Consider the following 57,671-nt stretch of genomic DNA (forward strand, 5'->3'; position numbering starts at 1 on the left):
GACAGCTTGGTGCTGTTCTCCAGCGCCTGCTTGAGCAGCTCGAAGGACAATGTGCGACGGCCTGCGGCCATCAGCAGCGCGCCCAGCGCACCCATGGCGCCGCCTTCGGTGGGTGTCGCGATGCCCAGGAAAATCGTGCCCAGCACCAGGAAAATCAGCACCAGCGGCGGGATCAGCACAAAGGTCACGCGCTCAGTGAGGCGCGACAGCAGTCCCAGCCCCAGCAGCTTGTTGGCCAGCGCCAGGCCCAGCGCCAGAAACGAACCGATGGTGGTCGAGAGGATGAAGATCTCGTCCCGCGCAGCCGGCATGTCGCGACCCAGCCACGGGTTCATGACCGATTCGTGGATGCGCGACCAGCCGAAAGCCACCGCGCCACAGAACAGCAGCAGCGCCAGCAGCGAGCGGTGACCGCTCGCACCGCTGGGCTCGGAATAGATGCGCGCCTCGGGCGGCAGCGCTGGCACCCACTTGGGCTTGACGAATGCGACCACGACCACGAACAACAGGTACAGGCTGACCAGCATCAAGCCGGGAACCAAGGCGCCGGCGTACATGTCACCCACCGAACGGCCAAGCTGGTCGGCCAGCACGATCAGTACCAGCGAAGGCGGCAGGGCCTGCGCCAGTGTGCCCGAGGCCGTGATGGTCCCGGTGGCAATCGTGCGGTTGTAGCCATAGCGCAGCATGATGGGCATGGCGATCAGGCCCATGGAGATCACCGAAGCCGCGACCACGCCGGTGGTGGCGGCGAGCAGCGCACCCACCAGCACCACGGCAATGCCCACGCCACCACGCAGCGGACCAAACACCTGGCCCACCGTTTCCAGCAAATCCTCGGCCATGCGGCTGCGCTCCAGGATGATGCCCATGAGCGTGAAGAACGGGATCGCCAGCAGCGTGTCGTTCTGCATGATGCCGATCACCCGCAGCGGCAGCGCCTGAAACAAGTTGGACGGGAAAAGGCCCAGCTCCATGCCGATGAAGCCGAAGAACAGACCGGTCGCCGAGAGCGAAAACGCCACGGGAAAACCGGCCAGCAGGAAGATCAGCAGGCCGGCAAACATCACCGGCACAAAATTGTTAATCAGCAGGTCGATCATGATTTCGCTCCGGCCTTGCGGGCTTTTTCCTGGGCCGCGATTTCTTCGGCCAGCAACTCGGTTTCACTCGGGCCGGTGTGGCTGAGCGCATCAGGACCGTCGCCAGTGAGGAAAGCGGCGCGTTTGATCAATTCGGATACGCCCTGCAGCATCAGCAATGCGAAGCCCAGGGGGATGAGCGCATAGACCGGCCAGCGGATCAGGCCACCGGCGTTGGTCGACACCTCTCCGGACACATAGGCCTGGGCCAGCACCGGCCAGGCCAGTGTGGCCATCATGTAGCACAGCGGGAACAGAAAAATGATGATGCCGCCGATGTCGATCCAGTTGCGTGTGCGATCGCTGAACTTGCTGGAAATGAAGTCGATGCGCACGTGGGCATTTTTCATGAACGCGTAGCCCGCCCCCAGCAGGAACACCGCCGCGAACAGGTACCACTGGATTTCGAGCCAGGCGTTGGAGCTGGTGCCCACGGTTTTCCGGACGATGGCGTTGCCGGCGCTGATGAGCGTGGTGGCCAGAATCAGCCACATGGCCAGTTTGCCGATGAGGGTGCTGAGGCCGTCGATCAGACGGGACAGGCTGAGTAAGAGCGACATGAGGAGTCCCCGGTTGGGAGTCGTGAGGGAAGCGAACAAGGCGCCCTTGTGCGGACGTCTGACGATGAGGCTTCGGGCCTCATGGCTTCTCGAAAGGATGGATAGGAGCCGCGAAAAGAAACTGGAAAGCTGAAAAACTTGCGCAAAAAACCCCGCACACGCGGGGTTTTTTGCGACTGCAAGAGCCGTTGATTACAGCTTGGCCGACTGCATGTAGCGGTCGAACGTGGCTTCGGTGAAGCGGAACCAGAGGTTCTGGTCCTTGCGGAACGTCGAGTAGTCGGTGTAGATTTTTTTCCACGCCGGGTTGGTGTCGTTCAGCTCGCCGTACAGGGCCATGGATTCCTTGAACGCCAGATCCATCACCGGCTTCGGGAATGCCAGCAGCTTGGCGCCACCAGCGACCAGTCGCTTGAGCGCAGCCGGGTTGCGGGCGTCGTAGCGGGCCTGCATCTCTGTGTGCGCGTGCGAGGCAGCGGCTTCGACGATGGCCTGGTTTTCTTTCGACAAAGCGTTGAACGCGGCCTTGTTGATGTAGAAGTCGAGCTGGGCGCCGCCCTCCCACCAGCCTGGGTAGTAGTAGTTCTTGGCGACCTTCTGGAAGCCCAGCTTTTCATCGTCGTACGGACCCACCCACTCGGTGGCGTCGATGGTGCCTTTTTCCAGCGCCTGGTAGATCTCGCCGCCAGGGATGTTTTGCGGCACGCCACCCATGCGGGTCAGCACACGGCCGGCAAAGCCGCCGAGGCGCATTTTCAGACCCTTGATGTCGGCAGCAGTCTTGATTTCCTTGCGGTACCAGCCACCCATCTGGGCACCGGTGTTGCCGCCGGGGAAGTTCACGATGTTGAACTGGTCATAGAACTCGCGGAACAGCTTCATGCCGTTGCCGTCGTAGTACCAGGCGGTGAGCTGGCGGCTGTTCAGACCGAACGGGATGGCCGTGCCGATGGCGAAGGTTTCGTTCTTGCCGTGGAAATAGTAGGGGGCGGTGTGTGCGGCTTCAACCGTGCCTTGCTGCACACCGTCGACCACGCCGAAGGCGGGCATAAGCTCGCCACCCGGGTGCACCGAAATGGAGAACTTGCCGCCCGTCATGTCGCTGACTTTTTGCGCAAACACTTCGGCTGCGCCGTAAATGGTGTCGAGGGCTTTGGGGAAACTGGAAGCCAGGCGCCAGCGGATGGCGGCCTGTGCATGAACAGCGGGTGCTGCTCCTGCGGCCAGCACGCCGGCAATACCGGCATGCTTGATGATGGAACGACGATCCATAGTATTGTTACTCCATTTTGAGGGTTCTTAACTCGACTCACTCACCGGATAAGGTGAACAGGGCAAGGCGCTTAGGCCCGTGCATTGTAAGGATCGCGGGCGCCCAACCCGCACGGGTTTTCCCTTGGGAACGAGTCGCAAACCCTTTGAATCAGAAGGTTTTTCGCACTTTTCTCGAGGGCTGCAAAAGGCTTCAATCACGGCCTGAAATTTTCTCACGCAAGCGTTCGGACGAAAAACAGTTGGCACCGCCATCGCTCACGAACGGGACGATCAGCCTACCGCCTTGAGACCAGGCGCGGCATCCAGCAGCGAGGCGAATCGGCCGCGCACCGAGCGCTCGATACCACCCGCGTCCAGCCCCAGCATGGACAGCAATTTGGCAGGGTCGCCGTGCTCGACAAACTCGTCGGGCAGGCCGAGCTGCAGCACTGGGAGGTTCAAGCCCTCGGCCTGCAGCGCTTCGAGCACCGCTGAGCCCGCACCACCCTGGATGCAGCCCTCTTCCAGCGTCACCAGCGCACCATGGGAGCGAGCCAGTTCGCGCAACAGCTCCAGGTCCAGCGGTTTGGCCCAACGCATGTTGGCCACGCTGGCGCCCAGGCGTTCGGCGGCAGCCAGCGCGGGGTGCAGCAAGGTACCGAATGCCAGGATCGCCACGCCGCGCCCGTTGCGCGTCCACTCGCCCCGCCCGTAGGGCAAAGGCTCCAGGCCGGCCGGCTGCGCTGCACCGATACCGGCTCCTCGCGGGTAGCGCACCGCCACCGGATGTTCGCGGGCAAACGCCGTGCTCAGCAGCTGGCGGCACTCGGCCTCGTCCGACGGACAGGCCACCGCCATGTTGGGGATACAGCGCAGGTAGGCAATGTCGTAGGCGCCGGCGTGGGTGGCGCCATCGGCACCGACGATGCCGGCGCGATCGAGCGCAAACACCACCGGCAGGTTTTGCAGCGCCACATCGTGGATCAGCTGGTCGTAGCCGCGCTGGAGAAAGGTCGAGTAAATCGCGACCACCGGCTTGAGACCTTCACATGCGAGGCCGGCGGCGAAGGTCACCGCGTGCTGCTCGGCGATGCCCACGTCGAAGTAGCGCGTTGGGAAGCGCCGTTCAAATTCGACCATGCCCGAACCCTCGCGCATGGCGGGCGTGATGCCGACCAGGCGCGGATCGGCCGCGGCCATGTCGCACAGCCATTGACCAAAGACCTGGGTGAAGGTGGTCTTGGGCGCGGTAGCGGGCTTGGTCAGGCCCACCGCCGGATCGAACTTGCCCGGACCGTGGTAAGCCACCGGATCGGCTTCGGCCAGCTTGTAGCCCTGCCCTTTTTTGGTGACCACATGCAGGAACTGTGGGCCGCTGTCGTTCTCCAGCAGGTGTCGGATATTTTCCAGCGTGGGGATCAGCGAATCGAGATCGTGGCCGTCGATGGGGCCGATGTAGTTGAAGCCGAACTTCTCAAACAGGGTGGCGGGCACCACCATGCCCTTGGCTTGCTCTTCAAGCCGCTTGGCCAGTTCAAACAGCGGCGGCGCGTTGCGCAGCACCTGCTTGCCCACGCTCTTGGCTGCCGCGTAGAACTGGCCGCTCATGAGCTGGGCCAGGTAACGGTTGAGCGCACCCACCGGCGGCGAGATTGACATGTCGTTGTCATTCAGCACCACCAGCAGGCGGCCTTCGGCCACGCCGGCGTTGTTCAGTGCTTCAAATGCCATGCCGGCCGACATGGCGCCGTCACCGATGATGGCCACGGCGTTGCGTTCATCGCCCTTGATCTTGGCGGCCAGCGCCATGCCCAATGCAGCCGAGATGCTGGTGGACGAGTGCGCGGTGCCAAAAGTGTCGTACTCGCTTTCGTCGCGACGCGGAAAACCGCTGATGCCGTCCAGCTGGCGCAGCGTGTGCATGCGGTCGCGCCGACCGGTGAGGATCTTGTGCGGGTAGGTCTGGTGACCCACGTCCCAGACCAGCCGGTCTTCGGGCGTGTTGAACACGTAGTGCAACGCCACGGTGAGCTCCACCGTGCCGAGGTTGGATCCGAGATGGCCACCCGTGCGCGCCACGCTCTCCAGCAAAAAGCTGCGAAGCTCATCGGCCAGAGGCAGCAACTGCTGGCGCGAGAGGCGGCGCAGGTCTGCTGGCGAGTCGATTGTGGAAAGCAGGGAACTCATGTGTCGGTATCCGGTGTTCAGTGGGTGCGGCGACCGACCCAGTCGGTCAGGGCGTGCAGGGGCGAGACGCGCGGCAACCCGGTGGCCTGCAAGGCAAGGTGTGCCTGCCCGAGCAGCCGGTCGGCATAAGCCTGGGCCGACTCCAGACCCATCAGCGAGACAAAAGTGGGCTTGTCGGCCGCCGCGTCTTTGCCCGCGGTTTTGCCCAGGGTAGCGGCGTCGGCGGTGACATCGAGCACGTCATCAACCACCTGGAAGGCCAGGCCCAATGCAGCGCCGAAGCGCTGCAGCTCGGCGGTGGCGTTTTCATCAGGCGCGCCGCAGGCTGCGCCCATCATCACGCTGGCTTGCAGCAGGGCGCCGGTCTTGAGGCGGTGCATGTGCTCCAGCGCGGTCTGGTCCAGCGCGAGTCCGATGCTCGCGAGGTCCACGGCCTGGCCACCCGCCATGCCTTGCCCGCCCGAGGCACGCGCCAACAGGCGGCACAAGGTGCTGCCCAGCTGCGGTTCGACGCCGGACTCGGGAACCAGCAGCTCGAAGGCCAGCGCCTGCAGCGCATCGCCCACCAGCAGGGCCTGGGCTTCCCCAAATTGCACGTGCACCGTGGGCTTGCCTCGACGCAGCACATCGTTGTCCATGCACGGCATGTCGTCGTGCACCAGGGAATAGGCATGGATCAACTCGACCGCGCAGGCCGCGCGCAGGGCCGACTCGCGCCCACCGCCCACCGCTTCGCTGGTGCCCAGCACCAACAGGGGCCGCAGCCGCTTGCCGCCGTCAAGCACCGCGTAGCGCATGGCCTCACCCAGGCCGGCTGGCGCGTCAGCGGTCACCCAGGTCGACAGGGCACGCTCCACGTCCGCCTGGTGCGTGCTGCGCCAGAGCTCAAAGTGAGCGAGAGCGTCCGACGGGTGATTCACTCCGCGTTCCAGGTTTTGAGTTCGCCACCTTCAAGCACCTTGATCTGATCCTCCACCGCATCAAGCCTCGCGCGGCAAAAGGCCAGCAGCTGGGCGCCGCGCTGGTAGCGCGACAGCAGCTGGTCCAGGGGCAGCTGCCCCGCGTCAAGCTGGGACACCAGCTGCTCCAGCTCGTCAAGCGCAGCCTCATAGCTGGGTGCGACTGGGTCCAGGGTAGCGGTGGCAGACGGCTTGGTGGTGCGGGGAGATGGTGGGGTCATGCGGGGTGGAATTAGGCGCCGGGCCGGGCACGGGCGAAACCGCCTATGGTGCGCAGCCGAGCAACGCTTGAATTCTAGCCCCGCAGCCCTGTCCAGCCCAGGCGACACCCTTACATCCCAATGCCCGGAGCAGCGCCATGGTCACCCCCTGGGGTACACTCCCCCCTCTTTTTTTCTTTACTGACGGGCCCTGGCTGCCCGGAGGGACGCACCACTTCACCCATCCCGCGCGAATTCGTCTTCTCGAGCAGCGCTTACCCTGCCCCTTTATAGGGGGAGTCTCTAGGTCAGGACCTCATGTCTGATTTAAGTCTTCAACTTCAGCAGGCCAGAAGCCAACTCCCGGTTTCCAGCTATTTCGACCCAGCGCTGTTCCAGCGTGAACTGGAAACCCTCTTCCAGCATGGCCCCCGGTACGTGGGGCACCAGCTCTCGGTACCCAACCCGGGCGATTACCACGTCCTGTCCCAGGAAAAAGGCGGCCGGGCTCTGGTGCGCACCGAACGGGGTGTGGAACTCGTCTCCAATGTCTGCCGCCACCGCCAAGCGATCATGCTCAAAGGGCGCGGCAACCTCGGCACCACCCAGCCGGGTAGTGCAGGTGGCAACATCGTCTGCCCGCTGCACCGATGGACCTACAGCGGCGGCCAGGGCCAGTCACCCGTCGGCAACCTGCTGGGTGCACCCCATTTTTCAAACGATCCCTGCCTGGACCTGAACAACTACGGTTTGCGCGAGTGGAACGGCCTGCTGTTTGAAGACAACGGGCGCGACATTGCCGCCGACCTGGCCGGCATGGGGCCTCGCGAGGCGCTGAATTTTGATGGCATGGTGCTCGACCACGTGGAGCTGCACACCTGCCACTACAACTGGAAGACTTTCATCGAGGTCTACCTGGAGGATTACCACGTGGGGCCGTTTCACCCCGGACTGGGCCAGTTTGTCACCTGTGAGGACCTGCGCTGGGAGCTCAAACCCGAGTATTCGGTGCAGACAGTGGGCGCACAAAACCTGCTCGACAAAGCCGGCAGCCCGACCTACCAGCGCTGGCACGAGCAGCTGATGAAATACCGCGGGGGCCAACCACCGGCACACGGCGCCATCTGGCTCACCTACTACCCGCACATCATGGTGGAGTGGTACCCGCATGTGCTCACAGTCTCGACCCTGCACCCGGTGAGCCCGACCGAGACGCTGAACATGGTGGAGTTCTATTACCCGGAGGAAATCGTGGCCTTCGAGCGCGAGTTTGTGGAGGCGCAGCGCGCCGCCTACATGGAAACCTGCATCGAAGACGACGAGATCGCCGAACGCATGGACGCCGGGCGCCAGGCCTTGCTGGCGCGCGGCGACAACGAGGTGGGGCCATACCAGAGCCCGATGGAAGACGGCATGCAGCACTTTCACGAGTGGTATCGCAGGAAGATGTGATCCCGCCCGCGCTGCCTGCGGCGTCACCCCCCCCCCGAGGTGGCGGCGCACCGCGGCCCGGCTGAGCCGGTTCCGCTGCGCCACTGGGTTTGGCGTCCACTCGCTTCCTGTTGGGTCGCACAGGCGCACTGACCCGGCGCTGCGCTGGCTATGATCGTGACCGCTTCGATCCTGCTGCCTCACTTTCACATCACACTCCATGCAAGCCCTCTGGATGCTGCTCGCGTCCTTCTTTTTTGCGACCATGGGCGTGTGCATCAAGTACGCGTCCGACCACTTCAACAGCTTCGAGATCGTGTTCTACCGCGGCTTGGTGGGCATGATTTTCTTGATCATGCTCACGCGGGTGCGCAGCGTTTCGCTGCGCACCCGCCTGCCCATGATGCATTTCTGGCGCAGCCTGGTGGGCGTGATCGCGCTCACCTCCTGGTTCTATGCCATCGCCGCCCTGCCGCTGGCGACCGCGGTGACGCTGAACTACATGAGCAGCATCTGGATCGCGACCTTTCTGCTTGGTGGTGCGGTACTGATGCAGAAAAACCAGATGCCGCTGCGGCACCAGAGCCCGCTGTTCATCACGGTGCTGATCGGCTTTGCCGGCGTGGCCCTGATGCTGCGCCCTACCTTCAACCCGGAGCAGATGACCGGCGCGCTGGTCGGCCTGTTCTCCGGGATCTTCTCTGCCTTTGCCTATCTGCAGGTAGCCGCCCTGGCGCGCGCCGGCGAACCCGAAAGCCGCACCGTGTTCTATTTTTCCATCGCAGCGGTGGTGGCAGGCGCCCTGGGCATGGCCTTTGCCGGTGTCAGCGCCTGGCATTGGCCGAGCGCTTTGTGGCTGCTGCCCATCGGCCTGCTGGCGGTGTTTGGCCAGCTCTGCATGACGAGGGCCTACTCGCGCGGCGCCACCATGGTTGTGGCCAACCTGCAGTACTCGGGCATCGTGTTCGCGGGCTTCTACAGCCTGACATTGTTCGGTGACGAACTGCCCTGGATCGGGTGGTTGGGCATGGGGCTGATCATCTTCAGCGGCATCACCGCCACAGTGCTGCGGGCGCGCGCCATTCCCAACGCGCCTGCCGAGGGACACTGAGCGCGTGACAGCCTGCACACCGGAACTGCGCCACTAAAACTTTTGTAGCCTTTCTTGGCGCCAAAGGGCGCCCCACAATCGAGCGCATGTACCCGACCCTGATTTCGCCCGAACAGCTGCAAGCCCTGGATCCAACCTCGATCCGGGTTTTCGATTGCAGCTTCAACCTGACCGACCCCGCCGCCGGCGCCGAGCAATTCCAGTCCGCCCACCTGCCGGGCGCGGTGTTTGCCGACCTGAACCACGACCTCAGTGGCCACGATCCCACGCACAACGCCAGCGGAGGACGCCACCCCCTGCCTGACCGGTCCCAATTTGCCGCCTGGCTTCGCCGCCAGGGGTTGAACGCCGGCATGCAAGCCGTGGTCTATGACCGCCAGGGCGCAAACTACTGTGGCCGGCTGTGGTGGATGCTCAAGTGGTGCGGCCATGAACCGGTCGCGGTGCTCGATGGCGGTCTCGCCGCCTGGCAGGCAGCAGGTGGTGCGGTGGTTAGCGGCACCTCCGCTCCGCCCGCCGAGGGCAACTTCGTGCTGGGCGATCCTCTGGTGGTGGTCCGACACACCGCGGACCTGATGAAATGTCTGGGGGATCCCGCACAGACCCTGGTCGACGCCCGGGCCAGCGCCCGGTTTCGTGGCGAGGTCGAGCCGCTGGATCCGGTGGCGGGTCACATCCCCGGTGCACTCAACCGGCCGTTTGCCGACAACATCGGGCCTGACGGCCGCTTCAAACCAGCCGCTCAGCTCCGCGCCGAGTTCGAGCAACTGCTCGCTGGCCGGGACCCGGCCTCAGTGGTTCACCACTGCGGCAGCGGCGTGAGCGCGATTCCCAATCTGCTGGCCATGGAGCTGGCCGGGGTGGGTCGGACAGCCCTGTTTCCCGGCAGCTGGAGTGAGTGGTGCAACACGCCAGGTCTGCCCTGCGCGTCGTCTTAAGTTCCCTGTCACCAGGCCGATAACACGTCCATTGGCGGATGCATGAACGCAGCCGTACCCAACTCATTATTCTGCGGCGATGAGCCAGCCTGCCATGCCCACCAACAATCTCCACGCTGGCACGCCGGTGGCGAAGCCGGATCGCGCACTGCATGGTGCCCTGCAAGTCGTCGCAATGGTGCTCGGTGTGGTCTCCACCCTCATGGGGCCATACCTCTACTTTTTCTCCGTACGGCCAGCAGATGCCCTGGTCCCTGTGCTCGTTGCTGGGCTAGCTTGGAGTGCTATTTTCTTCCTCCGCTTCGGCTACAGCCGCTACGTGCCACACCTTATCGTATTTGGCATCTTGTTTGCAGCCGTTGTGGGTGTATTGACCTTCGGTTCGCTGCGTTCGTCGGGGGTGATGCTCTTCGTTGCTGGTGTGGCTGTTGCTGGTGTCTTCCTGGAGCGTGGCGCGCTTTTGGTTTCGGTGGCATTCACATGCTGCGCCATGGCGGTACTGTTGTGGATCGAAAAAAATGGATGGATGCATGCCCCCGTGATGCATGTGACCGCCACCACCGTGGTCGTCTACATGGCCACGGTGGTGGTCGTCGCCATCGTCGTGTACTACTCGCGGCAGAACTCGCACAGAGCGAATGCTCAACTCCTATCCGAGCTTGAGGCCCATCGCCGCACCGAGCAGGAACGAGACCGCAGCCAGGAACGCTTCGCGCGCATCTTCCGCACGAGCCCCACGCCCATGCTGGCGCAGTCGGCCCGCGATGGCCTGATCCTGGACGTCAATCCGGCTTTCGAGCGATGCTACGGATTTACACGTGATCAGATCAAGGGGCGTGATGACGCTGTTCTCTGGGCCGACTCCAGTCAGCGCGAACTCTACCTTCAATACCTGATCGAGAAGCGCCAGGTGCTCGATTTCCAATGCAAAGGCGTGCGCGCAGACGGCACCACCTTCGACGCCCTGGTCTGCAGCGAATTGGGTAACGACCCCGAGGACAAGCTGCTCATCTCCACGGTCACTGATATCAGCGTGCAAACGCTGGCGCTGGACAAACTGAAGCAATCCGAAGAGCGGTTTGCGAAAGCTTTCAATTTCAGTCCGCTGAAGATGACCATCACCCGGCTGAGCGACGGTACCTTCGTGGAGGTGAATCAGGCACGCGATCCCGTGCAGGGTATGCGGCGCCAAGAGCTGCTGGGCAAATCCACCCTCGACACCGGTGGCTGGCTGAGCCCACAGGAGCGCCAGGCCTTCATCGCTCGCATCCTGCGGGAAGGTCATGTGAGTGCCTACGAAACCCGCATGCGGCACGCCGATGGCCAGCTGATCGACGCCAAGATGTGGGCCGAGCGGATCGAGATCGACGGCGAGGACTGCATCCTCTCCTGCTTTGTCAACACCACCGAAGAAAAGCGCCGCGAAGCCCAGCTGATGGCGCTCAGCAGCGGCATGGCCGGACCGGTTGGCGACGCCTTGTTCAGCGCGCTCACGCTGCACATGGCGCAGGCGATTGGCGCCGACATGGTCAGCGTGGGTGAACTGGGTACTGACGAGCACCTGCGCACCCTTACAGTCTGGAAGGACGGCGCTCCCGGCACCAACCTCACCGTCCCGCTCGAAGGCTCTCCCTGCGCCGTGGCGCTGGGCCAGCCCGATCTGTGCATTTTCGAGAGCGCACTTGCCCAGCACTTCACACAGCATCAAGTCATCACCAGCGACGGGTTTCAAGCCTACGCCGGCCAGTCGCTTCGGGATGAAGACGGCACGCCGATCGGTCTGCTCAACGCGTACTGGCGCCAGCCCGTGCAACTTGGCAGCGAGGCCCGCGCCCTGATTGCGATCTTTGCCAGCCGGGCCAACGCCGAACTGGTGCGCCTGCATCGCGACCGCGAGATCCAGCGGCTCAACGCCGGGCTGGAGCGGCGGGTGCACGACCGCACTGCCGAATTACAGAAGCTCAACGCCGAGCTGGACTCCTTCGCCTACTCGGTGTCACACGACCTCAAATCCCCGTTGCGCACGATCGACGGCTTCACCCGACTGCTGGGCGAGCAGCTGGGCGGGCGCCTGCAGCCTGAGGAGCAGGTGCTGTTCGAGCGCGTGCTGGGTGCGACCCGCCGAATGAGCACCTTGATCGCCGATCTCCTGGCACTGGCGCGGGTCAGTCAGGGTCCGCTCGAGCTGTCGGCGGTGGACTTGAGCGCCCTCGCGAACCAGATCTTGCAGAGCGAACAGGAGAAGTACCCCGAACGCGCTCTGCGCTGGCAGATTACGCCCGGCCTGACCTGCCATTGCGACGAGCGGCTGGCTCGCATCGCCCTGGAGAATCTGCTCGGCAACGCGGTGAAATACACCAGCAAACGACCCGACCCGCTGATTGAGCTGGGCCAGCTGGGCTGCGAGACGGGCGAACCCGGCGAACTCTTCGTTCGGGACAACGGCGTGGGCTTCGACATGGCCCAGGCGGACAAGCTCTTCAAGCCCTTTCAGCGCCTGCACATGCCCAGCGAATTCGAGGGTACAGGCATCGGCCTGGCCACCGTGCACCGCATCGTGGAGCGGCACGGCGGCAGCATCCGTGGAGAGGCCGAGCCGGGCACCGGGGCCACGTTTCGCTTCTCGCTGTGCAAAACCCCCCTTCTTCGAATCACGTCTCAACCCCATGTCGCTGCATGACCCCTGGCCATCCTTTGTTACGCGCCCATGCGCTGGCGCAAAGCGCTTAGGGTTCGATCGATCAGCACGATCAAGATGGGGAGTCCGTTGAATATGCCCAACATCTCTCGTTCGCGGCTCAGGGATTCTTGGGTGCGCAAGCGTCCTGAATGCGGGCATCAGCGCGGTACCCGATTCGCAAGGACTTGCAAGGACACTAGGCTGGTGTGGTGGCATGCTCAGTTGCAATGCCAGACCGGGCGAAGGTGCCATCCTTCATTTCACTGGCTCAGGCCATCCGTCCACCCCAAACCGTGACCACCTAATGCCCGAGCAACACTCACCCCAGCCGGGCGAGCATCGACCCGGCGACCCGTCTGGCGCGCTCGACCAGCACCGCGTCAGAGCCCTGCGCACGCTCTTGCTGGCAGCGGGCGCCGCAGTCCCGGCGATCGCGCTCGCCGTTTTCCTGCGCGACGGGATCACAACGGTCACCCTTCTGATCGTCGCCTGTTGCGTACTGGTGTGGCTACTGGGGTTCCTGTTCTATCGAAAGCGCGTGGTCCTCGCCGCACATGGCTTGGTGCTGATCGTGCTGGCGAGCGCCACTATCACCACCCTGCTCACCGGTGGCGTGCGCAGTGCAGGGGTGTTCGTCATGCTAGCGTCCATCGCGCTGGCGGGCACCTTCCTCTCAAGGGCAAAAATGGTCGCAGTGGCGCTGTACACCATCGTGGCGCTAGGGGTGATCAACTGGCTCGAACAACGGGGCATGCTGCCGGGTATGCTGCCGCCCACCGGCTGGACTGTCTGGGTGATCCAGGTCACGGTGGTGGCGATCGTGTTGGTCAGTGCACTGGCGGGTCAGTACCGACTCCAGGAAGCCTTCGAGAGGCAAGAGGATGCGCTCACACTGGCTCACGAGGCAGAAATCGCCCTGCGCGCCACCAAGGAACGATTCAAGTCCCTGTTTCGCAACAACCCTGCGGCCTCCATGGTGCAGTCGATGGAGACAAGCCTGCTGGAGGATGCCAACGAGGCCTACATCGTCATGTGCGGCTACTCGCGGGAAGAGCTGGTGGGCTACCCACCGCCGAACTTGTGGGCCGACCCGATCGAAGAGCAAGTCTTTCGGGCCACCCTGAGGTCGCACGGCCGGGTAAGCGGCATGCGTGCACGTGGCCGGCGGCGCGACGGCTCCCTGTTCGATTCGCTGGTCTACGCCGAGATCATCCAGCAGGGCAACAAGCGGCTCATGATCGGCATTGTGCTTGATATGAGCGCCGAAGAAAAATCGCGCGAAGCGCTCCAGCAGTCCGAGGAGCGCTTCTCCAAGGCCTTCAATTTCAGCCCGCTGGGCATGACCATCACCCGCATGTCCGACGGCCTGTTTCTTGAAGTCAACCCTGCCAATGAGCGCGTGCTGGGTTACTCCCGCGAAGACTTCATGGAGCGCACGTCGGTGGCTGCCGGGGTCTGGCTGAGCGAAGCCGACCGCACTGCCTACATCGATGCACTGCGGCTTCAAGGGCGGCTCATGGGCTTCGAAACCCGCATGCGCAGCAAACAAGGCGATCCGGTGGACGTGAAGATCTGGTCCGAGCGCATCGAGCTGGAGAACGAGCCTTGCAACCTGGCCTTCACCCTGAACGTGACGGAAGAGAAGCGCAAGGCAGACCTGCTCCTGAGCATCGCCAAGGGCCTATCAGCTCACACTGGAGACGCTTTTTTCCAGTCTCTGGTGCAACAGCTGGCCCAGGCCATCGGCGCGCGTGGGGTGGTGGTAGCCGAGACTAGGCCTGACGGCGGGCTCCGTGCGCTGGCCCTGGCCTGCAATGGACAAACAGACCAGGGCACCGCGCACGACCTCAACGCAACGGTGTTCACCGAGACGCTGGGATCGACCGGCCTGTGGTTCACGAACCTGGGACCAGACGATTCGCCGCCCCTCTGCCCCGAACCGGCAACCCATCCCCTGGGCTCTTATGCAGGCGTGGCCATGCGTGATGACGACGGCTCAGCGATCGGCTTGCTGGGTGTTTTCTGGCTCGAACACACAGAGCCCGCCCCCGACATGAAGGCCCTGATCACAATCTTCGCCAGCCGTTGCAACTCCGAGTTGCTGCGCCTGCATCGCGACCGCGATCTGCACAAGCTGCAGGCCACGCTGGAGCAGCGGGTAGCCGACCGGACGGCCGAACTGGAGCTGCTCAATCGCGAGCTCGACACCTTTGCGTACTCGGTCTCGCACGACCTGAAGTCGCCGCTGCGCTCCATCGATGGTTTTATGCACATGCTGCAGGAGCAGGCCGCGCCGCGCTGCACACCCGACGACCAGATTCTCATATCGCGCGTCATGGCGTCGGCGCAGCGCATGCACGGACTGATCAACGACCTGCTGGCGCTGGCGCGGGTCAGCCAGACCCAGCTGCAGCGAACCGAGGTCAACCTGAGCGAGATCGCCGAGGACGTGATCCGGCAGGAACGGCACCGCGACCCCGAGCACACGGTGGACGTGATCATCGAGACCCGGCTCATCGCCAACTGCGATGCGCGCCTGGCGCAGATCGTGCTTGAAAACCTGCTGGGCAATGCCTGGAAATACTCGCACAAGGCACAAGCGCCCCGGATCGAGTTCGGTCGCACTCCAGACCAGCCCGGCGACGTGTTTTTTGTTCGTGACAACGGGGCGGGTTTCGACATGACCCGCTCAGACCGTTTGTTCAAGCCCTTCACCCGCTTGCACCAGCCCAGCGAATTTCAGGGCTCTGGCATCGGGCTGGCCACCGTTCGACGCATCATCGAGCGGCACGGTGGCAAGATTTCTGGCGCGGGTGCGGTGGGTCGCGGCGCGGAGTTTCAGTTCCGATTCGGGCGCTCCACCGGGGCGTGATGGCTCAGCGCGTGGCGGATCAATGCGCGTGGTGGGCGAAGCTGCTGACCAGGGTCACCAGACCGATGCCCACCCCCAGCCAAGCCACCTGAGCGGCGGTTTCCCCCAGGCTCAGGCGCCTTTGCAGCTGCGGAATCAGGTCAGCCAGGGCCACATAAACAAAGCTGCTGGAAGCCAGCACCAGGAAATACGGCAGGAAATCCTCAAAGCTCGAGAGCAGGAGGTAGCCCGTCACGCCCCCGATGGCGGTGACCGTGCCCGCCATCGACACCTTCACCAGTGCTGCACGCTGGGTTCCTGAGGTTTGGCGCAGGACCACCAGGTCGCCCATGTGATGCGGCACCTCATGCGCCAGCACAGCCAGTGCAGCGACCACGCCCAGGCGCATGTCGGCCAGAAACGCTGAGGCAATCAGGATGCCGTCGCCGAATGCATGCACGCTGTCGCCGGCCAGCACGGTCCAGCCGCCGGCGCGGTGTTCGCTGCCGTGGGCATGGTGATGGCCGTGGTGGTGCCCGGCGTGACCGACTGCCTCTGCGTGCGCGACCTGCGAAGGTGCCGCCGGGTCGGGTATCCCCTGGTGATGCTCATGGCCATGGTGCCAGAGCTCGGCCTTGTCGAGCAGGAAGAAAAACACCAGACCACCCAGCAGACAGGCAAACAGCTCGTGCGCACTGGCCTGACTCTCGAAGGCTTCGGGCAGTAGGTGCATGAAGGCCGTGGCCATGAGCGCACCGGCGGCCAGGCTCAGCATGTGCTGCGTGTAGCGCGCCAGCATGGCAAAGCTCAGGACGGCCGCAAGCCAGACGCTGCCAACGCCAGCGGCCACGGTGCCCAGGAGAATTGCGATCAGGGTCATGGAGAAGAAGCCGCTTCCAGCAAATGTTCAGACGCAAAAAGGGGCCGCATCCGCGGCCCCGGTGACAGCGAGCGAGCCAGTTCAGGCCACGCCGTGCTGCTTGAACCAGGCGGTGGCACGCTTCCAGCCGTCTTCGGCGGCTTCCTTGCGGAAGCTGGGCCGATAGTCTGCATGAAAGGCATGCGGCGCAGCGGGGTAGACGACAAAGGTCGACGCCTTGGATGCTGCATTGCCACCACTCAGCACAGTCTTCATCTTATCAACCGTGTCAAGCGGGATGCCGGTGTCGGCGGCGCCGTAGAGGCCGAGCACCGGCCCGTTGAGATTGGCGCCGATATCCACCGGGTGCCGGGGCGTAAGGTCGGAGGCCTGCCCGACCAGTCGCCCATACCAGGCCACACCGGCCTTGACCTTGGGATTGTGGGCCGCGTATAGCCAGGTTTGGCGCCCGCCCCAGCAGAAACCGGTCACGCCCAGCTTGTTGGTGTCTCCGCCGTTGGCAGCCGCCCACTGGACCGTGGCGTCCAGGTCTTGCATCACTTGGGCGTCGGGCACCTTGGAAATCACCTCGGCGATCAGCTTGGCCATCTCGCCGTAGCTCTGCGCGTCGCCCTGGCGCACAAAGAGTTCGGGTGCAATCGCCAGGTAGCCCGCTTGGGCAAAACGGCGCGCGGTGTCGGCGATGTACTCGTGCACACCGAAAATCTCCGACAACACCAGCACCACCGGCAAACCGGTTTTGCCCTCGGGCGCGGCCCGATAGGCCGGCATCTTGAAGCCATTCACATCGATCATCACCTCACCGGAGGTCAGGCCGGCGGAAGGGGTCTTGATCGCCGTCTGCGCCATGATGGGCAGAGCCGAAGCCGCGTAGCCCACGCCCAGCGCAGCCTTAAGGGCCGTGCGGCGGGTGGCACCCTGGGCAGTCGATTGGCCAGGCAACAGGGCGTCAAGGTCTTGTGACAGGTTGTCATTGAACATGCGGTTCTCCAATATAGGGGGTTGGGGGAAACGTGTGGAGTCTGTCACGGAAAGCAGGTTCCCGCAGGGCCCGACGAGAAGCTACCGCCGCCCTACTCGGAGCAAGCGATCAATGCGCCTGGTCCCAGTTCGGACCCACGCCCACCTCAGCCAGCAGTGGCACCTGGAGCTCGGCCACGCCGGCCATCAGCTTGGGCACTTCGGCCTTGAGCCACTCGACTTCGGCCTCGGGCACCTCGAACACCAGTTCGTCGTGCACCTGCATGATCATCTTCGTGGCTTTGCCCTGCTCGTCCAGCGTTCTCTGAACCGCGACCATGGCGAGCTTGATGAGATCGGCCGCCGTGCCTTGCATGGGGGCGTTGATGGCCTGGCGTTCGAGCGCGGCCAGACGGGCGCCTTTCTGGCTCTGGATGCCGTCGAGCACGAGGCGGCGGCCAAAGACGGTTTCCACATAGCCCTGGGCTTTGGCCCGTTCGCGGGTGTCGTCCATGTATTGCTTGACGCCAGAGAAGCGTTCGAAATAGCGCGTGATGTAGTTTTTGGCCGCGGTGTTGTCGATGCCCAAGGACTTGGCCAGGCCGAAAGCCCCCATGCCATAGATCAGCCCGAAGTTGATGACCTTGGCGTAGCGGCGCTGCTCGTTGCTCACCTGGGCGACGTCCACGCCGAACACCTCGGCCGCCGTGGCCCGGTGCACGTCTTCGCCCGCCTTGAACGCACGCAACAGCGCGCTGTCGCTGCTGAGGTGGGCCATGATGCGCAGCTCTATCTGCGAATAGTCAGCGCTGACGATCACACTGCCCGAGGGCGCCACAAACGCCTCGCGCACACGCCGGCCTTCGGGCGTTCGAATGGGGATGTTCTGCAGGTTGGGGTCGTTGCTGGATAGCCGCCCGGTCACGGCCACGGCTTGGGCGTAGTGGGTGTGCACGCGCCCGGTTCGCGGCAAAGCGAGCTGGGCCAGCTTGTCGGTGTAGGTGCCCTTGAGCTTGGACAGGCCGCGGTGCTCCAGCAGCTTGGCCGGCAGCGGATAGTCTTCGGCCAGTTTTTCCAGCACCTCCTCGTCGGTGCTGCGCGCGCCGGTCGCGGTCTTTTTGATCACCGGCATGCCGAGCTTGTCGAAGAAGATTTCGCCCAGCTGTTTGGGGCTGGCCAGGTTGAACGGCTGTCCAGCGATCTCGTAGGCTTCCTGCTCCAGCGCGTGAATGCGCTGGCCCAGCTCGTGGCTCTGTTTGGCCAGCGTGGGCGCGTCGATCAGCACACCGTTGCGCTCGATGCGATACAGCACCTCGCTGCTGGCGATCTCCAGTTCGTAGATGAAACGCAACCCTCTTCCCGGCTGACTGTCGGCTTGCAATTGAGGCCACAACACGCGGTGCACATCCAGCGTATGGTCGCTGTCTTCACACGAATACTCAGCGGCCTTGGCCACATCGACCTGCGCAAACGGGATCTGGTGCGAGCCCTTGCCACACAGGTCCTCGTAGGCGATGCCGCTGCGGCCCAGGTGGCGCTCGGCCAAGCTGGCCAGGCCATGGGGCTTATGCACTTCGAGCACATAGCTTTGCAGCATGGTGTCGTGTGCATAGCCCTGCACCTCGATGCCGTGGTTGGCGAACACGTGGCGGTCGTACTTGATGTGCTGCCCGAGCTTCAGATGGGCCGGGTTTTCAAGCCAGGGTTTGAGCCTCGCCAGCACCTCGTCCATGGGCAGCTGAGCCGGCGCGTCAGGCCCGGCATGGGCCAGCGGGATGTAGGCCGCTTCGCCGGGCTTCACGCTGAAGCTGATGCCCACGATCTGCGCCACCATCTCATCCAGCGACGTGGTTTCGGTGTCCACCGCCACCAGCTCCGCCGCCATGACGCGCTGCAGCCAGGCGTCGAATGCGTCCCAGGTCAGCACAGTGTCGTAGGCCATGGTCGACGCCGCGCTGGGCGTGTCGGGCGCCGCCTCGTCAAACAGGCCCGGTGCGGCGGCTGCGGCCGCCTTCGCCGCTTGGGGCGCCGGCGCGGCCTTCGGCTCGGCGCCGGCCACTGCCTTGGCCAGCCCCTTGAAGCCATAGGTCTCGTAAAAGGCGCGCAGCGGCTCAGTCATGGGCTCGCCCATGCGAATCGCCTCCAGCGAAGGCAGATCGGGCACCCAGCCATTCAAATCGCAATCGGTCTTGACGGTCAGCAGCTGGCGCGCGATGGGCAACCAGTCGAGCGCCTGGCGCAGGCTCTCGCCCACAGCCCCTTTGATGTTCGCCGCGTTGTCCACGATGCCCTGCAACGAGCCGTATTCGGTCAGCCACTTGACGGCGGTTTTGGGGCCGACCTTGTTCACACCGGGCACGTTGTCCACGGTGTCACCCACCAGAATCTGGTAGTCCACCATCAGGCTGGCGGGCACTCCAAACTCTTCCTGCACACCGGCCAGATCGCGCCGCTTGCCGCTCATGGTGTCGATGATGCTGATCTGCTCGTTGACCAGTTGCGCCAGATCCTTGTCGCCACTGGAGATCACCACCTTCATACCCTGCCGCGCTGCGGCCACCGCCAGCGTGCCGATCACGTCATCGGCCTCGACTCCGGGCACATCAAGCACCGGCCAGCCCATCAGCTTGACGACCTCGCGGATCGGTGCGATCTGCGAGCGCAGATCGTCGGGCATGGGGCTGCGCTGCTCCTTGTAGGCGGGGTAGATCTCGTCCCGAAAGGTCGGGCCCTTGGCGTCAAACACGCAGGCGGCGTAAGCGCTCGGGTAGTCCTTGAGCAGCTTTTGCATCATGTTGATCAGGATGCGGATGGCGCCGGTTTTTTGCACCGTGCCATCCGGCAAGGTGGTGCTCATGCTTTCGCCACCGGCAAAAAACGCCCGGTACAGGTAGCTGGAGCCGTCCACCAGCAGCAAAACAGGACGATCGGAGGGCGCAGAGGTGTCAGACATGCGGTCATTGTCGGGGAAATTGGCAGGTGGCCCAGCCCATCGCCCGGCCTCCCGTCTCCCCTTGCCTACAATGGGGCATGCTGTCCCTGACCCGCTCCTTCCTGCCTGCGCTCGCGCTGGGCTTTTGCCTCTCGGCTGGTGCCCAGGCGCCCGTGGCGAATCCGCCGGAAAGCGCGCCCCTGCCGCCCGGCCAGCGGGTGCAGAGCATCACCCACGAAGACCAGCTGACCCGCATCGATGAGCTGCGCGTGGGCGGCCAAACCCAGCGCATCGAAGTCCAGCCCAAGAACGGCGCGCCTGCCTACGACATCGCACCGTTGCGCAGCGAGCTGCCCGGCCAGGGCGCCAGTGAGCGCACCGGCAACAGCGGCAAGAGCAGCTGGCGCCTGCTGGACTTCTGACGCTATGGCCGTCTACACCAACGTTTCCTTCGCGGAAGCCGCCGCGCTGCTGCACACGCTCGGCCTGGGTGACCTCACCGACCTGCAAGGCATCCAGGGCGGCATCGAAAACACCAACTACTTCGTGACCAGTGAGCGCGACGGCGCCACGCTGCAGCACGTGCTCACCATCTTCGAGCGCCTGAGCTTCCAACAGCTGCCCTACTACCTTCACCTCATGAAGCACCTGGCGCGTCACGGCGTGCCGGTGCCCGACCCGGTGCCCGATGCGCAAGGCGAGATCCTGCTCAGCCTTCAGGGCAAGCCAGCCGCGGTGGTGAACCGCCTGGCGGGCGGCAGCGACCTGCAGCCAAGCCTGGCGCACTGCGAGGCGGTGGGCGAAACCCTGGCGCGCATGCATTTGGCCGGCCGCGACTTTGATCGCCTGCAACCCAATCTGCGCGGCCTGGCCTGGTGGAATGAGACCGTGCCGGTGGTGCTGCCCTTTCTCTCACCTGAGCAGGCGCAGCTGATTCGCACCGAGCTGGCCTACCAGAACCATGTGGCGGCCAGCGCTGCCAGTGCCGCCTTGCCTCGCGGCCCGATCCACGCCGACCTATTCCGAGACAACGTGCTGTTTGTCGGCGATACGCTCAGCGGTTTCTTCGATTTTTATTTTGCTGGCCACGACAGCTTTGTGTTCGACATCGCGGTGACCCTGAACGACTGGTGTGTGCACCACGGCGGCGATCTCGATGGCGCCCACGATGAGGCGCGCGCGGTCGCCCTGATGGGCGCCTACCAGGCGGTGCGGCCGCTCACCGCCGCCGAGCGCCAGATGCTCGGCGCCATGCTGCGCGCCGGCGCGTTGCGCTTCTGGCTCTCGCGCCTGTGGGACCTGCACTTGCCGCGCGAAGCATCCATGCTCCAGGCACATGACCCGGCTCATTTCGAGCGCGTGCTGCGCCACAGGGCGGGGTCAGTGTCCACCACCGTGCCCGCCCTGCTGAATGCCGCCCTGGCGGCTGCCTGAGCCCGACCTGATCACCGCATGAAACTGCAACTCGTTCCCGCCCGCACCGGCTTCACCTGGGTCAAGCTCGGCGTGAAGACCTTTCTGCGCCAGCCCCTGGCCATGGCCGGCCTGTTCTTCATGTTCATGGCGGCGGTGTCCCTGCTGTCGGTCGTGCCGCTGATCGGCAGCGCGGTGTCGCTGGCGCTGGTGCCGGCCGCCACACTGGGCCTGATGGCCGCCACCCGCGAGGCCACCGAAGGCCGCTTCCCCATGCCAGTGACGCTGATCACCGCGTTCCGCTCCGGCGCGGCCCGTGCACAGCCAATGCTGATCCTGGGCGGGCTGTACGCCCTGTCGTTGCTGATGGTGCTGGCGCTGGGCTCGCTGTTCAGTGACCCGCAGGCGATGCCAGTCGACCTGGCCAACAACGAGGTCACACCCGAGATGATGAGCGCCGCGCTGTTCAGCCCGGGGCTCTGGGTCGCCATGCTGCTTTACGTGCCGGTGCTGATGGCCTTCTGGCACGCGCCTGCGCTGGTGCACTGGCACGGTGTGAGCCCGGCGAAAAGCCTGTTTTTCAGCCTGGCGGCCTGCTGGGGCAACCGCGGTGCGATGTTCTTCTATGGCATCGGCTGGGTTGGCGTGTTTCTGCTCGGCGGCATGGCGCTCAGCCTGCTGGGTGCCATGCTCGGCGGCGCGCAGGCCATGCAACTCATCCTTTACCCGGCGGTGCTGCTCATGGCAGCCATGTTCCACACCTCGATCTACTTCAGCTTCCGGGACAGCTTTTCGAGCGGCGACAATGCCGGCCTGCCCACCACCCAAGACGGAGATGCCTCATGAGCCACCACACCTTGCAAGGTCGCAGCGCCGACGAAGTCCTGTGGTTCCAGCGCCGCCAGACGCTGCAGGCCGCGGCCGCCTGGACGGCCCTGGGTGGTCTGCCGGCCGCGATGGCCCAGCAGCGCAGCAATGTGGTGGAGTTTGTGGGCGACGTGCTGCTCAACGGCGAGCGCATGCGCCCGCAGCAGACGGTGCAGACCGGTGACGATCTGCAGACCGGCCCGGCCTCTCGGCTGGTGTTCGTGATCGGCAATGCGGCGTTCCACGTGCGGCAGAACTCGCGCCTGTCGGTCGGCCGGGGTGCCACGATCAACACCGTAAGCTTGCTCCGGATGCTTACCGGTGCCGTCGTCAGCGTGTTCGGCCGCGGCAGCAGCCGCACCATCGCCACCCCGACCCTGACCGCGGGTATCCGGGGCACCGGCGTGTACACCGAAGTCATGCCCGACCAGCGCACCTACTTCTGCAACTGCTACGGCCTGGTGGACGTGACCACGCGGGGCGAACGAACTGTTTCCGAGTCCAGCTACCACCAGTCGTTCTGGGGCGAGGTCGAGCCCAGGAGTGGACGGCTGATCACCCCCGCTGGTGCCATCAACCACACCGACGAAGAGCTCGAATTCCTTGCCCGCCTGATCGGCCAGCGGACGGCCTGGGAAATCGCCGGCAAGAAGGGCGTCAAAGACGGCAAGGGCTACATGGAAGACAAGCCAGGGCAGATGCATCCGGCCATGATGCCGGCGGTGCGCTGAGCGCCGTCATCACCTCCAGTCAGCCCGGATTCTTAGTCCGGTAGTCTTGAATGGCCCGAGCCAGATCGGCGTATTCCTCGCAGGTTTGGCTGCCACAGAGCTGTTCCAGCGTCGTCAGGTGCTTTTCTGCCTCAGCGGGCTGGCGGTTCATCAGGTAGGCCTCCCCGATGTACTCGTGTGCGCCCTTGTGTTTGGGGTCGATCTGCAGCGCTATTCGGTAGTGCTCGAACGCCTTGGCCAGGTTGGGTGTGGCCTGCTTGCGGTGGCTGTAGCCCAGCAGGTTGTGCACCTCGGCATTGCGCGGCTCTTCTCGCGCTGCGGTGTTGAGTTCGCTCAGCGCACGCGACCAGTCCTTGGCCGCGATCGCAGCGCGCGCTGTTGTCAGGCGCTCGGATACGGTCGGGCCGAGGTTGGACGGGGTGTCGGCGGCGTGAGCGCCTGACCAGGCCAGGGCGGCGGCCAGCAGCAAGATCGAGGTGATCGATTTCATGGGATATTCCTGTGTCGGTTTCGGGACGGCGAATGGCCCACCGCATTGTGCGGAGTTTGCCGCGCCCGCGCAGAAAAAAGCCCGAAGCACCATCGGGCGCCTCGGGCTTTGCTGAAGAAGTCAGGCTGCGGTCAGACGCCGATCACGCCACCGTCGGTGCGGCGGATCACGATGGTGGCCGAACGGGGGCGCCCGGTGGCGGCGCCATAGCCCCGGTTGCCCGGCCAGCTGCTGGTGTGGAGGAAGTCGGAAGCCGAGCCAAGCGCGCCCGTGTCCTCTCCGGGATGCTGGATGTTCACGAAAATCGCCTTGCCATCGGGCGATTCGGTCAAACCAGTGATTTCCGAACCGTTGGGTCCAACCAGGAAGCGCCGCAACTTCGTCTCACCCAGTGCGGCACCCAGGAAGGTGGGCGTGGCCTTGGTCACACCATCGAGGCTGTTGTTCACCGTGATGGCCGAGCCGTCGCCCACCGAACCCGGAATGGCAGCGAGCAGCATGTTGTTGGTCACATCGCCGTAGGCGCCATCGTCGGTCTGGATCCAGCAGATGCCGGTGGCCTGGCTGAACCACAGGCCATCGGGCGAAGAGAAGTCGTTTTTGGCGTTCAGGCCCGAGAGGTTGATGCCCGCGCCCGCGTCTTCCTCCGCGCCGAACAGGAAGATGTCCCAGGTGAAGACCACCGCTGTCGACGCGCTCGCGGCTTCCTTGAAGCGGATGATGTGGCCGTTGGGGTTGCCCGTGCTGCCATTGCCATCGCTGTCGCGGAAGGCCCGCGGGTTGGCGGCGTCGGTGGCCATCACGCCCCGGCTGGACAGGTTGGTGTTGGTGAGGCAGAAGTACACCTCGCCATTCTTCGGGTTGACAGCGCCCCACTCAGGGCGGTCCATCTTGGTCGCACCCAGCGCGCTGGCGGCGTGGCGGGTGTTCACCAGCACATCGGCCTGATTGTCGAAGGTGTAGGTGGTGTAGGGCGTGGTCAGCGCATCCACTGCGTCTTTGGTGAGCTCAATCCAGGCGCCGCTCCCATCGTCGTTGAATCTCGCCACGTAGAGCTTGCCTTCGTTGAGGTACTTGTCGCCAGCGGCCATGCCGCGGCCCACGTCGGCCGGGTCCCACACGGCGGTGGATACGAACTTGTAGATGTACTCGTTGCGCGAGTCACAACCCATGTAGAAGGCCAGCGGCTGGCCCACCACCGGGATGCTGCACACGGCTGCCTCGTGGGCGAAACGCCCCATGGCAACACGCTTGGCCGGCTGGGCGTTGGGGCGCAGCGGATCGATTTCCACGTTGTAGCCAAAGGTGTTGGGCTCGTTGCGGAAGTCGTCCGCGGCCGTGGCGCCAGGTGCCGAGACGTTCCAGCGGCCAAACCGGTCGTCGGTTGCAGCCGAGGCGACGGCCGACCAGCCTTGCGAACCCGCAGCGGTGGCGGTGCCCGACAGAGGTACCCGGGCCACACCATAACGTGCGCGAGACGCCACGATCTTGGCGTCCACCGCCGTGGAGGCGACCGGCATGAAGAAATAAGCCGCCCAGTTCTCTTCACAACCCAGGTAGGTACCCCATGGCGTCTTGCCATGGCCGCAGTTGTTGAGCGTGCCGCGCGAGGTGGCGCCGCTCGGGTCGTACTTGGTCGCCATGAACGCGCGGATGTCGTTGAGGTGCGCCGCCGGGCCGGCGATGCGCATCACCGTCTGTCCATTGACGCGGCGGTTGAAGGCCGAGTCGGTCTTGTAACTCCAGGCACCGGCGCTGCTGCGGTTGATCTCCACCAGGGACACACCGTGGTGGTTGATCTCCTTGAGCACCTCCGATTCCAGGCGCGTGCCCAGGTCCCAGCCACCGAACTGGCTGAACTTCTTGCCCGCCACACCATTCGTGGTCTGGCCGCTGGCGTGGAAGAAGTGCGCGTCGGCCGAGCTCTCGTGGTTCACCGCCAGCACCGCGCGACCCGTGTCCGTCGTGGTGTAGTTGCCGTTGGCGTCAATGAAGAAGATGTCCATGCCGTCGTGGTGGTCACCGATGCGGTTGGACCAATCGTCGGCTTCCGTGCCAGCGTTGCTGTAGGCCGCCGTCAGCGGATCAATGGTGTCGCCAGTGGCGTGAAGCACGGTGTAGGTGTAGCCGGCGGGCAGGATCACGTCGTCCTGAATGCCTTTGTCGATGGCGGAGAAACCGAGAGTGGTAGCCACGGGGCCAGGCGTGGGCACTGGCGCAGGGTCGTCACCGCCGCCGCAAGCCGCCAGCAGCGGCAGGGTCGACACGGCCGCCAGGCCCACCCCCCCGCGGATCAGCTGGCGGCGAGAAAAGCCGGTTTGCTGGCTGCGCGCCAGCACATCGGCGAAGTGTTCATTGGACGAGTGATTGCAGATTTCATCGGTCGGGTCGGACATGCAGAAGCTCCATGGGGGTTGAAAGAAGACCAAATGGTCTGGTGCTGGCGTGACAGTCGCGTGACGCCCCCAAGGTCTCGCGCAGCTTCACGAAACCGTCATACAAATAGCGCAGCCTCGCGCGTGAGAATCCCCAACCTAGGACATCCATGAAACCGTCTGAGACCTTCAACAACGAAGACTCCAACAGCAGCCAAAACCCTGACTTCGACGAGGTGCTGAGCACCCGCCTGAGCCGCCGCCATGTGCTGCGCGGCGCTGCTGGTGCAGCAGGCCTGGGCGTACTGAGCGCCACCGGCCTAGCGGCCTGCGCCACGGCTGGTGGCGGGGGGGCACCGCTGTCCAGCCTCGGCTTCCAGCCAGTCGCCAAAGGCTTGGCCGACGCGGTGGTGGTGCCGCCAGGGTACCGGGCGCAGGTGATCTACGCACTGGGAGATCCGCTGTCTGCCAGCATGCCGGCCTTCCGCAACGATGGAAGCGATGGTGACTTCGGCAACCGGGCTGGCGATCACAGCGACGGTGTGGAATGGTTCGGCCTTGGCGCCGACGGCAAACCGTCGCGCACGGCGGTGGCGCGCGGTCTGCTGGCCATGAACCACGAGGCCACCACCGACGAGAAGCTCACGTCCTTCTTCATCCACACCGACGGCGGCACGGCCAGCCTGCCGCGCCCTGCGGCCGAGGTCGACAAGGAGCTCATGATCCACGGCATTTCCGTGGTCGAGGTGCAGAACCAGGGCGCTCGCTGGGCCTACCAGCCGGGCTCGGCATTCAACCGGCGCGTCACCACGATGAGCGAAGCCGAGATGCACGGACCGGCGCGCGGTAGCGAACACCTGGTGACGAAACACAGCCCCGATGGCATGCGCGTGCGCGGCACACTCAACAACTGCGGCACGGGCAAGACGCCCTGGGGCACCCTGGTCTCGGGCGAGGAAAACTGGTTCGGCTATTTCCACCGCGATGCGCAGGACGACGAGCGCCGCAAGAAAGACCGGCAGGTGCAGGCGCTCAACCGCTACGGCCGCAAGGCCGGCGCGCCCAGCCGCCACGGATGGGAGAGCGCGGGCAGCGCCGATGCCTACGCGCGCTGGAACAACGGCGCGCTGGGCGCCTCGGCCAAGGACGATTACCGCAACGAGATGAACAGCTTCGGCTACATCGTGGAACTCGACCCGTACGACAAGACGGCGCTGCTGCGCAAGCGCAGCGCCCTTGGCCGCATGGGCCATGAAAACGCCACCTTTGCCCGTGCGCAGGCCGGCCAGCCTGTGGTGGCCTACATGGGCGACGACGCGCGCGGCGAGTACATCTACAAATTCGTCTCCAAAGCCTTGTGGGACACCGCAGATGCCAACGCCGCCAACCGCCTGGCCGTGGGCGACAAGTACCTGGACCAGGGCACGCTGTACGTGGCGCGCTTCAAGAGCGACGGCAGCGGCGAGTGGTTACCGCTCGCCTTGAACAACCCGGTGATCGCGGGCAGCTCCTACTTCGAGTTCAAGACCGAGGCCGACGTGGCCGTGTTCACCCGCCTCGCCGCCGACGCCGTGGGCGCGACCAAGATGGACCGGCCCGAGTGGGGCGGCGTGAATCCCAAGAACGGCGAGGTCTACTTCACATTGACCAACAACAGCCAGCGCAACGCCTCCAACGTCGATGCGGCCAACCCGCGCGCCTACACCGACTTCAAGGCTGGCAAGGAGCAAAAAGGCAACGTGAACGGCCACATCGTGCGCCTGGCCGAGGCACGCCCTGCCGATACGGCGTTCCGCTGGGACATCTACCTTTTTGGGGCCGAGGCGGGCGCCGATCGCAGCAGCGTGAACCTGTCGGCGCTGACCGACGACAACGACCTCTCCTCGCCCGACGGCCTGGTGTTCAGCCCTGCCACAGGCGTGTGCTGGATCGAGACCGACGACGGCGCCTACACCGATCAGACCAACTGCATGCTGCTGGCCGCTGTCCCCGGGCGCGTGGGCGACGGCGGCAAGCAGACGCTGACACAAGGCGACAAGCGAGTTGACACTTTTGTAGGAAAACCCCAGACCACGGCTACGCTCAAGCGTTTCCTGGTTGGCCCCAAGGGCGCAGAGATCACCGGCATCTGCGAAACGCCTGACGGACGGGCCTTGTTCGTCAACATCCAGCACCCGGGTGAAAACACCAAGATGGCCGAGGTGAGCAACCCCGCCAAATACGAGAGCCAGTGGCCAGCCAACGCGGGCTACGGCGCAGGCCGGCGACCGCGCTCGGCCACCATCGTGATCACGCGGGAGGACGGCGGCGTGGTGGGCACCTGAGCAAGCGGCGAGCGCCCAGGGACGCGGCGCTCCTGTCATCGCTCTGTCATGAAATTCGCGGGCCTTGCTGGGTATGCTTGTCCGCTGTTCAACGTTCCATCCCACGGACCGGTTTGCCGACGCGCCGGCCCGTGCTCCAGAAAGCCTCCATGCTCGCCCTCAAAAAAGCCCGCAAGCTCATCGAAGCCCGTCCCGAGTCGCCAGCCGCCGTCACGTTGTCCAGCCTGGTGGTCGCGCTGGAAACGGAAACCCCGTTCCTGTTAGCCGAGCTGTACCAGCTCGACTACGACGAATTCGGTCTGGCGCTGGAGGTGATGATCGAATGGCGGCTGGACCGGTACTACGCCAGCAAGCTGCGGCTGCTCGACGCGTCGGTGCAGGTGGGAGAAAAGTCAGCCAAACAGGATCACAAGTCCGCCTGAATCGGCGTTCGGCAGGCGCTCATTCGTCCACCGGCGTGAGCTTGGCCACGCTCAGCGCCAACCACTTCACACCGTGCCGCGTGAAACTGACCTGGGCGCGCGCATCCGGCCCCACGCCTTCGAGCGCCAGCACCTTGCCTTCGCCGAACTTGTTATGAAACACGCTCTGACCAGCCTTGATGTCGGTGCCACGATCGGGCTCGGGATTGGCCTTGCCACCCAGGCCTTTGGGGTCGCTGCCCGAGGCCCAGCCTGGTGACCACGCCGGCTGCAGCGCCGTCACGCCGCCGCGCCCGCCAGACCAGCTGCCCGACCCTGCTGCGCCACCGCCCCAGGCAGGTTGCTGCGGTGTGAGCCACTTCAGGCAGGATTCTGGCAGCTCGTCAAAGAAGCGGCTCTTGAGGTTGTACCGGGTCTGGCCGTGCAGCATGCGGGTCTGCGAGTGGCTGAGGTAGAGCCGCTTGCGCGCCCGGGTGATGGCCACGTACATCAGGCGCCGCTCTTCTTCCAGCCCGTCGCGGTCGCTCATGGCGTTTTCGTGCGGGAACAGGCCCTCCTCCATGCCGGTGATGAACACGCAGTCGAATTCCAGGCCCTTGGCCGCGTGCACCGTCATGAGCTGCACCGCATCCTGTCCCGCTTGGGCCTGGTTGTCACCCGACTCCAGCGCGGCGTGGGTCAGGAAAGCGGCCAGCGGGCTCAAGGTTTCGCCAGTTTCCTGATCCGGCGCCAGCGGCTCGTCCAACAACGGTGCAGCCGGGTCCAGACCCTGGCTCACCGGGCTTTGCGTCAACGGCTGACCCAGCTCATCCACCGGCAGCGCCACCGCGTCGCGCCCAAAACCTTCGATGCTCACAAAGCTTTCGGCAGCATTGACCAGCTCCTCCAGGTTCTCTACCCGATCCTGCCCTTCGCGCTCGGCGCGGTAGTGCTCGATCAGGCCGCTGTGCGCCAGCACCAGCTCGATGATTTCGCGCAGCGTTTTGCCTTCGGTCTGCTCGCGCATCACGTCTAGCTTGGCCACAAACGCACCGATGGCCACGCCGGCGCGTCCAGTGACAGCGCTCACCGCATCGTGCAGCGAGCAACCGGCGGCGCGCGACACGTCCTGCAGCTGCTCGATGCTGCGCGCGCCTATGCCGCGCGCCGGGAAGTTCACCACGCGCAGGAAGCTGGTGTCGTCGTGCGGGTTCTCCAGCAGGCGCAGGTAAGCCAGCGCGTGCTTGATCTCGGCGCGCTCGAAGAACCGCAGCCCCCCGTAGACGCGGTAAGGCATACCGGCGTTGAACAGCGCCGTCTCGACCACGCGGCTTTGTGCGTTGCTGCGGTAGAGCACCGCCATTTCGCGTTTGGGCATGTCCTCACGAGCGAGCTGCTTCATCTCGTCCACCATCCACTGCGCTTCAGCGAAATCGCTGGTGGCCTCGAACACGCGCACCGGCTCGCCCGCGCCGGCGTCGGTGCGCAGGTTTTTGCCCAGGCGCCGGCTGTTGTTGGCAATCAGCTGATTGGCCGAATCGAGGATGTTGCTGGCGCTGCGGTAGTTTTGTTCCAGCTTGATCTGGTGCTGCACCCGGAACTCGCGCACGAAGTCGGCCATGTTGCCCACGCGCGCGCCACGAAACGCGTAAATACTCTGGTCATCGTCACCCACCGCGAACACCGCGTTGCCTGCTGGCGAGAGCCCCTCAAGTGGCGGCGTGCTGAACTGCTTGATCCAGGCGTACTGCAGGCGGTTGGTGTCCTGGAACTCGTCGATCAGGATGTGCTTGAAGCGCCGCTGGTAGTGCTCGCGAACCGGGTCGTTGTCACGCAGCACCTCGTAACTGCGCAGCATGAGCTCGCCAAAGTCCACCACGCCTTCGCGCTGGCATTGCTCTTCGTAAAGCTGGTAGAGCTCCACCTTCTTGCGGGTTTCTTCATCGCGCACCTTGACATCGCCCGGGCGTTGCCCGTCTTCCTTGCATCCGCTGATGAAGTACTGCACCTGCTTGGGCGGGAAACGCTCGTCATCGACGTTGAACTGCTTGCACAGCCGCTTGACCGCAGAGAGCTGGTCTTGCGTGTCGAGGATTTGAAAGCTTTGCGGCAAGCCGGCGAGCTTGTGGTGCGCCCGCAGGAAGCGGTTGCACAGGCCATGAAAGGTACCGATCCACATGCCGCGCACGTTGACTGGCAACATGCTGGACAGGCGCGTCATCATCTCCTTGGCGGCCTTGTTGGTGAACGTGACCGCCATCACACCACCCGGACCGAGCTGCCCGGTCTGCAGCAGCCAAGCAATGCGGGTGGTAAGCACACGGGTCTTGCCCGAGCCCGCCCCCGCCAGGATGAGTGCATGCTCGGGCGGCAAGGTCACGGCGGCTGCCTGCTCGGGGTTGAGACCTGCGAGCAGCGGCGAGGGAACAGTGGAATCTTCAAACAGCATGACTGGGATTGTAGGAAGCCCTCGGCGCTGCGCCCGCCATACGTCGCGCCATATGAGCCTCATACGATGCGCAACTCTGCGAGCACCGCACACAACGCCCTATCCGCCTACAATCAGCCACCGGGCCCAAGCAGTTGTGCCCGGTTTTTTTTCGCCTTGCCCAACTCCACCCTGAACCTCGCGTAACGACTCAGGCCGCAGCGGAGTCGGCTAGACCGGGCCGCCAGTGGCGCCCTCTCGATAGAGGGGGTGGCGCCGAAGGCGACGTGGCGGTCACTGAAAGTACTCATGGAAATCTTCGACTACGACAACATCCTGCTGCTGCCACGCAAGTGCAGCGTGGAAAGCCGATCCGAGTGCGATGCCAGCGTCGAGCTGGGCGGGCGCAACTTCCGCCTGCCGGTGGTGCCAGCCAACATGAAGACCGTGGTCGACGAGAAGATCAGCCTGTGGCTTGCGCAAAACGGCTACTTCTACGTGATGCACCGCTTCGACCTGGACAACGTGAAGTTTGTGCAGCAGATGCGCGATCAAGGGGTGTACGCGTCCATCTCGCTCGGCGTCAAGGCCGCGGACTACGGCACGGTCGATCGGTTCGTGTCCGAAGGGCTGGCGCCCGAGTACATCACCATCGACATCGCCCACGGCCATGCCGATACGGTCAAGGCCATGATCGGCTACCTGAAAGAAAAGCTGCCGATGTCCTTCGTGATCGCCGGCAACGTGGCCACGCCCGAAGCCGTGATCGACCTGGAAACCTGGGGCGCCGACGCGACCAAGGTGGGCGTGGGCCCGGGCAAGGTCTGCATCACCAAGCTCAAGACCGGCTTCGGCACCGGCGGCTGGCAGCTGAGCGCGCTCAAGTGGTGCGCGCGCGTGGCCACCAAGCCCATCATCGCCGACGGCGGTATCCGCAGCCATGGTGATATCGCCAAGAGCATCCGCTTTGGCGCATCCATGGTCATGATTGGCTCGCTGTTTGCGGGCCACGAGGAGTCACCCGGGCAGACGGTCGAGGTGGACGGCGTGCTCTACAAGGAGTACTACGGCTCGGCAAGCGATTTCAACAAGGGCGAATACAAGCACGTGGAAGGCAAGCGTATCCTGGAACCCATCAAGGGCACGCTGGCACAGACGCTGACCGAGATGGAGCAGGACGTACAAAGCTCGATCAGCTACGCCGGTGGCACCAGGCTCATGGACGTGCGCAAGGTGAACTACGTCATTCTGGGAGGGGACAATGCAGGCGAGCATTTGTTGATGTAGGCCCACCCCCGCGCCGCCTGCGGCGTCTCCCCCTCAAGGGGGCGATGCGAGCGGCCCGGCGGAGCCGGCTCCACCGCATCCTGGGCTGAAGACACCTCACTCGGGAGGGGTCTGCAGTTGCACTCAGTTTTTGAGCAACTGCTTCGCCAGCTTGTGCAGGCGGTGCTGGGGGTCGACCAGGGCTTCCAGCACGCTGAAGTGGTTAAGTCCCGGCAGGGTTTCGCACACGGGCACGATCTCGGGACCCCAGGCGGCTTCAATGAGGTGGTTCTGGCGAACGAACTCATCGCTCTCATCGGCGCCTGCCACCGCGATCAGTTCACCACGGCCTTCCTGAAGCGGCGGTGCCGCGAAACCAGCGGGGCTGGCCTGACGCACCTGCTTGGGCGTCAGGCGCAGCGAGTCCTGCAGAAACGGGGTGTGGCGCAACGGCTCCAGGTCAAACACGCCCGAGATCGACATCGCGTTCTGCACCAGCGCGTCCGGCAGATCCTGCCCCACCAGCGACCACTGGCAGGCCAGCATCATGGCGGCCAGATGGCCTCCGGCTGAATGGCCCACCACGGTGATGCGCTGGGGATCGCCACCATGCGTACCGATGTGCCGGTGCACCCAGGCCAAGGCCTGCGTCACCTGCAGCGCAATCTGCGGGATGGTGACCGCTGGACACAGTGCGTAATTGGGCACCACCACGCAAGCGCCCTGTTTGACGAAGGCCGGCGCAATGAACGAGTGATCGGACTTGTCCAGGCTGCGCCAGTAGCCCCCATGAATGAACACCAGCACAGGCGCGGGCGGTTGCCCGTGTTTGCGCGGTGCTGGAAAAACGTCCAGCGTCTCGCCCGGACCATGGCCATAGGCCACATCGAGCAGGCAGGGCAAGCCCTGGCGAGCCTGCTCAGACGCCGCAGCCCAGCGCTCAAAATGCGCCGCATGCTCGGGCACCAGGGCACGGTTGTTGTACTGACGGTCCAGCCAGGCCGGATCGGGACGGTTGGAAGAAACGGATTTGCGGTTCATGGTCGCGACATTGTGTCACGCAGCTCTGTGACCCAGCCCGCACGCGGCGCCTACAATTTTGCGATCCTCATTCTGAGCAAGACATGACCCACACTGAACAAACCGCAACCCCTTCTACACCCACAGTGGCCGTGCTCGGCATCGGTCTCATGGGTTTTCCCATGGCACGGCGGCTGTGCGAGGCCGGCATGGCGGTGCGCGCCTGGAACCGCTCGCGCAGCAAAGCTGAGCGCCTGCTGCCCTTCGGTGCCAGCGTGGCCGAGTCGGCCGCCGAGGCGGTGGCGCAGGCCGACCTGGTGATCACGCTGCTGGAAAACGGCGAGGTGGTCGAGTCGGTGCTCATGCATCCCGACACCCTCGCGGCCATGCGACCCGGTACGCTGGTGGTCGACATGTCGTCCATCCTGCCGGTGCAGGCGCGTGATCACGCCCAGCGTCTGGCCGAGCACGGTGTAGGTCATGTGGACGCACCGGTTTCCGGTGGCACAGTGGGCGCCGAGCAAGGCACGCTGGCCATCATGGCCGGGGGCGAAGTGGCTGACGTGGGCCGCGCGCGGCCCGTGCTGGAAGCCCTGGGCCGGCTCACCCATGTGGGCCCACACGGCGCAGGTCAGCTCGCCAAACTGGCCAACCAGATGATCGTCGGCATCACCATCGGCGCGGTCGCCGAGGCCTTGCTGATGTGTGAAAAAGGGGGCGCCGACATGGGCCAGGTGCGCCAGGCGATCACCGGTGGCTTTGCCGACAGCCGCATCCTGCAGGTGCACGGCGAGCGCATGGTGCAGCGCGACTTCGCCAAGCGCGCCGCCATCACCGTGCAGCTCAAGGACATGCGCAATGCCCTCACCACCGCCCAGTCCGTGGGCTTCGAGGCGCCGATCACCACGCTCTTCGAGCAGCTGTTCTCCCAGGCGGTGGAGCACGGCCTGGGCGATCTCGACCACTCCGGACTGTTCGTCGAACTCGCGCAACGCAACGGCATGCGCTGACGCTCAACAAAAGCAGCACCAACGCGCTCGTCCTCTGCTAGAGTTTGCGCATGGGGACGTAGCTCAGCTGGGAGAGCGTCGCGTTCGCAATGCGAAGGTCGGGAGTTCGATCCTCCTCGTCTCCACCAAACCAAAAAAAGCCGGACGATTCGTCCGGCTTTTTTGCTGCTTCAGCGCAATGCTCAGCGCGGGCTGCGGCGCGCCACTGGGCGCGAAGGCCCACCAGCCGGGCGACGCGGTGCGAATTCACCGCGCATCGCTGCGCGCTCACCCGTGCCGCGATCGGCGAAGCGGTCGCCACCGCGGTCGTTGCGCGGCGCGTTGGAAAAGCCCGATGGGCGCGCGCCCATGCCGGGTGCACCGCGATCACCCAAACCGCGCGGCGCAGGGCGGCTGTCGCCACCGCGGTCAAAACGGTTGTCGCTGCGGGGTGCGCTGCGCGGGTCAAAACGCCCTGCGTCACCGCGTGGGGCATCGTTGCGCTGGTCGTTGCGATTGCCTTCGAAGCGCGGTGCATCGCCACGGCCTTCGAAACGCGGACCGCGTGCCGGGGCACCGCGGCGGTCACCACCAAAGCGGTCGTTGCCGCCACGCGCGTTGGCGTAGTTGCGACCCGGCGCGCCACGGCCCATGGGCTCGTTCATCGGCGCGCGCTGACGCGGCTCCATGCCGGCCACGGTGTCCACGGTGATGCGCTGGCGCGTGAAGGCTTCGATGTCGAAGATCTTGCGGCGATCGCGCATCTCGGCGAAGGTCACGGCCAGGCCATCGCGGCCAGCGCGACCCGTGCGGCCGATGCGGTGGGTGTAGTCCTCTGCTTTCATCGGCAGACCGAAGTTGAACACGTGGGTGATTGTGGGCACATCAATGCCGCGCGCGGCCACATCGGTCGCCACCAGGATCTGCACCTGGCCATTGCGAAGCGCCATCAGGCGGCGGTTGCGCACGCCCTGGCTGAGTGCACCATGCAGTGCCACGGCGGCAAAGCCAACTTGCTGCAAGTCAGTGGCCAGGCCATCGCACTCGATCTGCGTGCTGCAGAAAACGATCGCCTGATTGATGCTGGTGTCGCGCAGCCAATGGTCGAGCAGGGTGCGTTTGTGCTGGGCGTTGTCGGCCCAAAACAGCTTCTGCTCGATGTTGGCGTGCTGCTCCTGCGGTGAGTCGATCTGCACCTTTTGCACATGCTTGCCGCCTTCGTGCATCACGCGCATGGCGAGTTGCTGAATGCGAGGCGCAAACGTGGCGGAGAACATCATGGTCTGACCGCGCTGGCTGGTCAGCTCGTTGATGTCGGCCAGGTCATCGGAGAAGCCGAGGTCGAGCATGCGATCGGCCTCGTCCACGACCAGGAACTGCACCTGGTCGAGCTTGAGCTGCTGCGAGCGCTGCAGGTCCAGCAGGCGCCCTGGCGTGGCCACCACGAGATCGGCGTTTTGCAGTTTGGCGATCTGCAGCTGGTAAGGCATGCCACCCACCACGTTGGCGATGCGCAGGCCACGGCAATGGCGCACCAGATCGATCGCATCATGGGCAACTTGCTGGGCGAGTTCGCGCGTTGGGCAGACGATCAGGGCGCCAGGGGTGGCGGCCTTGAAGTTGCGCGGGCTGGTCGGGTCCTTGCGCTTGGGGCGCTTGGGTGCGGCCTCGCCTTTGGCCAAAGCGTCCGCCGTGGCGCGTTCGAAATCGGTGCGCTCCTTGGCTTCGGCGGCGGCTTGCTGCTTCAACAGGGTGTGCAACACGGGCAACAGGAAGGCGGCGGTTTTGCCGCTGCCGGTCTGGCTGGACACCATCAGGTCGGCGTAACGCTGCTCACCTTCGGCCAGCATGGCCTTGGGGATGACGTTGTTCTGCACCTGCGTGGGCTGCACGTATCCCAGGTCGGCGCAAGCCTGCACCAGTTCGGGCGCCAGACCCAACAGCTCGAAACCATTGGGTTCTGCGGGCGCCGCTTCTGCGGGGGTGTCGGTGTCGACTTCGGGCGACAGGATGTCTGCCGTGGCACCAGGGGTGAAGTCGGTCGTGTGTTCGGGCGTGAATTCGCCGCGTTCTTCAAAAGAGTCGCTCATGTTCGTCCTTGCGCTAGGGCGCAATTGATCGAATCAAGGCTCAGGAAATAAGACGCCGCCAACAGTAGGCGGGCGCTCCCGGGCGCTGAATCCGTTCGTGGTTACAAAACATCAACCATCAAACGGACAACGCGCCATGAGTCACAAAACTTCGGGTGACGCCGGGAGCGAATGGCCTCATCCGCATCGCCTATGGTGAGAACCAGGGCGGCTGACTACCCTCATGGGTTGGGTCAGCAGTGTTCGGGAGGCCTGTGTGTGAGGCAGATGCACAAATCATCGCAGTTACCCGCGAAGCCTTAGATTATCGCAGAGTTTTCGGGAAAACCCTAGATTTGTTTTGATTCAGCCCAGAACGGCAGAGACGATCTGGAACAGGATCGCTGCCAGCATCGCCGTGGCAGGCACGGTGATGATCCAGGCTGCCACGATGCGCAGCACCGCCGAGCGCTTGACGATTTCCTTGCGGTACACCTTTTTCAAGGCGCGCCGCTCGTTCTTGTCAAACACCGCACCCTCGGCCTGCTCGCGCAATTTGGCGCGGCGCTTCATGTCGGCCAGCATGCGTTTCTTCTCTTTCACCTCGGCGCCCTCAAAGCGCGTCAGGTAAGCCTGCACCTCGTCGCGGTCTTCACCTTGGTGACCAGCAAACACCACCGACTCCATCTTGGCGTAGTTCACCTTCAACAGTTCGCGCAGAAAGCCCACGCCGAATACCGCGCCAATGGTCACGTGGGTGGTGGACACTGGCATGCCCAGCTGCGACGCCACGATCACGGTGATGGTGGCGGCCATGGCGATGGAGAACGCGCGCATGTTGTCCAGCTCGGTGATTTCCTTGCCCACCGTCTTGATCAGACGCGCGCCATAGAGCGCCAGACCCACCGACAAACCCAGCGCACCCAGCACCATCACCCACAGCGGCGTGGCGGCCTTGGTGGCGATGGCGCCGGACTTGACCGCCTCGTAGATCGCTGCCAGCGGGCCCACTGCGTTGGCCACATCGTTGGCACCGTGAGCAAAGCTCAGCAGTGCGGCCGAGCACACCAACGGCCAGGTGAACAGGCGGTTGACGCCTTGCTTGCTGTTCTCCTGTTGCTGCGCCAGGCGCGCCACCGGTTTGTGAACCAGCACCCAGGCCACCACAGCGATACCAGCACCCGCGGCCAGCGCCACCGGAAAACTCACCTTCACCAACTGCCCCAGACCCTTGAGCATCATGTAGGTGCCAAAGGCCCAGGCCATGACCGCAATCAGCCAGGGCACGACGCGGGCTGCGGCCTCGGTCATTTCGCTGCGGTAGGTGATGCTTCGCTTGATGACATAGAGAAAAGCCGCTGCGATGGCGCCTCCCGTCAGCGGCGACACCAGCCAGCTCAATACGATGTTTCCGATGGTGTCCCAGTTCACCAGGCCCCACCCGCCAGCGGCGATGCCTGCGCCCATCACAGCGCCAATGATGGAGTGCGTGGTGGACACCGGTGCCCCGATGGCAGTCGCCAGGTTGAGCCACAGGGCGCCCGCCAGCAGAGCCGAGAACATCACCCAGGCAAACAGACTGGCATTGGCAATCTGTTTGCTGTCGATGATCCCGCCCTTGATCGTGCCCACCACCTCACCGCCGGCGACGATGGCGCCCATGGCCTCAAAGGTCGCCGCGATCAGGATCGCCCAGCCCATGGTGATGGCGCCGGATCCCACCGCCGGACCCAGGTTGTTGGCCACATCGTTGGCACCGATGTTCATGGCCATGTAGCCGCCGACCACCGCCGAGATGATGAGCAGCCACACCGCGGGACCACTGAGCCCCGCCACGTCCACCCCGCGCACCGAGGCGTAAAGCCCCACAGCCAGCAGAAAAGCCAGCGCAGATCCGAGCTGCAACACGTCTTGGTACTTCGACACCCAACGGGGACGTGATTTTTTTGTCATGGTTTTTTCATGTGAATCGCACGATTTTGACATGCAGCCGGCGCGCCGGAAACACCTCCGGACACGCGCGAGCCTCAGCGCAGAAAGTGGGTGCGGTAGTGTTCCAGCTCGTCAATCGACTCGTGCACGTCGGCCAGCGCCGTGTGTTTCTGGTGCTTCTTGAAGCTCTCGTAGACCTCGGGGCGCCAGCGCTTGGCCAGTTCCTTGAGCGTGCTCACATCCAGGCAACGGTAGTGGAAGTAGGCCTCCAGCTTGGGCATGTACTTCACCAGAAAACGTCGATCCTGGCTGATGGTGTTGCCACACATGGGTGAGCCGCTTTTGGGCACGTACTGGGCGATGAAGGCCAGCAGCGTGGCCTGCGCCTGCTCTTCGTCCACCTCGCTGGCGCGTACTTTGTCGATCAGGCCGCTCTTGCCGTGGGTACCCTTGTTCCAGGCGTCCATGGCATCGAGCAGGGCATCGCTCTGGCGGATGACCACGACCGGACCTTCGACTCGGGGCGTGAGCTGGGGACCGGTGATCACCACCGCAATTTCCAGCAAACGTTCTTTTTCCGGGTCGAGGCCGCTCATTTCGCAGTCGATCCAGACCAGGTTCTGGTCGCTCTTGACGAGTGTAGGGAGGGCCAGGGCGGTGTTGATGGGGGTGGTGGGCAGGGTCATGCCCTGATTTTCGCCGATCGCGGCGGCAGCCCCGCCGCCAGCGCAGGCACTGGTGCTTCGATAGACTCCCCACCCATGGACAACGCTGCCTGGATCATGACCGCCCTCTTCTGTGCCCTGCTGGTGGCCGGCCTGCTCACGCGCACCGCGCTGGCCAGCCGGCAGATGCGCTTTGTGGCACGTCACCGAAGCGAGGTGCCGCCTGCGTTTGCCGACACCATCACGCTCGCCGCCCACCAGAAAGCGGCCGACTACACCATCACCAAGTCGCGCTTCGGCCTGCTGGAGACCAGCCTGGAGGCCGCGCTGCTGCTGGGCTGGACCTTGCTGGGCGGACTGAACTGGCTCAACGGCCTGCTGCTCGATGCGCTGGGTGGTGGTCTGTTGCAGCAGCTGGCCCTGATCGGCTCGTTTGCGTTGATCGGCGGTCTGATTTCTCTGCCAATGAGCTGGTGGTCCACCTTCCGGATCGAGGAGCGCTTCGGGTTCAACAAGATGACGTTGTCGCTGTGGCTGGGTGACCTGGTCAAGGGCACCGCTGTCGGCGTACTGGTCGGCCTGCCGATTGCCGCCCTGGTGCTGTGGCTCATGGGTGCGGCAGGTCCGGTCTGGTGGCTGTGGGCCTGGGGCGTGTGGATGGGCTTCAATCTGCTGCTGCTGGTGTTCTACCCCACCGTGATCGCACCGTTGTTCAACAAGTTTGAACCCCTGCAAGACGAAAGCCTGAAAACCCGTGTGCAGGCGCTGATGCAGCGCTGCGGCTTTGCCGCCAAAGGCCTGTTCGTGATGGACGGCAGCAAGCGCAGCGCCCACGCCAACGCGTACTTCACCGGCTTCGGTGCGGCCAAGCGGGTGGTGTTTTTCGACACCCTCCTGCAGCAGCTCACGCCGGCTGAGGTCGATGCGGTGCTGGCGCACGAGCTGGGTCACTACAAACACCGCCACATCATTCAGCGCGTCGTGATGATGTTTGCCTTCAGCCTGCTGGGCTTTGCCGCCCTGGGCTGGGTGTCGGGCCAAGCCTGGTTTTACAGCGGGCTGGGCGTGACGCCGTCGCTGGATGCGCCCAACGATGCGATGGCACTCCTGCTGTTCCTGCTGGTGGTGCCGCTGTTCACCTTTTTCCTCTCGCCGCTCATGGCCCAGCTCTCGCGCCGCCACGAGTTCCAGGCGGATGCCTACGCCCAACAACAGACCAGCGGCGCCGATCTGGCCAGCGCGCTGCTCAAGCTGTTCAAGGACAATGCCAGCACCCTGACGCCAGACCCGCTTTACGCGCGCTTCTACTATTCCCACCCGCCGGCCAGCGAGCGCATCGCTCGCCTGCGCACGGCCACCACCGCCTGAGCCATGAACCCCATCCACCAAAATCGCCGCGCCCTCTCCGCCACCGAAATCGTCACCCAGCTGACCCAGCTCAATGGTGATGCAGCCCAGGGCTGGAAGCTGATCGAGGGCGCGCTGGAGAAGTCCTTCCCCTTCGCCAACTACCACGAGACGATGGCGTTTGTGAACGCGCTGGCCTGGGTGGCGCACCGCGAAGACCACCACCCGGATCTGGCGGTCTCCTATGGCCGCTGTACGGTGCGTTTCAACACCCACGACGTCAGCGGCATTTCCGTCAGCGACTTCCACTGCGCGGCTGCCGTCGATGCACTGCTCCAGCCCTGAATGCCTGCTCCTATGAAGGCCACGCCTTGAGCGCCCCCGCCCGCCACGCCCAGACGGCCCCAGGCGAGGCCTTGAAACCTGGCCGTGTGGTCGCCGCCCATGGCCGGCATTGTCTGGTGGAGAGCCCCGACGGCGAGCGCGGCATCTGCCATCCCCGCGGAAAAAAGAATCCGGTGGTGGTGGGCGACCAGGTGCTGTGGCAGGCCAGTGGCGACGAGGGCAGCATCGAGAGAGTGGAGCCTCGGCGCAACCTGTTCTACCGCCAGGACGAGCTGCGCACCAAGTCGTTTGCCGCCAACCTGGACCAAGTGCTGGTGCTGCTGGCGGCCGATCCCGAGTTCTCCGAGCGTCAGCTGGCCCGTGCCCTGATCGCCGCCGAAGCCGAGGGCATCTCGGTGCTGGTGGTGCTGAACAAACACGATCTTCAACCTGCGTTCGACCGCGCCTGGGCCCGCCTGACGCCCTACCGGCGCATGGGCGTGACGGTCATGCCACTGAGCCTGCAGGCCGAGAGGGAACACGGCCTTGACGCCTTGCTGGAACAACTCACGGGTCGGGTCACGCTGGTACTGGGCCCCTCAGGTGTCGGCAAGAGCACCCTGGTGAACCGCCTGGTGCCACACGCCAGCGCGCTTACCGGCGAGATTTCGCGGGCACTCAATTCGGGCAAACACACGACCACCAGCACCACTTGGTACTGGACCGACGACAGCCGCCAGACCGCGCTGATCGATTCGCCCGGTTTTCAGGAGTTTGGGCTCAACCACATCGAGCCGATGCAACTGGCGCACTGTATGCCCGATTTGCGCGCGGCGCTGGGCCAATGTCGCTTCTACAACTGCACCCACCTGCACGAGCCTGGCTGCGGGGTGCGTGCGCAGGTGCAAGGCATCGGCGAGGCGCCTGGCGACGACGCACTGCCCATCGACGCGAACCGCTACCGCATCTACGGCGAGCTGTTCGACGAACTGTCCAACAAGCGAAGCTACTGAGAAAAGACGGACGGCGCGGCGCGCACGGCGCCGCCCGATCAGATTGGCAAGCGCGCGAGGCTGAGCAAGGCCAGCAGCAGCATCCACAGCACCACTGCCCGCCACACCAGACCCACCACGCCACCGAGGTGGGCCAGCTGCGGCTCGGGTCGCCCACCGCCATCAGCGTCGGCGGGATCGCTGCCTGACGGGCGCGGTGCGAGGCGCACGTTCAACGCGCCCGAGGTGGCGGCCAGCACCACCCCGTCGCCGCCGGGCCCATACAGCGCGGCGTCGCTGCGCCAGCTGGCCACCGCTTCTTCGAAGTTGCCCACCACCGCAAACCCCAATGCGGTCGAACGGGACGGCACGTGGTCCACCCAGGCCCAGGCCTTGGCCGCGGCGTTTTGCAGGGCCGGGCTGCGCGAGCTGTCGCCACGCGCCTGCCAGTTGCGCGAGAGGTATTCCACCATGCGGTAGAAGATGGCGCCCGCCGGCCCCAGACCCAGCAGCCAGAACACCACAAAGCTCACCAGCACCCCGAACACATGGCGGTGCGCCGACAGCACCGAGTGTTGAATCACCTGGCGCAGCAGCTCGGCACGAGGCAGGCTAGAGACCTCCACGCGCAGCCAGGTGGCCAGCTTTTCGCGCGCGCCGGCCTCGTCGCCACCGTCGAGACACTGCCGGATCTGGCTGAAATGATGGCTGAACTGGCGAAAACCCAGCGTCACGTACAACACGCCCACCAGCCACACGAAGGCGAGGATGCTGCTGAACGACCACAGCACCCAGTACACCCCTCCGGCGATCAGCGTGGGAACGCCCACCGCCAGTGCCCAGGCGATCCAGCCATGCGAGGTGTGCCCCGCATCGAGGTTGCGCCGCACCGTGCGCGCCCAGGCCCGCAGCGCCGAGTGGGCCGGGTTGTCGTAGGCAAGCGGGCGGGCTTGCTCCAGCAACAGTGCGATGAGGATGGCGGCGAATCCCATGGGCCGATCATAGCGGCGCCCCTTGCCGCAACGACTCGTACCGGTGGGTCTTCGAGGTGAGCACAAGGCAAGAGGCCGCGGAACGTAAAGTCGCACGGCGAGGGAAAACCGCTCACTGATCGTTGGGAAAGCGGACCGGTATCAGGCGATGAGCAGGCGGTAGAAGTTGCGCAACATGCCGGCGGTGGCGCCCCAGATGAAGCGCTCTCGCTCGCCGTGCGGCTGGGGCTCGGTGTAAGGCATGGAATACCACTCCCGCATGGCCCCCGCCCATTCGATCGCGTGGCGCCGGTGGTTGCTCGGGTCCATCAGAAAGTCCAGCGGCACCTCGAACACGTCATCCACTTCATGCGGGTTCGGTTGCAGCACAAACCCGGGCTGCACCAACGCCACCACCGGCGTGACCAGAAAGGCCGTACCGGTGACGTACAAAGGTAGCGAGCCAAGCACCTCGATGCGGTCGGGCGCCAGGCCCGTCTCTTCAAACGTTTCGCGAAGGGCCGCAGCCGTGGCATCGGCATCGGTGGCATCCACCTTGCCGCCAGGCAAGGCGATCTGGCCTGAATGGGTCGACAAATGGGCCGTGCGCTGGGTCAGCAGCAGCGTGGGGCGCGCATGCATCACCAGAGGCAGCAGCACCGCGGCCTGTGCCGGCATGCGCTCGCCAAAACGCCGCTCCTCAGACAGCTCGGGCGCCCAGGCGGGCGGTGCCGCAAACAGGTCGCGCAGACCCGCTGGCGTGAACCGGCGTGGATCCACCCGCGCACGCAGCTCATCGGAGCGTGGTGGCAAGACAGGTACCTGACGCGGGTCGAACAACGGAGGAGGCGAAGCGCTCATGGGATTAGGGCCTGTCCGCACTCAGGGAAATGGTGTGAGCAAGCCCCGGAAGCATAGCCCGGACGGGTCTTACTACGCTGTTGGCCCGAGAAATCGCTGAAACCCAATGCTGGCAAGGGCTATCGGCGAGTGAGGAGCAACGTTCTAGGCCGCAGCGCCGTGCGTCTTAGAGCGCCGAATTGGCAATAAGCTTAGCCGTGCGTCTCAGGCCTGCGAAAATGGGGGTTGCGACTTTCTCTGGGTAACCGGCAGGTAGCCGAGCAGTTACGGCTGCGATGGCTGGCTCCAGACCCTGCAGAACCTCTTCGATGACATCCTCCGCGCTATCGCGCTGGAAGAACTTTTTAGCCGTAGCGTTGAAGTGGCGACGCTGAATATCCTTGAAGTGATAGTGCCGGTTCTTGCCTTGCAGCGCCATGGCGAGTTTGGCCTTATGCCAAGAGAACTGGTTTGCACCGTTTCCTTCAACGGTCCAGATAGACATCACGTCGTAGAGCGGTGTCAGCGCGTAACGGCCACGCGGCAAGATGCGCAGACTGAAGTTTTTAGCGTGCCCGTCTGGGGCGGCCATCATCCAGAAGATCAACTGCGTTTTGAGAAAGTTTTTCAGGTCGTCTTGCGCGTTCACAGAGCCAGTGAGTACGCGGGCGATTTCCGCAATGCCGGGCCCGCCATCGGATTCATATTTGCGGTGAGGCGCTGTGCTGCTGACTTGACAAAAGTCTTCCTGTGGAAGGCGCAACAGCCAGGTGCCAGAGGAGTGCATCTGCCGGTCAAATCGCTCTACGGAGAGTACCTTCTGGTTCCCGAACTTGAGAATTTCGGTCTTGGCAGTCGGCAACCCGAGCTCGCGCATCAGCTCCATGCAGAGCCACTCGTTCTCTACCGAGGTTCCGAAGTCTGCCTTGCGCGCACCCACTAGCCCGATGGGTAGCTTCAGGATGTGTGATGTAGGGGTAGCGCCGTGGGGGCGTATCCACTGACCACCATGCCACAAGAGCGCCGTCTTCTCTTGGGCGCCGGCAAGCGAGATGCGGAAATTGTCGTCGTTCTCAACGTCCGGGTGAGCACCTGAGCCAGCAGCTAGTAGCAGCAGCTCTTCCACCTGCTCCTCGTTGAGCGAGGTGCCCTCAATGCTTGCGACATTGACCGGCGACTCATCTGCTCCGAGCAGTTGAATGGCGCCCACGCAATCACGCCCGATAGCCTCGAGCAGGTCAAATGCCTCCAGGGTGTCTGTCTTGAATCGGGTGGCCAAGCGTTTTCGGATGGCCTCGCTGTCTGGCAGCAGGTTCTCGAAGTAGTTGTGGACCGGGGCTCCACGCAAGGCTTGTGTGCCTGTGAAGGGCATAGACAACGACAGAGGTCGGCCTGCCTCTGAGGCAATCCAGCTCAGGTCGTAAATGAACTCCATGTCGCCACGGGCGGGGATGGTCCAGGTCCCCACCCGCTCTCCGTTGGCCCAGACAGAAAGTGAGCGAGCTTTCGTTGCGCGCCCCATGCTTACCACTCCGCCTTGCTACCTGTCGGCAGACTCTTGTTTTCGGTAACAGACGGACCGTCCCTGGGCTGGACCTGTAATTCAAGGCTCAGCGCAGACATGATTGCGAGGAGCTGGTCCACCCGCATGGAGCCTGGGTCGGTCTCCAGTTGGGACAAGCGGTTTTGACTCAGTCCAATTTTTGCGGCCAGTTGTGCCTGGCTCAGCTTTGTGCGTTTGCGCGCGGCACGAAGGACCACACCGACCTGACTAGGGATGGAGAGAAGTTGGTTCATGGGTTAAGCTGCGGGGCAGAAGTATCATCGAAACTGATTTTTTCATTATATCAGTAATAGCGATAAATGCAATAAATCACCATTGCCGATACATCCCAATTATCAGTAAAGGTGATTTACTGCCGTTTAGCAGGAATTCAAGGGCCAGGCCAGCCTCTTACAGCCATGAAAAAGTCGCTTCAGATTGCTCTGAACGACTGTTACGAACCTTGGGCCACCAGCGTAGTAAACCCGCCCGGACGAAAAAAAGCCGCCCCCGGGAGCAAGCCCCTCGCTTAATCTGTTGAAGGATTGAGCTGATTCTGACAAGATGCCTCGTAGGTTCACGGACTTACGAGGCATTCTTCTTGTCGACTCCAATCCCGGCGCCCGCGCCACCGCTTCCGAGGGCGAGGATTCCGCTGGAGGCTGGGTTCACCTTCCCGGGAGGGGGTGCCCGGACCTTGCAGGTCAACTTCTGCAAGAACCCCAGGTGCGCCAACTTTGGGGTGCCTGCCGGCGGCGTGCGGCGTGCCCGCCGCAGCAAATCTGTAGCAGTCGCGGGAATTGAATACCGCTTGGCAGCGAGTGGTGCAGGCCTACAGCGCCTATCAGCCCGAGAACATCGAGAAACTCTTGACCGTGTTCCGGGCTTATTACAACTACTGCATCGTGGGCCAGGACGAGAAGACTCCCGCGATGCGCTTCGGGCTTGCCGACCGGCCAGCGACCCCTGCTGAACTCCTAGGCATGTAGAAAAAGAAAGGGCCCCGTCCTGTCGGAGGGGCCCAGTCGGGGTTCAAATCAGGCCAAGGGGGCCATCAACAGGTTAAGCGAGGGGCTTGCCCCGAGGGGCCCGTTCTGCATGGCGCTGAGCGCAGCCCGGCAGAGATCAGCCGCCCTTTTTCGAGCGTTTGCCCGGGTTCTTTTTGCTGCGCGTGGCCACGCCGCGCTCCAGGCTCACGCGCTGACCGCGGCCATGGGAGGCCAGGGACACGCCGGGGACCGGGATCGGACGGGGGGTGCGCTTGCGGTCGGCTTCGGTGACGATTTTGTTGCCCATGATGTCGGTTCCAGAGAGAAAGTGAAAGACCCCCTTATTAGGCCACAGCCGGGCGGCCCCCTGCCAGAGCACGGTAAGACCTCCCAACACGGACGCTTGGCGGGCCAGCGGTAAGCTCAGCGCACATGCTGGCGCTGCTCAAGACTTTCTCCTGGCAGGAACTGCTGCACCACCCCTGGCGCAACGCCGCGGCCGTGGTGGCGGTCATGCTCGGCGTGGCGCTGGCGCTCTCGGTTCACCTCATCAACGCCTCGGCGCTGTCGGAGTTTTCCGGCGCCGTGCGCTCGGTCAATGGTCAACCCGATCTCGACCTGAGAGCCCGCCAGGGGCTGCTGGATGACCGCCTGCTGGATCGCGTGGCGGCCCAGCCCGGCGTGGCCATCGCCAGCCCGGTGCTGGAGTGGAATACCACCGCGCGCGCCGCCGGCGGCGAAGCGGTGGCGGTGCGCGTCATCGGCCTGGACGCGCTGTCGGTCGCGGGCGTTTCGCCTGCGCTGATGCCGCGCACCGACACACCGAACGGCGGCAGTGCCGCGGGTCGGCGGCTGGACATCTTTGCGCCCGACGCGGTGTACGTCAATCCGGCGGCGCGCCTGGCGCTGGACGCTGGCGGCAACGATCCCATCCTGCAGGTGCAGACAGGCCTGAAGCTGCGGGAGCTGCGGGTGGCAGGCTCGGTCAATGCGCCGGGTGGGCCGGTGCTGGTGATGGACGTGGCCGCGCTGCAAGACCTGATGCAGCGCCCGGGCCAGCTCAGCCGCATCGACCTGCGCCTGTCGCCTGGCACCGAGCCCGATGCCCTGCTCAGCGCGCTTGACCTGCCTGATACGGTCCTGGCACAACGGCCCGAGCAGGCGGGCGAGCGGGTGAGCAACCTGTCGCGCGCCTACCGGGTCAACCTCACCGTGCTGGCGCTGGTGGCGCTGTTCACCGGCGCCTTCCTTGTGTTCTCGGTGCTGTCGCTGTCAGTGGCGCGGCGCCAGCAGCAATTTGCGCTGCTGGGCGTGCTGGGGCTAGGTGCTAAAGAACGGAGGCAGCTGGTGCTTGCCGAGTCGGCGCTGCTGGGTGCGCTGGGCAGTCTGCTGGGGGTCTGCCTGGGCACCGCTCTGGCTGCGTTGGCGCTGCGCGTGCTGGGTGGTGACCTCGGTGGCGGCTACTTTGGTGGCGAAGCTCCCCGCCTGCAATGGAGCCTGAGCGCGGCCCTGCTCTATGGTGCACTGGGCACGGTGGCCGCTGTGGTGGGTGGGTGGTGGCCAGCGCGCGCCACCGAGCGCATGGCACCGGCCCTCGCCCTCAAGGGTCTGGGCGCACCCGTGGTGGCTGGTGGTCGGAACCATGCGCTGGCGCTGGGCCTGATGGCGCTGGCCGGGTTGCTGGCCTGGGCGCCGCCAGTGGGCGGCTTGCCGCTGGCCGCTTATGCATCGGTGGGCCTGCTGCTGGTGGGGGGCATCGCGTCGCTTCCGTTGGCCGTGGGCGCGCTGCTGAACCGGCTCGCGCCTTGGGTGGCCACGCGCGCCCTGCCCCTGCTGGCGGTGGAGCGTTCCAGGCGCTTGCGCGAAACCGCAGCGGTGGCCACCAGCGGTGTGGTGGCCAGCCTGGCGCTGTCGGTGGCGCTCACGGTGATGGTGGCCAGCTTTCGCGATTCGGTCACGCATTGGCTGGACGGCGTGTTGCCGGCCCAGTTGTATGTGCGCGCCGCTTCCGGTGGTGCTGGCAGCGGGGCCGGGGAGGGCAATACCTTGCCGCCCGATCTGGTGCTCGCCATCGCCACCCAGCCCGGCGTGGCACGGGCCGATCCGCTGCGCAGCACTGCGCTGCAGCTCTCAGCCACTTTGCCCGCCGTCACCCTGCTTGCGCGGCCGTTGCACACGGGTGCAGAGGCCACTGGCCAGACCCTGCCGCTGGTAGGCAACCCGGCGCCGCTGCCGGCTGCGGCCGCGGGGGAGAGCATCGTGCCGGTCTACATCAGCGAAGCCATGACCGACCTATATGGCGCGCAACCAGGTGGCTGGTTGCCCCAACTGGCGCTGGCCTTCCCATCACTGCCCGAGGGCGTGCGGTTCTTTGTGGTCGGCGTCTGGCGCGACTATGCGCGCCAGCATGGCAGCGTGGTGATCGACCGGGCGGACTTTGTGCGCTACTCGGGCGATGAGCGCGTCAACGACCTGGCGCTGCACCTCAACGAAGGTGCGAGCGAAGAGGCGGTGCGCGAAGCCATTCGCACACTCGCCGCCGAGCAAGGCGCGCAAGACTTGCTGGAATTCGCCTCGGCCGGACAGATCCGCACCATCTCGCTGCGCATTTTTGACCGAAGCTTTGCCGTCACCTACTGGTTGCAGGCGGTGGCCATCGGCATCGGGCTGTTCGGCGTGGCGGCGAGCTTCAGCGCGCAGGTGCTGGCGCGCCAGCGGGAGTTTGGCTTGCTGGCGCACCTGGGTCTCACGCGGCGGCAGATCCTGGGCGTGGTTGCGCTGGAAGGTCTGGCCTGGACGGTGCTGGGTGCACTCGCCGGGCTGGCGCTGGGCCTGGGGGTGAGCCTGGTGCTGGTGCATGTGGTCAATCCGCAGAGCTTCCACTGGACCATGGACCTCGCCCTGCCCTGGCTGCGACTCATCGCCCTGTGTGTGGCCGTGGTGCTGGCCGGCACCCTGACCGCCTGGCTGGCCGGGCGCGCTGCCGCCAGCCGCGACGCGGTGCAGGCGGTGAAGCAGGACTGGTGACAATGGCGCCATGAGCACCTCGCACCACTGGACTCACCGCGCACTGGCGCTGATCGCAGCCGACCATTGCCGCAGCGCCGACACCCACCTGATCGCCTTGCCGTTGCCGGTGTGGCAGGCCAGAGGCATTGACCTCTACCTCAAGGACGAGTCCACCCACCCGACCGGCAGCCTCAAGCACCGGCTTGCGCGCTCGCTGTTTCTGTACGCACTGTGCAACGGCTGGCTGCGCGAAGGCACCACCGTGGTTGAAGCCTCCAGCGGTTCGACCGCGGTCAGCGAAGCCTATTTCGCACTCTTGCTCGGTCTGCCCTTCGTCGCCGTGATGCCGCGCAACACCTCGCAGGAAAAGATCGATCAGATCCACTTCCACCAGGGACATTGCCACTTCGTGGAAACGGCTGGTGAAGTCTACGAAACGGCGCGGCAGATCGCACAGCAGCGGGGTGGCTACTACATGGACCAGTTCACCTACGCAGAACGCGCCACCGACTGGCGCGGCAACAACAACATCGCCCAAAGCATCTTCGACCAGATGGCCTGCGAACGCCATGCGGTGCCGCGCTGGATCGTGGTGGGCGCGGGCACCGGCGGCACCAGTGCCACCATCGGCCGCTACCTGCGTTACGTGGGCCACGACACGCAACTCTGCGTGGCTGATCCGGCCGGCTCTGTGTTCGCCAGCTACCACCGCGAACGCGACGCCACCGCCACGGCGTCCGGCTCGCGCATCGAAGGCATTGGGCGCCCACGCGTCGAGCCCAGCTTCATCCCCACCTTGATTGACCGCATGGTGGAGGTGGCCGACGCCGACTCCATTGCCGCCATGCACGAGCTGTGCGCCCTGCTCGGGCGCCGCGTCGGCCCCTCCACCGGAACCAACCTGGTCGCCATGCTGATCCTGGCCAGGGAAATGCATGCGCGCGGCGATACCGGCGCCATCGTCTCGCTGCTGTGTGACAGCGGCGAGCGCTACCTCAAGACCTATTTCGACGCTGACTGGTCGCTGGCCCTGTTTGGCGATATCGGCGCCACCCGCGAACAGATACAAGCCCACTTGCACGGCGCATGAAGCTCTCCGCACCGCACCGCCTGCAAAACCGCCGCCACTGGTTGCTGGGCGCGGGCGGCCTGCTGCTGGCGCCGGTTCTTGCACAAACACCGCATCAGCAAGAATACCAACCCGGCAGCGCACTGACCCCGCGCCCGCTTCGCTTCCCGCGCGACCACGGCACCCACAACGAGACCCGCACCGAGTGGTGGTACCTGACCGGCCACGCGCAAACCGCCGACGGGCGAAGCTTCGGCTTTCAGGTCACCTTCTTTCGCAGCCGGGTCGATGCGGCGCAGACGCTCCAAAGCCGCCTGGCGGCGAAGCAACTTCTGTTCGCCCACGCGGCCATCACCGACCTCCAAGGCAAGGAGTTGCTGCACGACCAGCGCATCGCGCGCTGGAACGGCGAGCTGCCGCTGCAGCGCGAGCGCGGCGTGTTCGCTCGTGTTGACGATCTGCAGGTGGTGCTGCGCGACTGGTTCATGAAGCGCGATGCCGTGGGCGCCTATCGCACCGAAGTGGTGGGTGACGGCTTTGCGATTTCGCTGCGCGCCACGCCGACGCAGGCCATCCTGCTGCAAGGCGATCAGGGCTTTTCGCGCAAGGGGCCTGACCCATCGCAGGCCAGCTTTTACGTCACCCACCCACAGCTCGCGGTGCAAGGCGCGCTCACGCTGCGTGGCCAGCGGCTCACGGTGACCGGCCTGGCCTGGCTCGACCACGAATGGAGCGAAGCCATCCTGCACCCCGACGCGGTGGGCTGGGACTGGATCGGCATGAACCTGGCCAACGGCGACAGCCTCACCGCGTTTGAACTGCGCCGCGCCGACGGCAGCGCGTTGTGGGCTGGTGGTTCCTACCGTGCACAGGCTTCGGCGCAGAACCCCCACGGCGCACGGTCCTTCGCCACCGGTGAGGTGCGCTTCACCCCGCAACGCTTCTGGACCAGCCCCCTGACCCGGGCGCGCTATCCCGTCGAATGGCGAGTGGACACCCCCAGCGGCCGCTTCACCGTGCGTGCGCTGCTCGAAGCCCAGGAACTCGACAGCCGCTCCAGCACCGGCACGGTGTACTGGGAAGGCCTGTCCGACCTGTTTGACCAGAGCGGCCAGCGCGTCGGCCGCGGCTACCTGGAGATGACGGGTTACGCGCAGCGGCTGGTGTTGTAGCCGCTCCCCGGCTGGCCAGCCAAAAGCTCACAGCGAAACGATGGTCTGCGCCTGGCCTGTCTCCGCCACCAGCAGGTGGATGAAGTGCAGCTTGGCCACCACTTCGTACGGCATCACAAACGGGTAGAAATCGGGCTGTCCCATGGCGCGCGACATGCCGTTGAGCAACATGGTGAGCTGGGTCCAGTGGTTGAGGAAGGCCAGAAAGCGCTCTGCCTCAGGGTGGTCGGGCAGGTGCAGGACCTCAGCATCGAACGGCGTGAAGTCCAGCTGCGCCGGGTTGAGCGTCAGGCCGTAGCTCACGGCGGTGTCCACCGTGTCGCGCATGTGCATGTAGTGCGCCCAGCATTCGGCCCAGTCTTCCCAGGGGTGCACGCTGGCGTAGGCGCTGACGAAGTGCAAGGGCCAGTCGGGTCGCGGACCGTCTTCGTAGCTTTTTTTCAAGCTCTCGGCGTAATCCTGGTTTTCGTCGCCGAACAAGTCTCTGAACCTGGGCAGCCACTCGGTCTTTTCGACCAGGCGGTACCAGTAGTAGTGACCGATCTCGTGGCGAAAGTGCCCGACCACGGTGCGATAGGGCTCGTTCATGGCCTGGCGCGTGCGCTCGCGCTTGGCATCGTCGGCTTCGGCCACGTTCAGCGTGATCAGGCCGTCATCGTGCCCGGTCATCACGTGCTTGCCCGGCTCGGTGGAGCGCAGGATATCGAACATGAGGCCCTGCTCGGTGTCCTCGGTTTCACGCGAGGCCACAGGCAGGCCCATCACCAGCAAGGCAGAAACCAGGCGACGCTTGGCCTGCTCCACGCGGCCCCAGAGTTCCCCGTTGTCTGGCCGGGCCGGATCGTCCAGATTGGGAATGGTGCGGTTGAGCCGGCAGGCTCTGCAAAGACGCCCATGCGCCTCGCCATCGACATGCGGGACCAGCCAGTTGCAGTTCGCGGGTGTGTCCCGGTTGGCACAACTCACAAAGACCGGCCCTGGTGTGCCCCACTCCACCCAGGTATCAGCCTCTACGCCTGGCGCCAGAGGCAGCAGAGTGGCTCGTTCGGGGTGATACCCCAGCGCGGTACCACAAGCCAGGCAGCGGCTGTTGACGAAGAACGTGGTGCGACCGCACTGGCAGGTGTAGACCCTGGCGGTGTGTGACGCCTCGGCGTGCAAGGGAGGCACTGGCGGCAGCGGTGGTAAAGGGGGCAACGGAGGCAGGGGAGGCAGCGGTGGTAGCGAAGCCGGCGAAGGGATATCTGGCAAGGGGGCACCTCAAATGAAGGGGTCAGGCGTCGAAGCAACCTGGCGAATGGCATGGGTCGGCCGCCGAGCCTGTTATGAAAGACCATTCTCGTTCAAACAGGTGCTTGCCAAAGCCGAGGCCGGTGGCGATTGACTGCGCCCCGACCTGCGCCGCCTCACTTCCGGGTCTTCACCGCCTGACCGTCTTCGATCATGCTGCCCGGGTACAGCAGCACCGTCTCGCCGGACAGCAATCCATCCTGTATCCAGGCCTGGTCCGCGTTGCGGTCTTTGACCGTCACGGCGCGGGCCCGCGCACGGCCACCTTCCACCACAAACACCCGCCAGCCCGAACCGTCACGCACCAGCGCCGCGCTGGGCGCCAGCAGCGCCTCGTCCTGCGCCTGGATGGTGATGCGCGCGTCCACCCGGAAGCCGTCCCCCAGGTTCAGGGTGGCGGTACCCGGGTCCAGGCTCACGATCACGTTCACGCGCTGCTCCTCAATGCCCAGCGCCGAGACCTTTGTGAAGGCCACCGGCTCGATGCGTTCGACCCGCCCCATCAGCGGCGCCGCCTTGCCGCCGGTGGACAGCGACACCGCGGTACCCGGCTGGATCGCACCGACCTCGCCCGAGAGCACGTCGATCACCGCTTCCATGGCCCCCAGGTTCCCCAGTTCCACCAGCGGCTGGCCCACATTGACCGGCGCAGCGCTGTCCAGATGCAGCTTGAGCACCTGCCCATCAACCGGGCTCTTCAAGGACCACAGCCCCGCCGCTCTCCCACTGGCGCTCGGCTCGGAGCGGGTGAGCGCAGCCCGCGCCTCGGCCAGCATGAAGTCGGCCGCGGCCAGTTCGGCGCGGCCAGCGTTCAGCGCCTGGCGCGCAGCCTGCTGCGCCAGCTGGGCCTGATCGCGTGCCGAGGCCGAAATGAAATTGTCTTGCGCCAGCTTTGCTGCGCGCTGTGCCTCCAGATCGGCCTGGGCCAGCGCCGTCTGCAGGCGCTGCACCTGGGCAATCGCGGCCTGGCGCGCGGCATTGGCGCTGCCCACGCGTTGCAACAAGACGTCGCGCGTGCGCGCATCGATCATTTGCGGCGAAACAGGTTGCAGCACCGCCACCACGTCACCCGCTTTCACCGCATCGCCCACTTTGAGCGAGGGCCGCTGCAGCTCAGCCTGGGTGGGCGCCGTGATGACGTAGCGGTTCTTCAGCCGCAGCTGACCGTCCTCTTCAATCACCTGCTCAAAGCGGCCGCTGGCCACCGCAGCGACCTCGACCGCCAACGGACGAGGCTGGTACACCCACCACACCAGGCCAGCGAGCGCCAGCACGCCGAGGGCGATGGCCAGGGTTCGACCCCAGCGACGAGAAGTTGTCTTGTTGTTCATTCGCGTACCTTCAACACGGAAACCAGGTCCAGCTGGTCGATCTTGCGCCGCACCAGCAACGCACTGGCCACACCCGCGGCCAGCACGATGAAGGCGGCCGAAGCGTAGGTGGCGGGCTCAATCACGACCGGAAAATCGATGGCGTCCGAGGACATGAGCGCCATCATGAGCGTGGCCAACGCCCAGCCCAGGAAAGCGCCGATCGGCAGCGCCAGCACTAGCTCGGCGCCGAGCTCGGCCAGCAGCAGCACCGAGACTTCGGACCGCGTCATGCCGAGCACGCGCAGGCTGGCCAGCTCCCAGGCGCGTTCGGAGAGCGAAATGCGCGCCGCGTTGTAGATGATGCCCACCGCCATGGCGACCGCAAACAGGGTGAGGATGCCGCTGAACACGCCCATGTTTTTCGACGTGGTGCGGTTGAAGCTCTCCATGGACGAGGCCTTGTCGAACACCGAGTTGATCAGCGGCGCGCGCTTGACCGCGCCCCAAAATTGCTCCTTGGCCAGCGGGTCCACCTGCAGGGCGGCGTCGGCCACCCCTTCGCCGTCGCGGGCCACGCGGTTCATCGCGTCCAGCGACATGTAGAGCAGCTTGCCAAACATGGTCTGCACGATGTCGACCACTTCCACCTCGGCCTGGGTTTGGGTCCAGAGGCGGAACTCCAGCTGCACCCGGTCGCCCACGCGGGCGCCCAGTTCGCGCGCCAGCATCGCCGACAGCACCACGCCCTGCGCCGGCATCGCGACCGCGCCGCGCGTCTCGTCGACCACGCGCATCAGCCGCGCCTCGGAGCCGATGCCCATCATGCCGGTATCCACCGTGTGGCCGTTGAAGCGCACCCGCACCAGCTCGGTCCGGTAGGGTTCAGCGTCGATCACGCCTGGCAGGCGCTGCAGATCGCGCGCCACCGTGAGCGGCACAGGGCGGTGGAAATTCACCAGCACGTCACCCTGCTGCACCTGGCGGAATTGCACGTCCACGATGTGATCGATGGCGTCGAGCCAGAACGCACCCGAAATCTGCAGTGCCACCGCCAGCGACACACCGATGACGGTGAACGCGGCGCGCAACGGCCTGCGCTCAAAATTGCGGATCACCATCAGCGCGCCGGTGCTCACCTGGTGGCCCAGGCCGATGCGCTCGATAAGCGTGGCACGGTAGCGCGGCGGCACGGGCGGCTGCATGGCCTGCGCAGGTCGCAGGCGCACCACAGCGTGGATGGCGGTCCAGGTGCCGAGTGCGGCGGCACCGGCTGCAACGGCGGTGGACACCAGCACCAGCCAGGGCGTGGTCACATACGCCAGGCTGTTGAAGCGGAACACCTCGTCGTACAGGCTGAGCATGCCGCGCCCAATCGCCATACTCAGCCCCAGGCCCACGATCACGCCCAGGCCGGCAATCAGGCAGGCAAACTGGATGTAGTGCCAGGCAATGGCGCCATCGCTGTAGCCCAGGGCCTTGAGCGCCGCGATCTGGCCGCGCTGCGTGGCGACCTGGCGGCTGAGCACAACGTTGAGGATGAACATCGCCACCACCAGGAAGATCGACGGCAGTACCGTGCCCATGACCTTGAGTTGCGACAGCTCATCGGCCACGATCTTGCTGGAGAGCTGCTTGTCGCGCCCTATCGCGCCGATCGCGCCATAAGGCTCCAGCAGCACGTCGACCCGATCGATCACCGCCACCAGCGGCACGCCCGGCACCACACCCAGCGCCACCTGGTTGAATGCGCCAGCCAGGTCAAACGCGGTCGCCATGCGCTCGTCGTCGATCCACCAGATGCCGAAGAACTCGTCGTCGGGTGCGCCGCCCTGCGAGGCAAACACGTACTCGGGTGTGACCGCAGTGCCCACGATGTGAACCGCCTCCAGCCGACCGTTGAGAATGGCGTGCACGGTGTCGCCTGCCTTGAGTGAGCGCGCCACGGCAAAGCGGTCGCTCACCAGGGCTTCGAGCTGACCTTCGCGCTCGGGCCAGCGTCCGCTCTTGAGCGTGAGCCGGTTCAGGCCCTGGCGATCCGCGTGCACCCGCGCCAGGTCCAACCCGATGAAGCGGCCAGTGACCGGCGGCACGACGCCGGGCAGATCGATCTGCGCGTCCATCGCGTTGCTCAGTTGAACCTCGCTCACACCGTCGATGGCCGCCAGGCGGGCGCGCAGATGTTCAGGCGCCCGCTTGACGCCTGCAAACACATCGGCCAGCCGGTTGTCCAGATAGAAAGCGTCGCGTGCGCCCAGCAGCGACGCATGCACGGAAAACATACCCACAAACCCGGCCACGCCGATGGCCACCACCATGGCGATGGTGGCGACCTGGGCGCGAAGACGCGTGAGGTCGCGCCAGAGTTTGATGTGGATGGCTTTCATGGCAGCTTCATGCCTGCATCACCAGCTCAGGCCCGAGGCGGGCAACTTGTGTGCATTCACGTGCGTGTCGACGATCTGGCCGTCGGCCAGGCGCAGCACGCGGTCGGCGATGTCGGCAATGGGCGCGTTGTGGGTGATGACCACCGTGGTCGTGCCCAGCTCGCGGTTCACCCGCTCGATGGCTTGCAACACCATGATGCCGGTGGCGCAATCGAGCGCGCCGGTGGGCTCGTCGCACAGCAGCACTGCGGGATTTTTCGCGATGGCGCGCGCAATGGCCACGCGCTGCTGTTCACCGCCCGAGAGCTGCGAGACAAAGTGATCCAGCCGCGGCGCCAGCCCCACCAGGGCCAGCGCGTCTTCCGGCTTCATCGGGTCTTCGGCGAGATCGGTCACCAAGGCCACGTTTTCGCGCGCGGTGAGGCTGGGGATGAGGTTGTAGAACTGGAACACGAAGCCCACGTGTTCCCGCCGGTATCGCGTGAGCTCGGCATCGTCGGCGCCGATGAGTTCGTGCACCTGACCGGCGTGGGTCCAGCGCGCCGAGCCGCTGGTGGCCGTGTCCAGCCCACCAAGGATATTGAGCAGGGTCGACTTGCCGCTGCCCGATGCGCCCAGCAAGACCACGAACTCGCCACGCACGATGTCCAGGTCCACGCCACGCAAGGCGTGCACCGCCGTCGCCCCCTCACCGTAGACCTTGGTCAGGCCACGGGCAGTGAACACGGCGGCATCGCCGGCAGGTCCAGAGGCTTCAGGGTTTTTCATGGGCGGCAAGACAGAGACTGCACACTTCAGTGTGCCGCCATCCCCGCCCGGGCGCCATGACGTGAATCAAAGGGTGCGTCGCAGCGTCGCCCCTCGCCTGGCTATTTCCAGACGCGCTTGAGCTGGGCGTCGCGCCCGCAGCTCAGGCGGTAGTAGCTGTAGCGCACCGAGTTTTTCTTGTAATAGTCTTGGTGGTAGTCCTCGGCCAGGTAGAAGGTGCTGGCCGGTGCGAGCTCGGTGTGAATGGTCTTGAAGCGACCGGTCTTTTGCAGCGCGTCGCGGCTGGCGGTGACGATCTGGCGCTCAGCCTCGTTGCCCCAGTAGATGCCGCTGCGGTACTGATCACCGATGTCGCAGAACTGGCGGTTTTTTTCGCTCGGGTCGATGGTCTTCCAGAAGAATTCGACCAGTTGCGCATAGCTGACCTTGGCCGGGTCGTAGGTCACGCGCACTGCCTCGGTGTGGCCGGTATGGCCCGCGCTCACCGCCTGGTAGGTCGGGTTGGGTGTCTTGCCCGCGGTATAGCCGGACACGGCCTCGATCACACCGGGCAGCTTCTCGAAGTCGGACTCGGTGCACCAGAAACAGCCGCCCGCAAAGATGGC

At 64.9% G+C, this 57,671-nt stretch carries 46 protein-coding genes and 1 tRNA gene (1 of these 47 running past the window's edge); 21 read left to right on the top strand and 26 right to left on the bottom strand.

Annotated elements, in window-relative coordinates; translation table 11 throughout:
* From GPT34_RS13530 to xseB, 6 genes are all read right to left on the bottom strand, one after another.
* Positions 1 to 1,103 (bottom strand): TRAP transporter large permease subunit (locus GPT34_RS13530; RefSeq protein ID WP_291013385.1); only part of this gene is annotated, 1,103 nt, incomplete at its 3' end.
* Positions 1,100 to 1,702, bottom strand: coding sequence for a TRAP transporter small permease subunit (locus tag GPT34_RS13535; protein ID WP_291013388.1), 603 nt, complete (start codon positions 1,700 to 1,702; stop codon positions 1,100 to 1,102). The genes GPT34_RS13530 and GPT34_RS13535, both read right to left, overlap by 4 nt.
* A gap of 192 nt (positions 1,703 to 1,894) precedes the next feature.
* On the bottom strand, positions 1,895 to 2,974 hold the full coding sequence (locus GPT34_RS13540; RefSeq protein ID WP_291013390.1) for a TRAP transporter substrate-binding protein: 1,080 nt from the start codon (positions 2,972 to 2,974) through the stop codon (positions 1,895 to 1,897).
* A 273-nt stretch (positions 2,975 to 3,247) separates the two neighbouring features.
* A complete protein-coding gene (dxs, locus tag GPT34_RS13545) occupies positions 3,248 to 5,143 on the bottom strand; it encodes a 1-deoxy-D-xylulose-5-phosphate synthase (protein ID WP_291013393.1) in 1,896 nt (631 codons plus the stop codon).
* A 17-nt stretch (positions 5,144 to 5,160) separates the two neighbouring features.
* Positions 5,161 to 6,063, bottom strand: a complete 903-nt coding sequence (locus tag GPT34_RS13550) for a polyprenyl synthetase family protein (protein WP_363356919.1) — start codon at positions 6,061 to 6,063, stop codon at positions 5,161 to 5,163.
* A complete protein-coding gene (xseB, locus tag GPT34_RS13555; protein ID WP_291013395.1) occupies positions 6,060 to 6,323 on the bottom strand; it encodes an exodeoxyribonuclease VII small subunit in 264 nt (87 codons plus the stop codon). The genes GPT34_RS13550 and xseB overlap by 4 nt, the downstream gene beginning before the upstream one ends.
* A gap of 297 nt (positions 6,324 to 6,620) precedes the next feature.
* Here xseB and GPT34_RS13560 point away from each other — a divergent pair, with 297 nt between their 5' ends.
* The 5 genes from GPT34_RS13560 to GPT34_RS13580 all read left to right on the top strand — a co-directional run bounded on the left by GPT34_RS13560 (position 6,621) and on the right by GPT34_RS13580 (position 15,334).
* Entirely contained in the window at positions 6,621 to 7,754 is a 1,134-nt protein-coding gene (locus GPT34_RS13560) for an aromatic ring-hydroxylating dioxygenase subunit alpha (protein WP_291013397.1), read from the top strand.
* 199 nt (positions 7,755 to 7,953) lie between these two features.
* Entirely contained in the window at positions 7,954 to 8,844 is an 891-nt protein-coding gene (locus GPT34_RS13565) for a DMT family transporter (RefSeq protein WP_291013399.1), read from the top strand.
* An 86-nt stretch (positions 8,845 to 8,930) separates the two neighbouring features.
* The gene (locus GPT34_RS13570; protein WP_291013401.1) at positions 8,931 to 9,782 is read left to right on the top strand and encodes a sulfurtransferase; all 852 of its coding nucleotides are present in this window, start codon (positions 8,931 to 8,933) and stop codon (positions 9,780 to 9,782) included.
* A 94-nt stretch (positions 9,783 to 9,876) separates the two neighbouring features.
* Entirely contained in the window at positions 9,877 to 12,462 is a 2,586-nt protein-coding gene (locus GPT34_RS13575; protein WP_291013403.1) for a PAS domain S-box protein, read from the top strand.
* 304 nt (positions 12,463 to 12,766) lie between these two features.
* Entirely contained in the window at positions 12,767 to 15,334 is a 2,568-nt protein-coding gene (locus GPT34_RS13580) for a PAS domain S-box protein (protein WP_291013405.1), read from the top strand.
* 19 nt (positions 15,335 to 15,353) lie between these two features.
* Here GPT34_RS13580 and GPT34_RS13585 read toward each other — a convergent pair whose 3' ends face one another.
* The 3 genes from GPT34_RS13585 to polA form a co-directional block, all read right to left on the bottom strand.
* Entirely contained in the window at positions 15,354 to 16,193 is an 840-nt protein-coding gene (locus GPT34_RS13585; RefSeq protein ID WP_291013407.1) for a ZIP family metal transporter, read from the bottom strand.
* An 81-nt stretch (positions 16,194 to 16,274) separates the two neighbouring features.
* Positions 16,275 to 17,174, bottom strand: a complete 900-nt coding sequence (locus tag GPT34_RS13590; protein ID WP_291013409.1) for a dienelactone hydrolase family protein — start codon at positions 17,172 to 17,174, stop codon at positions 16,275 to 16,277.
* 109 nt (positions 17,175 to 17,283) lie between these two features.
* Positions 17,284 to 20,106, bottom strand: a complete 2,823-nt coding sequence (polA, locus tag GPT34_RS13595; RefSeq protein ID WP_291013411.1) for a DNA polymerase I — start codon at positions 20,104 to 20,106, stop codon at positions 17,284 to 17,286.
* A 77-nt stretch (positions 20,107 to 20,183) separates the two neighbouring features.
* Between polA and GPT34_RS13600 the strand changes: the two genes are divergently transcribed.
* Genes GPT34_RS13600 through GPT34_RS13615 form a run of 4 tightly spaced genes read left to right on the top strand, consistent with a single transcriptional unit; the run spans position 20,184 to position 23,096 of the window.
* On the top strand, positions 20,184 to 20,507 hold the full coding sequence (locus GPT34_RS13600) for a hypothetical protein (RefSeq protein WP_291013413.1): 324 nt from the start codon (positions 20,184 to 20,186) through the stop codon (positions 20,505 to 20,507).
* 4 nt (positions 20,508 to 20,511) lie between these two features.
* Positions 20,512 to 21,519 (top strand): homoserine kinase, encoded by a 1,008-nt coding sequence (locus tag GPT34_RS13605; RefSeq protein ID WP_291013415.1) that lies wholly within the window; start codon positions 20,512 to 20,514, stop codon positions 21,517 to 21,519.
* 18 nt (positions 21,520 to 21,537) lie between these two features.
* Complete coding sequence (locus GPT34_RS13610; RefSeq protein ID WP_291013416.1) at positions 21,538 to 22,344, top strand: BPSS1780 family membrane protein; 807 nt, start codon at positions 21,538 to 21,540, stop codon at positions 22,342 to 22,344.
* A complete protein-coding gene (locus GPT34_RS13615; protein ID WP_291013418.1) occupies positions 22,341 to 23,096 on the top strand; it encodes an iron dicitrate transport regulator FecR in 756 nt (251 codons plus the stop codon). The genes GPT34_RS13610 and GPT34_RS13615 overlap by 4 nt, the downstream gene beginning before the upstream one ends.
* 19 nt (positions 23,097 to 23,115) lie before the next feature.
* Here the strand turns inward: GPT34_RS13615 and GPT34_RS13620 are convergent, their stop codons facing one another.
* A complete protein-coding gene (locus GPT34_RS13620; protein ID WP_291013420.1) occupies positions 23,116 to 23,586 on the bottom strand; it encodes a tetratricopeptide repeat protein in 471 nt (156 codons plus the stop codon).
* Positions 23,587 to 23,717: 131 nt separating this feature from the next.
* A complete protein-coding gene (locus GPT34_RS13625; protein ID WP_291013422.1) occupies positions 23,718 to 25,982 on the bottom strand; it encodes a PhoX family phosphatase in 2,265 nt (754 codons plus the stop codon).
* Between the two features lie 149 nt (positions 25,983 to 26,131).
* On the opposite strand from GPT34_RS13625, the gene GPT34_RS13630 reads away from it, so the two are divergent.
* Together GPT34_RS13630 and GPT34_RS13635 are read left to right on the top strand one after the other, a co-directional pair.
* The gene (locus tag GPT34_RS13630) at positions 26,132 to 28,285 is read left to right on the top strand and encodes a PhoX family phosphatase (RefSeq protein ID WP_291013424.1); all 2,154 of its coding nucleotides are present in this window, start codon (positions 26,132 to 26,134) and stop codon (positions 28,283 to 28,285) included.
* 149 nt (positions 28,286 to 28,434) lie between these two features.
* Positions 28,435 to 28,707, top strand: coding sequence for a hypothetical protein (locus GPT34_RS13635; protein ID WP_291013426.1), 273 nt, complete (start codon positions 28,435 to 28,437; stop codon positions 28,705 to 28,707).
* Between the two features lie 19 nt (positions 28,708 to 28,726).
* Here the strand turns inward: GPT34_RS13635 and GPT34_RS13640 are convergent, their stop codons facing one another.
* Complete coding sequence (locus GPT34_RS13640) at positions 28,727 to 31,135, bottom strand: UvrD-helicase domain-containing protein (RefSeq protein WP_291013428.1); 2,409 nt, start codon at positions 31,133 to 31,135, stop codon at positions 28,727 to 28,729.
* Positions 31,136 to 31,423: 288 nt separating this feature from the next.
* Between GPT34_RS13640 and GPT34_RS13645 the strand changes: the two genes are divergently transcribed.
* A complete protein-coding gene (locus tag GPT34_RS13645; protein WP_291013430.1) occupies positions 31,424 to 32,401 on the top strand; it encodes a GMP reductase in 978 nt (325 codons plus the stop codon).
* A gap of 123 nt (positions 32,402 to 32,524) precedes the next feature.
* On the opposite strand, the gene GPT34_RS13650 is transcribed toward GPT34_RS13645, so the two are convergent.
* Complete coding sequence (locus GPT34_RS13650) at positions 32,525 to 33,421, bottom strand: alpha/beta hydrolase (RefSeq protein ID WP_291013433.1); 897 nt, start codon at positions 33,419 to 33,421, stop codon at positions 32,525 to 32,527.
* Positions 33,422 to 33,504: 83 nt separating this feature from the next.
* Between GPT34_RS13650 and GPT34_RS13655 the strand changes: the two genes are divergently transcribed.
* A complete protein-coding gene (locus GPT34_RS13655) occupies positions 33,505 to 34,410 on the top strand; it encodes an NAD(P)-dependent oxidoreductase (RefSeq protein WP_291013436.1) in 906 nt (301 codons plus the stop codon).
* Positions 34,411 to 34,462: 52 nt separating this feature from the next.
* A tRNA-Ala gene (locus tag GPT34_RS13660) sits at positions 34,463 to 34,538 on the top strand.
* Between the two features lie 54 nt (positions 34,539 to 34,592).
* Here the strand turns inward: GPT34_RS13660 and GPT34_RS13665 are convergent.
* From GPT34_RS13665 to orn, 3 genes are all read right to left on the bottom strand, one after another.
* Positions 34,593 to 36,479, bottom strand: a complete 1,887-nt coding sequence (locus tag GPT34_RS13665) for a DEAD/DEAH box helicase (protein ID WP_291013439.1) — start codon at positions 36,477 to 36,479, stop codon at positions 34,593 to 34,595.
* Positions 36,480 to 36,824: 345 nt separating this feature from the next.
* Positions 36,825 to 38,411, bottom strand: coding sequence for an inorganic phosphate transporter (locus GPT34_RS13670; RefSeq protein ID WP_291013441.1), 1,587 nt, complete (start codon positions 38,409 to 38,411; stop codon positions 36,825 to 36,827).
* 74 nt (positions 38,412 to 38,485) lie between these two features.
* Positions 38,486 to 39,076, bottom strand: a complete 591-nt coding sequence (gene orn, locus GPT34_RS13675; protein ID WP_291013444.1) for an oligoribonuclease — start codon at positions 39,074 to 39,076, stop codon at positions 38,486 to 38,488.
* 75 nt (positions 39,077 to 39,151) lie between these two features.
* Here orn and GPT34_RS13680 point away from each other — a divergent pair, with 75 nt between their 5' ends.
* Genes GPT34_RS13680 through rsgA form a run of 3 tightly spaced genes read left to right on the top strand, consistent with a single transcriptional unit; the run spans position 39,152 to position 41,739 of the window.
* Positions 39,152 to 40,423, top strand: a complete 1,272-nt coding sequence (locus tag GPT34_RS13680) for a M48 family metallopeptidase (RefSeq protein ID WP_291013446.1) — start codon at positions 39,152 to 39,154, stop codon at positions 40,421 to 40,423.
* 3 nt (positions 40,424 to 40,426) lie between these two features.
* Positions 40,427 to 40,747, top strand: a complete 321-nt coding sequence (locus GPT34_RS13685) for a 4a-hydroxytetrahydrobiopterin dehydratase (protein WP_291013449.1) — start codon at positions 40,427 to 40,429, stop codon at positions 40,745 to 40,747.
* 26 nt (positions 40,748 to 40,773) lie between these two features.
* Complete coding sequence (gene rsgA, locus GPT34_RS13690; protein WP_291013451.1) at positions 40,774 to 41,739, top strand: ribosome small subunit-dependent GTPase A; 966 nt, start codon at positions 40,774 to 40,776, stop codon at positions 41,737 to 41,739.
* A gap of 38 nt (positions 41,740 to 41,777) precedes the next feature.
* Here rsgA and GPT34_RS13695 read toward each other — a convergent pair whose 3' ends face one another.
* The 4 genes from GPT34_RS13695 to GPT34_RS13710 form a co-directional block, all read right to left on the bottom strand.
* On the bottom strand, positions 41,778 to 42,710 hold the full coding sequence (locus GPT34_RS13695) for a CobD/CbiB family protein (RefSeq protein WP_291013453.1): 933 nt from the start codon (positions 42,708 to 42,710) through the stop codon (positions 41,778 to 41,780).
* 141 nt (positions 42,711 to 42,851) lie between these two features.
* Positions 42,852 to 43,550 carry a CoA pyrophosphatase gene (locus GPT34_RS13700; RefSeq protein WP_291013456.1) on the bottom strand — a complete coding sequence of 233 codons (699 nt, stop codon included), beginning with the start codon at positions 43,548 to 43,550 and terminating at the stop codon, positions 42,852 to 42,854.
* 166 nt (positions 43,551 to 43,716) lie between these two features.
* Positions 43,717 to 45,051 carry a type II toxin-antitoxin system HipA family toxin gene (locus tag GPT34_RS13705; protein WP_291013458.1) on the bottom strand — a complete coding sequence of 445 codons (1,335 nt, stop codon included), beginning with the start codon at positions 45,049 to 45,051 and terminating at the stop codon, positions 43,717 to 43,719.
* Positions 45,052 to 45,053: 2 nt separating this feature from the next.
* Positions 45,054 to 45,326: a helix-turn-helix domain-containing protein gene (locus GPT34_RS13710; RefSeq protein ID WP_291013461.1), complete on the bottom strand. Its 273-nt coding sequence runs from the start codon at positions 45,324 to 45,326 to the stop codon at positions 45,054 to 45,056.
* Between the two features lie 546 nt (positions 45,327 to 45,872).
* On the opposite strand from GPT34_RS13710, the gene GPT34_RS13715 reads away from it, so the two are divergent.
* A complete protein-coding gene (locus GPT34_RS13715) occupies positions 45,873 to 46,061 on the top strand; it encodes a hypothetical protein (protein ID WP_291013464.1) in 189 nt (62 codons plus the stop codon).
* 136 nt (positions 46,062 to 46,197) lie between these two features.
* Here the strand turns inward: GPT34_RS13715 and GPT34_RS13720 are convergent, their stop codons facing one another.
* Positions 46,198 to 46,368 (bottom strand): hypothetical protein, encoded by a 171-nt coding sequence (locus GPT34_RS13720; protein WP_291013467.1) that lies wholly within the window; start codon positions 46,366 to 46,368, stop codon positions 46,198 to 46,200.
* 125 nt (positions 46,369 to 46,493) lie between these two features.
* Between GPT34_RS13720 and GPT34_RS13725 the strand changes: the two genes are divergently transcribed.
* From GPT34_RS13725 to GPT34_RS13735, 3 genes are read left to right on the top strand one after another with little or no spacing between them, the layout of a single operon-like run.
* A complete protein-coding gene (locus GPT34_RS13725) occupies positions 46,494 to 49,088 on the top strand; it encodes an ABC transporter permease (protein ID WP_291013470.1) in 2,595 nt (864 codons plus the stop codon).
* 10 nt (positions 49,089 to 49,098) lie between these two features.
* Positions 49,099 to 50,160 carry a PLP-dependent cysteine synthase family protein gene (locus GPT34_RS13730; protein ID WP_291013473.1) on the top strand — a complete coding sequence of 354 codons (1,062 nt, stop codon included), beginning with the start codon at positions 49,099 to 49,101 and terminating at the stop codon, positions 50,158 to 50,160.
* Complete coding sequence (locus GPT34_RS13735) at positions 50,157 to 51,311, top strand: carotenoid 1,2-hydratase (RefSeq protein ID WP_291013476.1); 1,155 nt, start codon at positions 50,157 to 50,159, stop codon at positions 51,309 to 51,311. The genes GPT34_RS13730 and GPT34_RS13735 overlap by 4 nt, the downstream gene beginning before the upstream one ends.
* A 27-nt stretch (positions 51,312 to 51,338) precedes the next feature.
* Here GPT34_RS13735 and GPT34_RS13740 read toward each other — a convergent pair whose 3' ends face one another.
* From GPT34_RS13740 to msrA, 5 genes are all read right to left on the bottom strand, one after another.
* Positions 51,339 to 52,481 carry a putative zinc-binding metallopeptidase gene (locus GPT34_RS13740; protein ID WP_291013478.1) on the bottom strand — a complete coding sequence of 381 codons (1,143 nt, stop codon included), beginning with the start codon at positions 52,479 to 52,481 and terminating at the stop codon, positions 51,339 to 51,341.
* 236 nt (positions 52,482 to 52,717) lie between these two features.
* The gene (locus tag GPT34_RS13745; RefSeq protein ID WP_291013480.1) at positions 52,718 to 53,932 is read right to left on the bottom strand and encodes an HlyD family efflux transporter periplasmic adaptor subunit; all 1,215 of its coding nucleotides are present in this window, start codon (positions 53,930 to 53,932) and stop codon (positions 52,718 to 52,720) included.
* The gene (locus GPT34_RS13750) at positions 53,929 to 56,298 is read right to left on the bottom strand and encodes an ABC transporter permease (RefSeq protein ID WP_291013483.1); all 2,370 of its coding nucleotides are present in this window, start codon (positions 56,296 to 56,298) and stop codon (positions 53,929 to 53,931) included. Before GPT34_RS13750 ends, GPT34_RS13745 begins: the two co-directional genes overlap by 4 nt.
* An 18-nt stretch (positions 56,299 to 56,316) precedes the next feature.
* A complete protein-coding gene (locus GPT34_RS13755) occupies positions 56,317 to 57,066 on the bottom strand; it encodes an ABC transporter ATP-binding protein (RefSeq protein ID WP_291013486.1) in 750 nt (249 codons plus the stop codon).
* Between the two features lie 101 nt (positions 57,067 to 57,167).
* Positions 57,168 to 57,671, bottom strand: partial view of a peptide-methionine (S)-S-oxide reductase MsrA gene (msrA, locus tag GPT34_RS13760; protein ID WP_291013488.1) — the 3' portion only. Its footprint extends 96 nt past the window's final position; the window shows 504 of its 600 coding nt (coding positions 97-600); its start codon lies off the right edge, out of view — the gene reads right to left on this strand; it ends in the stop codon at positions 57,168 to 57,170.

This window comes from Hydrogenophaga sp., assembly GCF_011390835.1.
In the GTDB taxonomy this organism is placed as follows: Bacteria; Pseudomonadota; Gammaproteobacteria; order Burkholderiales; family Burkholderiaceae_C; genus Hydrogenophaga.

Coding starts and splice junctions, on each gene's coding strand:
- GPT34_RS13700 (WP_291013456.1), bottom strand. CDS start 43,550: ATGAGCGCTTCGCCTCCTCCGTTGTTCGACCCGCGTCAGGTACCTGTC.
- GPT34_RS13625 (WP_291013422.1), bottom strand. CDS start 25,982: ATGTCCGACCCGACCGATGAAATCTGCAATCACTCGTCCAATGAACAC.
- GPT34_RS13670 (WP_291013441.1), bottom strand. CDS start 38,411: ATGACAAAAAAATCACGTCCCCGTTGGGTGTCGAAGTACCAAGACGTG.
- GPT34_RS13535 (WP_291013388.1), bottom strand. CDS start 1,702: ATGTCGCTCTTACTCAGCCTGTCCCGTCTGATCGACGGCCTCAGCACC.
- GPT34_RS13735 (WP_291013476.1), top strand. CDS start 50,157: ATGAAGCTCTCCGCACCGCACCGCCTGCAAAACCGCCGCCACTGGTTG.
- polA (WP_291013411.1), bottom strand. CDS start 20,106: ATGTCTGACACCTCTGCGCCCTCCGATCGTCCTGTTTTGCTGCTGGTG.
- GPT34_RS13600 (WP_291013413.1), top strand. CDS start 20,184: ATGCTGTCCCTGACCCGCTCCTTCCTGCCTGCGCTCGCGCTGGGCTTT.
- GPT34_RS13655 (WP_291013436.1), top strand. CDS start 33,505: ATGACCCACACTGAACAAACCGCAACCCCTTCTACACCCACAGTGGCC.
- GPT34_RS13630 (WP_291013424.1), top strand. CDS start 26,132: ATGAAACCGTCTGAGACCTTCAACAACGAAGACTCCAACAGCAGCCAA.
- GPT34_RS13645 (WP_291013430.1), top strand. CDS start 31,424: ATGGAAATCTTCGACTACGACAACATCCTGCTGCTGCCACGCAAGTGC.
- GPT34_RS13720 (WP_291013467.1), bottom strand. CDS start 46,368: ATGGGCAACAAAATCGTCACCGAAGCCGACCGCAAGCGCACCCCCCGT.
- GPT34_RS13685 (WP_291013449.1), top strand. CDS start 40,427: ATGAACCCCATCCACCAAAATCGCCGCGCCCTCTCCGCCACCGAAATC.
- GPT34_RS13585 (WP_291013407.1), bottom strand. CDS start 16,193: ATGACCCTGATCGCAATTCTCCTGGGCACCGTGGCCGCTGGCGTTGGC.
- GPT34_RS13755 (WP_291013486.1), bottom strand. CDS start 57,066: ATGAAAAACCCTGAAGCCTCTGGACCTGCCGGCGATGCCGCCGTGTTC.
- GPT34_RS13635 (WP_291013426.1), top strand. CDS start 28,435: ATGCTCGCCCTCAAAAAAGCCCGCAAGCTCATCGAAGCCCGTCCCGAG.
- dxs (WP_291013393.1), bottom strand. CDS start 5,143: ATGAGTTCCCTGCTTTCCACAATCGACTCGCCAGCAGACCTGCGCCGC.
- xseB (WP_291013395.1), bottom strand. CDS start 6,323: ATGACCCCACCATCTCCCCGCACCACCAAGCCGTCTGCCACCGCTACC.
- GPT34_RS13575 (WP_291013403.1), top strand. CDS start 9,877: ATGCCCACCAACAATCTCCACGCTGGCACGCCGGTGGCGAAGCCGGAT.
- GPT34_RS13580 (WP_291013405.1), top strand. CDS start 12,767: ATGCCCGAGCAACACTCACCCCAGCCGGGCGAGCATCGACCCGGCGAC.
- GPT34_RS13745 (WP_291013480.1), bottom strand. CDS start 53,932: ATGAACAACAAGACAACTTCTCGTCGCTGGGGTCGAACCCTGGCCATC.
- GPT34_RS13615 (WP_291013418.1), top strand. CDS start 22,341: ATGAGCCACCACACCTTGCAAGGTCGCAGCGCCGACGAAGTCCTGTGG.
- GPT34_RS13540 (WP_291013390.1), bottom strand. CDS start 2,974: ATGGATCGTCGTTCCATCATCAAGCATGCCGGTATTGCCGGCGTGCTG.
- GPT34_RS13650 (WP_291013433.1), bottom strand. CDS start 33,421: ATGAACCGCAAATCCGTTTCTTCCAACCGTCCCGATCCGGCCTGGCTG.
- GPT34_RS13605 (WP_291013415.1), top strand. CDS start 20,512: ATGGCCGTCTACACCAACGTTTCCTTCGCGGAAGCCGCCGCGCTGCTG.
- GPT34_RS13725 (WP_291013470.1), top strand. CDS start 46,494: ATGCTGGCGCTGCTCAAGACTTTCTCCTGGCAGGAACTGCTGCACCAC.
- GPT34_RS13730 (WP_291013473.1), top strand. CDS start 49,099: ATGAGCACCTCGCACCACTGGACTCACCGCGCACTGGCGCTGATCGCA.
- GPT34_RS13565 (WP_291013399.1), top strand. CDS start 7,954: ATGCAAGCCCTCTGGATGCTGCTCGCGTCCTTCTTTTTTGCGACCATG.
- GPT34_RS13570 (WP_291013401.1), top strand. CDS start 8,931: ATGTACCCGACCCTGATTTCGCCCGAACAGCTGCAAGCCCTGGATCCA.
- GPT34_RS13705 (WP_291013458.1), bottom strand. CDS start 45,051: ATGGGGCGCGCAACGAAAGCTCGCTCACTTTCTGTCTGGGCCAACGGA.
- GPT34_RS13560 (WP_291013397.1), top strand. CDS start 6,621: ATGTCTGATTTAAGTCTTCAACTTCAGCAGGCCAGAAGCCAACTCCCG.
- GPT34_RS13710 (WP_291013461.1), bottom strand. CDS start 45,326: ATGAACCAACTTCTCTCCATCCCTAGTCAGGTCGGTGTGGTCCTTCGT.
- GPT34_RS13665 (WP_291013439.1), bottom strand. CDS start 36,479: ATGAGCGACTCTTTTGAAGAACGCGGCGAATTCACGCCCGAACACACG.
- GPT34_RS13620 (WP_291013420.1), bottom strand. CDS start 23,586: ATGAAATCGATCACCTCGATCTTGCTGCTGGCCGCCGCCCTGGCCTGG.
- GPT34_RS13750 (WP_291013483.1), bottom strand. CDS start 56,298: ATGAAAGCCATCCACATCAAACTCTGGCGCGACCTCACGCGTCTTCGC.
- GPT34_RS13590 (WP_291013409.1), bottom strand. CDS start 17,174: ATGTTCAATGACAACCTGTCACAAGACCTTGACGCCCTGTTGCCTGGC.
- orn (WP_291013444.1), bottom strand. CDS start 39,076: ATGACCCTGCCCACCACCCCCATCAACACCGCCCTGGCCCTCCCTACA.
- GPT34_RS13610 (WP_291013416.1), top strand. CDS start 21,538: ATGAAACTGCAACTCGTTCCCGCCCGCACCGGCTTCACCTGGGTCAAG.
- GPT34_RS13695 (WP_291013453.1), bottom strand. CDS start 42,710: ATGGGATTCGCCGCCATCCTCATCGCACTGTTGCTGGAGCAAGCCCGC.
- GPT34_RS13680 (WP_291013446.1), top strand. CDS start 39,152: ATGGACAACGCTGCCTGGATCATGACCGCCCTCTTCTGTGCCCTGCTG.
- GPT34_RS13640 (WP_291013428.1), bottom strand. CDS start 31,135: ATGCTGTTTGAAGATTCCACTGTTCCCTCGCCGCTGCTCGCAGGTCTC.